Origin of the sequence: Rathayibacter sp. PhB1 (assembly GCF_004362935.1) — a bacterium.
GTDB lineage: Bacteria > Actinomycetota > Actinomycetes > Actinomycetales > Microbacteriaceae > Rathayibacter > Rathayibacter festucae.
Map to the genome: position 1 here is coordinate 138,004 of NZ_SNYD01000001.1, position 57,263 is coordinate 195,266.

Genomic DNA, 57,263 nt, shown 5'->3' on the forward strand with positions numbered 1-57,263 from the left:
GAGGGGCCGCGCTCGTCGAGAGACGATGCGGCGCGCGCTCATGCTGGTCGAGTAGCCCCGGAGGGGCGTATCGAGACCCGGCGTCGTCAGCAGGGCTGGTCTGCAGAGTCGCGTTCAGACGGTGGTGGATCTCGATACGCCCGCTGCGCGGGCTACTCGATCAGCATGAGGGGCCGCGCTCGTCGAGAGACGATGCGGCGCGCGCTCATGCTGGTCGAGTAGCCCCGGAGGGGCGTATCGAGACCCGGCGTCGTCAGCAGGGCGGGTCTGCAGACTCGCGTTCTGACGGTGGTGGATCTCGATACGCCCGCTGCGCGGGCTACTCGATCAGCATGAAGGCCAGCAGACCGCGCTGGTCGATCAGCATGAAGGCCAGCAGGCCGCGCTGGTCGGTCAGCTGGGAGGGCAGCACCGCGCTCGTCGGGCCACGGCCGGGCGTCAGTCGAGCTGCTCGGCCACCCAGTCCTGGAGCTCCTCGATGAAGCGGGAGCGGGAGAAGACGCCGGCGCGCTCGCGGAAGCAGGCCGGGTCGAGGTCGGTGGCGCGCTGCAGCAGGTCGTTCCAGTCGGCGCGGCCCTCGAGGTCGCCGGTCACGCCGCCGCCGGCGAGCGCGACGCTCTCCCGGACGCCGCCGATGTCGGTGCCGATGACCGGGGTGCCGCAGGCCATCGCCTCGACGGGCATGATCCCGAAGTCCTCGACGGCGGGGAAGACGTAGACGAGCGCCTGGGCGTAGAGCGCGCGGATCAGCTCGTCCGACGGCGAGATCACGAACGTCACGTCGGCGGCGATCTCCGCGGCGTAGGCGCGCAGCCGCGCCTCCCACGGCCCGTGCCCGGCGATGACGACGGGGAGCCCGGTCCGCACGCCCGCGTCCATCACCTTCTCCAGCCGCTTGTACGGCACGAAGCGGGACGCGCCGAGGAGGTACGGCCGGGAGAGGGAGTCGAGGATCCGCAGCTCGTCGTCGTTCAGCGGGGCCCGCCAGTCGGTGATCGCCTGGAGGACCTCGGTGTTCACCGGCGGGTAGATGACGCGCGACGGCTGGTGCCAGGCGTCGGCGACCCGCTCGCCGGTGAAGCGGCTGTTGACCGCGATCGAGGTCGCCTCGCCGGCCCGGTGGCGGTCGATCGGCTTCAGCAGCATGCTGGCGGCGCGGGCCGACCGGCTGCTGCCGCGGCCGTCGCGGTCGGGCTCCCAGATGTACCGGGCCGGGGTGTGCGCGTAGACGAGCTTCTTCGTCGGCGCGGTCGTCCGCACGTGGTGGGCGAAGAGGTGCGAGCTCACCAGCACCCACTCGTGCGCCGCGCCGAGCGGCAGGCGCCAGGTCGGCAGCATCGCCGGCAGGGCCAGGATCTTGTGGCGGCGCAGCGGAGTCCGCGCGAGCCACGACTCGGTGACGGGACGGCCGACCACCGCGTCCGCGTCGCTCCAGAGCACGCGGACGTCGGCGTCGGTGAAGGCCTCGGTCATCGCCTCGAGGACGCGCTCGGCTCCGCCGCGGCGCTCGACCCACTCGTGCACGATGAGGCCCGGACCGGTCGCCGCGCTCGCTCGCTGCCGATCGGTCACTTCGATGAAGGCAGTGATGATGGGCCCCGTTCCCCGTGATGAATGCTGATCTCACATCAGCCCGCTGCCCCCGTCAGAGGGGTCACGATGCCTTGGAGGCTAATCGCCGGATATCGCCGGAGAAGAAGAAGACAGAGGAGCCGTCGCAGAATGACGGAGGCCGTTCCTCTTCCTCATTCATCACGACTCGATGAGCATTCGAAAGCTGTCGAGAATCGCCGGACAATCGTCGGTGATCGCCTTCTCCGCCGATATCGGAGCGACTGTCGGGAGGGTCAGCGGGCGAGCGTCCGGCCGGCCGTCTGCCGGTTCCACTGGTCGCGCACGGCCTCGCCGATCGTCCTCGTCGCGGTCCAGTGCAGCTCGCGGGCGGCCTTGCCCGGGTCGGCCCAGCTCGCGGCCACGTCGCCGGGCCGGCGGGCGGCGGTGCGCCGGCGGACGACGGCGCCGCTCTCGGCCTCGAACGCGGCGATCAGCTCCAGGACGCTGGTCGGCGTCCCCGTGCCCAGGTTGTAGACCGCGTGGCCGGCGGCCGCGTGCTCGAGCGCGGCGACGTGCCCGGCCGCGAGATCGGCGACGTGGATGTAGTCGCGCAGGCCCGATCCGTCCGGCGTCTCGTAGTCGTCGCCGAAGACGTCGACCGCCCGCTCCGGGTCGGCCGCCGCGCGCGAGACCAGCGGCATCAGCCCGCTCGCCGCCCCGTCCGGGTCCTCGCCGAGCAGCCCGGACGGGTGCGCCCCGACCGGGTTGAAGTAGCGCAGGCTGACGGCGCGCAGGCCGGGATCGGCGCGGGCGAGGTCGGTGAGGATCTCCTCGATCACGCGCTTGGTCTTGCCGTATGGGTTGGCCAGGTCGAGCCCGGTCGGCGCCTCCTCCGCGAGCGGCATCGGCCCGTCGCCGCGGTAGACCGCGGCCGAGCTGGAGAAGACGATCGTGCGGATGCCGGCGGCCGCCGCGACCGAGAAGGCGGCCATCGCCAGCCCCAGGTTGACGGCGTAGTACTCCAGCGGCCGGGCGACCGAGTCGCCCACCGCCTTGAGCCCGGCGAGCAGCACCACGGCGTCGACGGGGCCGTGCTCGCGGACGAAGCGGGCGACCCGCTCCTCGTCCCTCGCGTCGGCGACCAGCAGCGGGACGCGCGCTCCGGTCAGCGTCTCGACGGCCTCGACGGTCCCGGCGCTCGAGTGGGACAGGTCGTCGACGACGAGGACCTCGTGCCCGCCGTCCAGGAGCGCGACGGCGGTGTGGCTGCCGATGTAGCCCGCCCCGCCGATCAACAGCACTCGCATGCGCGCCACCTAAGCACCTCGCGCGCGCTGCCGCTCGGGCCGCGGATCAGCGCCGGGCGGCCCGCCGGTAGCCGGCGCTCGCGGCCGATTCGACCGCGAGCGCGACCAGCTTCCGGCCGATCGCCCGCGGAACGGCGGGCAGGACGGCGTCGATCCCGCCGGCGAGGCGGGCGAGTCGCTCCTCGGTCTCGACGCGGGCGAGCGCGCCGACCGCGCGGTCCCAGACTCCGGCGGGCGGGGCCGGCGGGCCCACCTCTTCCGGGTGCAGCCGCTCGAAGGTGCGCCGCGCCGCGCCGGAGAGGAACGCGCGCCGGCTGCGGATCGCGGTGCTCGTCGAGGCGCCGTGGTGCAGGGCCTCGGCGCCCGGCACGAGCCGCACGGGCAGGCCGAGCCGGTGCAGGCGGTAGCCCCAGTCGACGTCCTCCCAGCCGTACTCGCGGTACTCGGTGCCGTAGCCGCCGACCCGGTCGAAGACGGCGCGGGTCACCGAGACGTTGCCGCCCCAGAGCCGCCAGGTGCTCTCCGGGTGAGCGGCCGCCGCGTGGGCGCGGAAGCGGGCGTCGGCGTCGCGGCCGTAGGCGCGGGCGTAGGCCGAGTCGGGGTAGGCGTTCGGGCAGAGGCCGACGACGCCGACCGGATCGCCCGCGTGCGCGGCGACGTGCGCGGCGGCCCAGCCCGGCGGCGGCTCGAGGTCGTCGTCGCAGCGGATCAGCACCGCGCCGGTCGCCGCCGCGAAGCCGGCGTTCAGGGCGGCCGAGCGCCCGCGGTTCTCCGGGAGCACGACCCGGCGGACGGGGAAGCCGTCGAGCACGCGCTCGCTGCCGTCGACGACGCCGTCCAGGACGACGACGACCTCGAGCTCGGCGTGCGACTGCGCGGCGAGGGCGGTGAGCAGGCGGGGCAGCCGGTCGGCGCCCGCGTAGCTGGGGACGATCACGCTCGCCCTCACCGGGCGGCCCAGGCGTCGCCGCTGTCGGAGCCCTCGACGAGCAGCAGCTGCTCCATCTCGGCGAGCATCGCGGCGAGGTCGTCCTCGATCTCCGCGGCCGCGGCGGTGTGCAGCTCGGCGAGACGGGAGGCGAGGACGGCGAAGTCCTGCGGGTCGTCGCCGAGCTCCCGCCAGGTCTCCGCGACGCTCGCCCGCAGGGCGGCGGGACCGCCCAGCGGCGAGGCGCGGAGGGGGAGCACCAGGACGCGATCGCCGTCGTCGACGAACGCGGTGTCGGGATGCCGGCGCCAGCGGCGCGCGCGGGGATCGGCTGGCAGCATCCGCTTCTCCTCTTTTCGCAGCCGATATCGGAATGCGACTCGGAGAGACGATTGTCTCCGATCCTCCGTCACCGCGCATCAGCGCCAGGAGGAGTAGAAATCCGCCAGAGGCTCTCTCCCCGGAATTCCTTCGCTACATTCGCCACCGACACCACCACGAGGGTGATCTGTCGAGCATCCCGGGAAAGGGCCGCACATGACGGAGTCTCATCCGCTCGAATCCTCCGGGATCAGCGAGAAGAAGACCAGGAAGCCCGGGAGCAACGGCCTCGGGGTCACTCGACGCGCGGTCGTCGCGGGTGCCGCCTGGTCGGTGCCGGCGATCATGGTCGCGCAGTCCGCCTCCGCGGCCTCGGTCAGCTGCTACCCCGTCGGGACGCTGTTCCGGGCGCAGGCGCGCGGCATCCTGCTGAGCGGATTCCTCGGCGGGGTGAACCTCGACAACGTCGCCACCCTGCAGGGCGAGCGCGCGCTCGTGCCCGACCAGAGCACGCCCACCTCGACGCGGTTCGGGACGACGAGCGTCGCGGCGCTGAACACGCTGCAGATCAACGCGACCGGCCTGACCGGCGCCCTCTCGACGCTGCTGTCGGTCGCCGCGCCCGCCGGGGTCGGCGTCCTCGACCAGTACGCCTTCGCGAACATCGACGGCACCAGCCGCGGAGCGGCGGGAGCGGTCGACAATCAGGGGCAGCTCGAGCTGAACGCGGCCTCGGCGACCTTCCCCGACTTCGCCACCCTCGACCTGCGGCGGATCCTCACCGGCATCGGCGGGACGCTCGCCTCGACCCTCGTCGGGCAGGTCACCGACCTCCGGCTGCAGATCGGCGCCGTCACCGGCCGCGCCGCGATCCAGTCGGCCTGCGTGCCGAGCACGCTCAACATCCAGCGCGACTACCAGGTCACCCGGCTGAACCTGGTGCTGGCGTCACCGGTGCTCGCGTCGATCGTGGCCGCGGTCACGGCGACGCTCGGCGCGGTGTCCGCGCTGTCGCTGCCGGTCCTCCCGATCACGGTGAACAGCACGGCGATCTTCGCCGGCAACATCCCCGGCGGCGCCCAGCCGATCCAGGCGCAGCTCGGCGTCACGCCGGCCACGATCACGGTCGACCTCCTGTCGCTGCTGGGCCCCGCGCCGGGCCAGCCCGGCAACACGCCGTTCGGCACCTACTCGGCCTACTTCAACAGCCTGCCGCCGAACTCCACGCTGTTCGTCGACAACAACCTCGCGCTTCCGGCCGCCGCGATCAACACCTTCACGACCGCGCTGGTCAGCACGCTGACGACCCGGCTCCAGGCGAACATCCTGGTCAACGGCGTTCCGCTCTCCGCGGCGACCGGGGTGGTCGTGGGCACGATCAACGGTCTGCTGAACACGCTGCTCAACACGACGCTCACGCCGCTGATCGCCTCCGTGCAGTCGGCCCTGCTGACCCCGCTGTTCTCCGCGCTCACGACGCTGATCAACATCGACGTCAACGCGCAGAACCGCTCGACGAACCCGCCCGGGCCGGCCGCCTGGGACAGCCTGCCGGCCCGCCGGTTCGACGTCGCCGCGCTGTACATCCGGGCGCTGGGCGTGGTGAACCTGCTCGACCTGTTCCTCGCTCGAGGCTCGGTCGGCGAGAACACCCCGCAGCCCTGAGCCCTCGGGCTCCGAGCCGGCGGCTCGGGAGCCCCTTCAGTCCTGATCGGGTGGTTCTGATCGGGTGGTGCCGGTCGGGCGGCATGCTGCGGGCGGTGCGTCCTCCGGGGGGAGGGCGCGCCGCCCGGTCTCATGCCCGGGGCGTGACCCGCTCGACGAGTCCGCGCTCGACCAGCTCGGCGAGCACCGTCCCGACCGCCGCGCGCGCGTCGCCGTCGGGCGGCGCGCCGTGCTCGGCGACGACGGCCGCCGTCAGCTCCTCGAGGCTCGTCGGCCGCTCCAGAGTGCGCCAGAGCGCCGGAGCGATGCCGGTCAGCGATTCGACCAGGCTCCCGCGCAGGCAGGAGACGACGCCGTCGCGCTCGATCCACTCCGTGCCGGCGTCGCGGCGGTGGCCGCCGGGAGCGCCCTCCGCGGACGCCGCGCGCTCCGGCTCCTCGACGACGACCGGCCCCTCGACGACGACCGCCGGCTCGCCGACGCCGTCCAGGAGCGGCAGCACCGACTCCGCCTCGCGGTAGCGGAGCCGCCGCACGCCGCCGATCGCGTCGACCAGCGCGGCGAGGCGGTGCAGCGCCGACGGCAGCTCGGCGAACCAGCTGAGCTCGGGCAGGAGCGCGCGCAGCGCCTCGTCGAAGCCGAGCTCCTCGAGCACCGGCGCGTCGGGTCCGTCGGCGTCGCGGGCGAGCAGCCAGAGCCCCGCGAGCCGCAGCGGCGCGTCCGGCAGCGGGAGCATCCCCGACGCGGCGGGGGAGCGGTGCCGCTTCCAGCCGGAGCCGCCTGCGTGCAGGGCGATCGGCTTCCGGAACGGCAGGACCGTCCCGTCGCGGCGGACGGCGACCGTCTCGTCGGTGAGGTAGCCGAAGCGGCGCCCGGCCAGGCTGATCAGCGTCGACTTGCCCGCGCCGGGGCGGCCGGTGAACGCGACGACCCGCCCGTCGGGGAGGGCCAGGGCGGACGCGTGGATGCTGAGCAGCCGCCCGCGGCAGGCGTCGACGGCGGCGACGGTCAGCGCCGCGCCGAGGTGCTCCGCGAGGGCCTCCTCCGTCGGCTGGGCGATGACGCCCGCGACGCCCTCGGGCTCGGTCAGGGAGACCCGGTGCGCGGAGCCCGGGCGTTCCGCGACGTCGGTCACGTCACTCCACGACTCCTGGAACCTCGCGATCAGGGCGTCGGGAACGGTGTCGTCGAAGCTCAGGCGCACGCCGAGACCGAACGGCGCGATGGTGAGGTCCCGGGTCATGCGGGGGTCCGATCCGCGCCGTGGTCGGCCTGCCGGAGGAGTCGCCAGGCCTCCGGGGCCGTGCGGACACCGCGGCGGAAGCGCCGCCACCAGCCCGCCACGGCGTCGCGGCGGCGCGGTCCGATGCTCGGGTCGGCGGCGCGCAGGGCGGAGCCGGAGGGGAAGAGGGCGCGGCGCAGGAGCGCCGGCCGGCGTGCTGCGGGGGCGGCGCGCAGGGCCTCCACCCAGCCGGCCGCGGCGTGCCGCGAGAGCGCGCCGAGCCGCCAGGCGCGCAGCTGATCGGCCGGGGCCTCGCCCGCGCGGGCCGGGACGCCGAGCGCGTGCAGGAACGGCGCGGCGGTCGGCACGGCGCCGAGCGACTCCGCCGCGTCGCGGAGCGGGGTGTGCAGGGCGGGGCGGGCGGCGACCGCGTCGACGAGGAGCTCGTAGTCGGAGGGCCCGGTCCGCCGCGGATCGGTGATCTGCCAGGCGTCGCGGAGCGAGTGCAGCGCCAGGATCAGGGCCATGTCGGCGACGCCGACCGTCGCCACCGGACGGCCCGCGATCTCGACCGTGCGCCGGCGGCTCCAGAGGCTCTCGAACGCCTCCGCCGCGGGTGCCAGGAACCCGGGCCAGCGCCAGTGCACGTCGATGTCGACCGGCCAGTCCGGGTGCCGGTAGCTGCGCGAGTGCTTCTGAGCGAGCGTCGGCGCGTCGGGCCAGGGGCGCTCGGTCCAGCCGTCGCCAGCGAGCAGCGCGACCAGCCGGGGCGCGTCCTCCGGCGGCACGAGCACGTCCACGTCGCCCGAGGCGCGGGGCGGTCGGAGCCCGTCCGCATCGGCGATCGGGCCCTTGAGCGCCAGCGCGCGCAGCCCGGCCGTCTCGGCCCGCCGATGCACGAACGCCGTCAGCAGCGGGACCGCCTCCTCGGCGAAGAGAACGGTCACGAGCTCCATCCGGCCAGTATCCCAGTCGCCCTCCTCGCGCGCCCGGTCGTCCTACCGTGGGGAGCAGTCGGGCCCGGAGTGGTCGCGGATCGAGCGGGGAGTGGCGGATGACGGAGGCTCGCGGGCGCGCCGGCGGGGGGCTGTGGAGCGAGGGGGTGGTCCTCGCCACCAACAACGGCGACATCGGCGGCGGTGAGGTGATGCTGCTGAGCATCGCCGCGGCCCTCGAGGAGCAGGGCGTCGCGGTGACCGTCGTCGGGCCGTCGCAGCCGGGCCGCCTCGTCGCCGCGGCCCGCGCGGCCGGCCACCCGGTCGTCGAGCTCGAGGCCTCGGGCCGGCGCGCGTGGATGCGTGCCCTTCGGCGCTGGGACGCGTCGTCCCGCCGGGGCGTGCTCTGGTGCAACGGGCTGGTGCCGGCGGCGGCGACGGCCGGGCGTCCGCGCCGGATCGTGCACCTGCACCAGCGCCCGTCCGGCCTGCAGCGCGCGCTCGTGCCGCTCGCGAGGGCGGGGGCGCTGGCGACGCTGGTGCCGTCGCGGTACCTGGCGGACCTCGTCCGCGGCGCCACCGTGCTGCCGAACTGGTGCGCGCCCGTCCTGCCGACGGCGCGGCACGAGCGCGGGGACGGCCCGGTCGTGCTCGGCTTCCTCGGTCGTCCGTCCGTCGCCAAGGGCGTCCGGGTGCTCGCGGCGGCGCTCGCGCGACTCGACGCGGCCGAGCCCGGGGCCTACCGGCTGCTCCTGGCCGGCGAGCCGCGCTTCGTCTCGGAGCGGGAGCGCCGCGAGGTCGAGTCGGCTCTCGTCCCGGTCGCCGCGCTGGTGGAGAGGCCGGGCTGGCTGGCCCCGGCGGACTTCTTCGCCCGGGTCGATCTCGTCGTGGTGCCCTCGATCGAGCCGGAGTCCTTCGGACTGGTCGCGGCGGAGGCGATGTCCGCGCGGACACCGGTGCTGGTGAGCGACGCCGGAGCGCTTCCCGAGGTCGTCGGTCCGTCGATCAGCGCCATCTCTCCGGCGGATGACGCCGATGCTCTGGCCGCTTCTATCGCCGTCTCAATCGCGGCCTCGACGAGAGGAGACGGAGAGGACGGTACGAAAGAGAAGTGGCGGAGATGGAGTGATCACTTTTCGCCCGCCGCGGGAGCGGATCGACTGGCACTGCTTCTGCGATCTCTCGAGGAAAGGGAATCGGAACGATGAATCACGGGACATCCGCTGGAATTCCCTTCGCGGAGGAGGCGGATATCCGGCCGCTCCGGATCCTCGGGCTCTTCCTCAAGCATTCGACGATCCTCGCCCGACCCGGCGAGCCCTTTCTCCGCGGACGTCTTCCCTATCGCGCGGATCTCCTCCGGGACGAGAGCACCCGGCTCCTCGCGAGAGGCCACGCGGTGCATCCCGCCCACGTGAAGCTCCGCGACGTGCTGGAGCACCGCACCGGCCTGGCGCTCGACACCCAGCTGCGCTCGCTGCAGGCCGTCGCCTCGGCCGACGTGGTGCTCGCCGTGCTGGAGCCGGAGGCCGAGTTCCCCGCGCTGCTGCGCCGCGCCGGGATCCCGCCGTACGCGCGGACGCCGCTCGTCGCGCTCTCCTGCTGGTGGGCGGAGGAGCTGCTGTCCGGGGGTCCCGAGCGCCGCCGCCGGGTGCTCCGGGCGCTCGAGGGCGTCGACCGGATCCTCGTGCTGAGCGCGAACCAGCGCGAGGTCTTCACCCGGCACGGGGTGGACGAGCGGAAGGTGGTCCCCGTCGGCTTCGGGGTCGACGCCGACTACTACACGCCCGGCCCGGGGCGGCCGAAGCGCTTCGAGGTGCTCGCCGCCGGCGTCGACCGCGGGCGCGACTTCGGCACGCTCGTCGCCGCGGCCGCGCTGCTGCCGCACCGGCGCTTCGACGTCTTCACCGCGCCGCAGCGGCTCGCGGGCGGGTCGCTGCCGCCGAACGTCGTGCTGCACGCCCCCGTGCCCGTCGCGGAGCACCGCGAGAACCTGCGCGACGCCGAGCTCGTGGTCGTCCCCACTCACGAGCTGGCGTACCCGACCGGGCAGAGCGTGCTGCTCGAGGCGGCCGGCTGCGGGACCGCCGCGGCGGTGACGAGGAGCGCCGCGATGGCGGGCTACCTCGAGGACGGCGTCTCGGCGTTCGGCCTGCCGATGCACGATCCGGCGGGGGTCGCGGCGGCCGTCGAGGCGGCGCTCGGCGATCCCGCCGGCCGGGCCGAGGTCGCGCGCGCGGGGCGCGCCCGGGTGCTCGCCGACGCGAACGCCGTGCGGATGTGGGCCGACGTCCGGGCCGTGCTCCGCGAGGTCGCGGGGCGCTAGCTGCGGGGGTGCTCGGTCAGCGGGATCTCGGTCCCGGGGAGCGCCGTCCCGGGGAACTCGGCACCGGGGAGCGCGTCCGCGTCCGCCTCCGGCCGCCGCTCGGCCAGCAGCGCCAGCCCGGCGCCGACGACGACGAAGGACATCGGCGCGAAGAACACCTCGCCGAGCTGCGTCGCGCAGAGCAGCACCACGACGGTCGCCGCGCCGACCGCGTGGCGCGCGAACGTCTCGGGCCGCCGCGGCAGCAGCCCGAACCCCGCCACCGCGTAGATCGCGAGGACCCCGACGAGCAGCACGACGCCGCCCTCGGCGAGCAGCGCGAGGTAGGAGTTGTGGAAGAACCAGGCGATGCCGTCGACGTCGGCCGTCGCCGTCCCGAGCCCGCCGCCGCTCCACGGCGCGAGCGCGACGCGGTCGAAGGAAGCCTGCAGGATCCTCTCGCGGAGCGCGTCGGAGCCGGCCCGCTCGACGCCGTAGACGCCCGCGGTGGACAGGTTCGCCTCGGCCCAGACGAAGAGCGCCGCGATGCCGACGCCGGTGAGCGCCCGGAACGCGAGGCCCAGCCGCGGGGTCACCACGAGCCAGAGGATCCCGCAGGCGTAGGCGGCCATCGAGGTGCGCGAGTCGGTGGCGACGACGGCGAGGCCCGCGGCGGCGAGCACCGCGATCCGGAGCCACCGGCGCTGGACGGTCGCCGCGAGGAGCAGGGCGGCGACACCGTAGTAGAGCCCGGCGACGTTCTTGTCCTGCAGGTAGCCGGTGAGCGCGCCCTGGTAGGCGTCCGGGGCGACGCCGGCGGCGAAGAGCGCGGCGTTCAGGGTCAGGGCCACGCCGATGCCCTTGATCGCGGAGGCGACGTCGATCCGGCCGCTGGCGAGGAAGGCGGCCATCAGCATCAGCAGGCCGATGTTGCCCGCTCTCCGCTCGAGATCGAGTCCGTTCACCGCCGAGATCACGACGGCGAAGCCGAGGAGACCGAGGCAGAGGAAGGGATACCAGCCGACGGCCCGGAGAGAGCGGGGAGGACGGCGGAAGAGGCTGATCAGAAGAAGTCCGATAACCGCGGTCTGGGCGGCCGGAAAGGATCCCGGAAGGAAAGGAACGGAGAGTCGATGGATGATCAGGCCCATCAGTGCCGCATCGATGATCCGCGCCGAGTGTGCTATCGGGAACACCGCTCCGAGATCCGGGCGCCGCGGCAGCCGGAGGCCGATTCCGCCCCCGGAGAGGTCCGCACTGTCCACGTCGTGGGTCATGCCGGAATCCTCGCAGAACATCTCCTCGGGCGGAGGAATTCCTTTGCGCGGGAGAGGGCGCATCAGGCTAGCCTGACGCGAAAAGCCCGGCATCGTCGAGTAGCTCTGCTCGGAGAGAACCGCTGCTCTGATCGGAAGAAAGGCGCACAGTGACTGTCGTCGATTTCATCGCCTTCATCCGGCGGAACTGGAAGATCCTCGTCGTCGCCGTTCTCGTCGGCGTGAGCGCGATGGCCGCCTTCTCCGCGGTGTCGCCGAAGGTCTACGACTCCAGCTCGGCCGGCTTCGTCATCGCGGCCACCGACGGCAGCTCGGCCGATGCGATCAGCGGAGCGCAGACCGCGGTCACCCGTGCGAACGCCTACCTGCCGCTCATCTCCAGCAGCGCGGTCTACGAGCGGATCGAGTCCGATCCCGAGGCGAACCCCGGCGGCGAGCCGCTGAACGGCCGGCTGACCGCGGCCGTCGCCCCGGGCAGCACCCTGATCGAGGTGACCGCCTCGGCGTCGACGCCCGAGAACGCCGCGGCGCTCGCCAACGGCGCCCTGGCCGCGCTCGCCGACGTGATCGCCGACATCGAGACGCAGTCGACCGCCGACCGCACCCCGCAGATCACGGTGGTGCCGCTCGAGAACGCCGAGCCCGCCGCCGCGCCGACGAGCCCGAACTGGCTGCGCAACCTGCTGCTGGGCGCCGCGGGCGGTCTCGTGCTGGGCTTCGTCCTCGCGATCCTGCGCCGGGCCCTCGACATCCGGGTGCGGACGGTCGACGACCTCACGCAGCTCTTCGGCGTCGGCGTGCTCGGGCGCATCCCGAAGATGGGCAAGGGCCGGGTCGGGCGCCGCGGCGACGCCCGGGCGGTCGACGGGATCACCGCCGAGGCCTTCCGCGCGCTCCGCACGGGTCTGCGCTTCTCCAGCGTCGACGACGAGACCCGCAGCGTCGTGATCACCAGCGCGAACCAGGCCGAGGGCAAGTCGACGATCGCGTCCGGCCTCGCCCGGGTGACGGCCGACTCCGGGCAGCGCACCCTGCTGATCGACGCCGACCTGCGCCGTCCGACCGTCGCGAAGCTGCTCGGGATCGACGGCGCCGTCGGCCTCAGCGAGGTGCTCAGCCACCAGATCCCGGTCGAGGACGCGATCCGCCCCACCGCCACAGAGGGCCTGTTCGCGCTGCCGGCCGGGCACATCCCGCCGAACCCGTCCGAGATGCTCGGCTCCTCGGCGATGCGCGCGCTGATCGAGCGGCTCGCGGAGGACTACTTCGTCATCATCGACGCGCCGCCGATCCTGCCGGTCACCGACGCGTCGATCGTCGCGACTGTCGTGGACGGCGTCGTCTTCGTCGTCGCCTCCAACCGCACCCGCCGCCCCGAGGTCACCGCCGCCCGGCGGATCGTCCAGCAGGTGCGCGGCCGCGTGCTCGGGACCGTGCTGAACATGGTCTCGGCGCAGGACGGCGACGCGGGCTACTCGTACTACTACGACCGCAAGAACCCGTACTACGCGGAGCCGGACGGCGGACGCTCGCGGGGCCGGTCCGCCGGCCGCCGGGCCGCCGCGGAGGAGCCCGCCCGCTCCCTCCCGGCGGTCCGGCCCGCGGAGCCGGCGCGCGCGGTGGAGCCCGAGCGCACGCGCGCCGCCGAGCCCGAGCGCACGCGCGTCGCCGAGCCCGAGCGCGCCGTGGAGCCCGCGCGCTCCCTGGAGCACGTCGTGCGCGCCGCGCCGAAGGCGGAGGTCCCGTCGTCGTTCCGGCGGCCGGCTCGATGAGCTCGCGGCTGCTCTTCCTCTGCCACGCGAACGTGGCCCGCTCGCCGTCGGCCGAGCGCCTCGCGGCCGAGCTGCTCGCCGGCTCCGACACCTGGCAGGTCTCGAGCGCCGGGACGCACGCCCCCGTCGGCCGCGGTCTCGACCCCGACCTGGGCGACGCGCTCCGCGCCCGCGGCCTCTCCGTCGCCTCGCATCGAGCGCGCCAGGCCGACGGCCGCCTGCTGCAGGACGCCGATCTGGTGCTGGCCTTCGAGTCGGAGCAGCGCGAGTGGGTCGCCCAGCACTTCGCCTCGGCGGCGCGGCGCACCGCGACGGTCCGTCGCGCGGCCCGGCTGGCGCGGGCGAATCCCGGAGCGGACCTCCGCGAGCTGATCGCGCGCGACACCGCTCCGTACGGCGCCGAGGACGACTTCGCCGATCCGCACGGTCGCGGCGCCGCCGTCGCGGCGAGCGCCGTGGACGACATCGACGGTCTCCTGCGCACGATCCTGCCGGCCCTGGGCGCGCTGCCCGCGGACTGGGACCCGCCGCGTCCGGCGGTGCTGCCGACCCGCCGCTCCCTGCGCCGCGCGCGCGAGAGCCGGGCGGTCGCGTCGTGAGCGAGCGGGAGCGGCCGGGGCCCGGCGTCAGCGTCGTCGTGCCGCACTACGGCGATCCGGCTCCCGCCCTCGTCCTGCTCGAGCAGCTGCGCCGCCAGGTCGGCGCCCCGGAGCACGAGATCGTCGTCGTCGACGACGCCTCGCCGGTGCCGTTCCCCGCGGGCGAGGGCTTCGCGCTCGTCCGCCGCGCGCGCAACGGCGGCTTCGGCGCCGCGGTGAACAGCGGTGCGGCCGAGGCGGCGCACCCGCTGCTGCTGGTGCTCAACAGCGATCTCGAGATCGGCGACACCTTCCTCCGCGACCTCCTCGCCGCGGGCACCCCCTGGCTGCCGGCGGTCGTCGCCCCCGCGCTGCGCGACGGCGCCGGGCGGCCGCAGTGGGTCGGCCGGCGCTTCCCGCGGCTCGGCCACTACGTGGTGGAGTGGCTCACCCCGCTCGCGCGCTGGCGGCCGCAGCTGCGCGCGGCGGTCGGTCTCGACACGCGCTGCGTCGAGGGCGCCGTGCTGCCGGTCGACTGGGTGGTCGGCGCGGCGATGCTGCTCCCGACGGCCGAGTTCCGGGCGATCGGCGGCTTCGACGAGTCGTTCCACATGAACTGCGAGGAGGTCGACCTGCAGCGGCGGCTGCGGGCGCGCGGGGTGCCGTCGGTGTACACCGGGGACGTCGTCGCGGTGCACACCGGCGGCGGCTCCTCCGATCCCGCCCGCCGGCTGGTCTGGCTGGTCGCCGCCCGGCTGCGCTACGCGCGGAAGTGGCGCTCGAACCCCGGTCTGCTGGCGGCGTCGCTGCGCGCGGCGTCGGTGGTCAACCTCGGTGCCAACGCCCTGCGCGCGCTCGCGGGGCGCGGCGTCCGGCCGCTCGCCGTCCTCCGCGGCGAGCTGCGCCTGATCGCCGCGGCCGAGAGGGCGGCGGCATGAGCCGGCCCGTGCTGGTCGTCAGCCCCGTGTTCCACGACTACTGGCGCGCCATCGAGGCCGCGCTCGTCGAGCTCGGCGAGGACGTCGTCGTGCACCGCTACGACGACACGGCGGGCGTGGTCCGGCTGCGCGACGCGGTGGCGCACCGCTTCCCGCGGTCCCGGCTGCGCCGATGGTCGCGGCGCTCCGAGACCGAGCGGGCGATCCGGGCGCTGCGGGAGACGTCGCCGCGCGCGGTGCTCGTGGTGAAGGGCGACTCGCTCGGCGACGAGTGGTGGGCCGCGCTGGCCGGCGGCGGCGCACCCGTCGTGCTCTGGCTCTACGACGAGCTCGTCAACATGACCTTCGACCTCGAGCGGCTCCGCGCGCTCGCCTCCGCCCGGGTCTCGATCGCCAGCTACTCGCCGCGCGACGTCGCGACGCTCCGCGCGGCCGGGATCGAGGCGACGCACGTCCCGGACGCCTTCGACTCGCTCCTGGCCTGGACGCCGCGCCCGTCCGCGGCGGTGACCTTCATCGGGGCGCGCTACCCCGAGCGCGAGCGGGTGCTGCGCGAGCTCGCCGCCGGCGGCGTCGACGTCGAGGTCTTCGGCCGGCAGTGGTCGCGTCACCCGGGCGACGTCGTGCGCACCGGACGGCTGCGCGGAGCGGGTCTGCGCGCGCACGGCGACGTCTCGCGCGCGGCCTACTACGGCGCGATGGCCGGCTCGATCGCCACGCTCGCGATCCACGGGACCGGGCACGGCGGGCTGTCGATGCGGGCGTTCGAGGCGCCGGGCGTCGGCGCGCTCGCCCTGCTCGACCGGCCCGACATCGCCGACCACTACGAGGTGGACCGCGAGGTGCTGGTCTTCGACGGCCGCGAGCAGCTCGTCGAGCACGTCCGGCACGCGCAGGCCGACCCGGTCTGGGCGCACCGCGTGCGCGACGCAGCGGCCGCTCGGACCCGGGCGGAGCACACCTTCGTGCACCGGATGCGGGCGGTGAGGGCGCTGTGGGGCTGAGGCACGCGACCGATCTCGAGGGCTGGCGCCGCTGGCAGCGCGGCCGCGACCCGCTGCGCGCGGTGCGGTCCCGCCTGCGCCCGTCGGCCCCGGCGCCGCTCGTGCTGCACCTGCGCGGCGCGGAGCCGTCGATCCTGCTCGCGGTCGAGGCGGCGACGGCCAGCGCGGTCGCCGCGACCGCCTCCTCGCTCGCGCACCTGGACGGGCTGCCCGTCGCCGTCCTGGCGCCGGGGGACGTGACCGCTCTGCTCCCCGGCGAGTGGACCGTCCGGCCCGTGCCCGACGGCTCGGCCGCCCCGGTCGAGCTGCGGGGGCTGCGCGCCGTCGTCGCGACCGGCCACTACCTCCGCTCCGGCGCGACCGCGCACCGCTGGGCCGGGCCGCTCGGCGCCCGCGTCCTCGTGGTGCAGCACGGCCTCCTGACGCCGTTCGCCCCGCCGCTGCCGCCGGAGTCGACGCTGCTCGCCTTCTCGGCCGCGGACGCCGACTTCTGGCGCTCGGGGCGGACCGACGTCGGGACCGTCGTCATCGGCAGCCAGCTGCTCTGGTCGGCGGCGCAGCGCCCGCGCGCGGCCCTGAGCGAGGAGCGCCCGCTCTTCCTCGGCCAGCTGCACGGCGCCGAGCTCCCGCGCCGGATCGCCGCGGCCACCGCCGGCCGCTTCTGCCTCGACACCGGCGCCGACTACCGCCCGCATCCGGCCGAGGTCGACCGCCGCTCGCGCTGGCAGCACGCGGCCTGGCGCCGCAGCGGCATCCGCGTGCTCGCCGGCGGCGACCTGGCCGCGCAGCACCGGCCGATCGCGTCGGTGTTCTCGACCGGCGTGCTCGAGGCCGCGGCGGCCGGGACTCCCGCCTGGGTGACCTGCGTCGATCCGCCGGCCTGGGTGCGCGAGTTCTGGGGCCGCTACGGACTGTCCGTCTGGGGCGAGGGGCCGCCGACCCCGGCGCCGCTCGCGCCGGCGCTCGAACCCGCGGCCGCGGTCGCCGCCGCGGCGCTCGCGATCACCGAGGGAGGAGTGCGATGAGCATCCTGTGCGTCATCCCCGTGCGCGGCGGCTCGAAGGGCCTGCCGCGCAAGAACGCGCGCATCGTCGCGGGGAAGCCGCTCGTGGTCTGGAGCATCGAGCAGGCGCTCGCCGCCGGTCTCGACGTGCTGGTCTCGACCGACGACGCCGAGCTGGCCGCGATCGCCGCGGACGCCGGAGCGGACGTGCCGTTCCTCCGCCCCGCCGAGCTGGCCCGTGACGACACCGCGACCGAGCCGGTGGTGCTGCACGCGATCGAGCACCGCGTCGCCCTCGGGCGCCGGCCGGACGCGGTGCTGCTGCTCCAGGCGACCTCGCCGATCCGCCTCCCCGGCACGATCGACCGCGCCGTCGAGCAGTTCGCGAGCACCGGAGTCGACTCGCTCGTCGGCGTCGTCGCGCAGACCCCGTTCCTCTGGCGCTCGCGGGGCGAGGAGAGCGCGCTAGCGCACTACGACGTCGCCGCGCGGCCGCGCCGGCAGGAGCTGACCGCGCCCGAGTTCTTCTACCGCGAGACCGGCTCGCTCTACCTCACCCGCACCGAGGTCTACGAGCGGGAGCGGAACCGCATCGGCGGCCGGGTCGGGCTGTTCGTGATGGACGAGGTCGAGGGCGGCGACATCGACGGCGAGCACGACCTCGTCGTCGCCGAGCACCTGCTCGCCGATCTGAGACGGCGGGGGCGCGCGTGATCGTCGACCGCCACCTGGCGCCCTACATCGTCTTCGCCGAGGACCCGGTGCTGACCGCGCTGGCCAAGATCAACGCGAACAAGCAGCGCATCGTCTTCTGCGTCGACGGCCACGGCGTGCTGCGCGGCTCGCTGTCGGACGGCGACTTCCGCCGCTGGATCATCGCGAACCCGACCGCGTCGCTCGACGTCGCGGTCCTCGCCGTGGCGAACACGACCGTTCTGACGGCGCCCGTGGACGACCCGGCCCAGGCCGCCGCCGCCCTGCTCGGGGCGGACGGGATCAGCCACGTGCCGCTCGTGGACGACCGCGGCCACCTCGTCGCGATCGCGATCGAGGGCGGCGCGGCGCTGCAGATCGGCCGGCACCCGGTCGGCGAGGGGCATCCGGCCTTCGTGATCGCCGAGGTCGGCAACAACCACAACGGCTCGGTCGACCTCGCCAAGCGCCTCGTCGACCTCGCGCTCGAGGCCGGCGCCGACGCCGTCAAGTTCCAGCTGCGCGACCTCGACTCGCTGTACCGCCAGGGCGGCGGCGCCACGGCGGGGGAGGACCTGGGCGCGCAGTACACGATCGACCTGCTGCGCCGGTTCGCGCTGCCGGCCGAGGCGCTCTTCGAGGTGTTCGACCACGCGGGCGCCGCCGGGATCGACGTGCTCTGCACCCCGTGGGACTCGCCGAGCGTGCAGGCCCTCGTCGACTACGGCGTCCCCGGGCTCAAGATCGCCTCGGCCGACCTCACCAACCACGACCTGCTCGCCGACGCCGGCGCCCGCGGCCTGCCGCTGCTGCTGAGCACGGGGATGTCGCGCGAGAGCGAGATCCTCGAGTCGGTGGCGCTGCTGCGCTCGCTGGGCACCTCCTACGCGCTGCTGCACACCCAGTCGACCTACCCCGCGCCCTACCGCGACCTCAACCTCGCCTATCTCGAGCGGCTCGCCGAGATCGGCGGCGGCGTCACCGGCTACTCCGGGCACGAGCGCGGCTGGCACGTGCCGGTCGCCGCCGTCGCCCGGGGCGCGCGGATCATCGAGAAGCACTTCACCGTGGACCGGGCGATGGAGGGCAACGACCACTCGGTGTCGCTGCTGCCGGACGAGTTCGGCCGGATGGTCGCCGAGATCCGCGACATCGAGTCGGCGCTGGGCTCGGCCGAGCCGCGCGGGGTCTCCACCGGGGAGTCGATGAACCGGGTCTCGCTCGCGAAGTCGCTCGTCGCCGCGCGGGAGCTGCGCAGCGGCGAGGTGGTGCGCGCGGCCGACGTGGCGGTGCGCAGCCCCGGGCGCGGCCTGCAGCCCAACGAGCTCCCGCGGCTGCTCGGCCGCACGCTGCACCGCGACGTCGCCGCCGGCGGCTTCTTCTTCGACGGCGATCTGCGCGCAAGCACCCCGGCCGGCCGGCCGTTCCGGTTCCGGCGGCCGTGGGGGCTGCCGGTCCGCTACCACGACCACGCCGAGCTGCTCGGAGCGTCGAACCCCGGCTTCCTCGAGTTCCACTTCTCCTACCGCGACCTCGAGATCGACGTCGACGACGTCTTCACCGCGCGTCAGGAGCGGGGCTTCACCACCCACCTGCCGGACCTCTTCTCCGGCGACTTCCTGGTCGATCTCGCCTCCTTCGACCGCGACGTCTGGGAGCGCTCGATCGCCGAGGTGCAGCGGACGATCGGGGTCACCCGGTCGCTCTCGCGCTGGTTCCGCCAGGACGAGGACCCGATGATGGTCGTCACGATGGGCGGCTTCACCCGCCACGCCCACGTGGACCCCTCCCGCCGCCCGGCGATGTACGCGCGCGTCGCCGAGGCGCTCGACCGGATCGACGCGGACGGCGTGCGCCTACTGGCGCAGACCCTGCCGCCCTACCCCTGGCTGATGGGCGGCCAGCAGTTCCACAACCTCTTCGTCGACCCGGAGGACACCGCCGCGTTCGCCCGCGAGACCGGCACCGCGCTCTGCCTGGACGCCTCGCACACCAAGCTCGCCACCACCTTCCTCGGCACGTCGTTCTCGGCGGCGGTCGAGCTGCTCGCGCCGCTCAGCGCGCACCTGCACCTCGTCGACGCGACCGGCATCGACGGCGAAGGCGTGCAGATCGGCGAGGGCGAGATCGACTGGCCGGTGTTCGCCGCGGCGCTGGACGCCCTGGCGCCCGGCGTGCCGTTCATCCCCGAGATCTGGCAGGGCCACGTCGACAGCGGCGAGGGCTTCTGGACGGCGCTCGAGCGGCTGGAGGAGTGGCTGTGAGCGCGGGCGGGGGCGCGGGCGACGTCGTGCGCGGGGCGGCCCCGATCGCCCTCTGGCTGGTGCCCGTCGCCGACGACGGCGGAGTCGCCCGCCACGTCGTCGACGTCGCGCGGCAGGGGATCCCCGGCCACCGCGTCGTCGTGCTCTGCCCCGAGGGCGCTCTCGCGCGCCGGCTGCGCGCCCAGGGCTCGGCGGTGACGACCGGCCGCTTCGGCACGGCCGCCGGCCTCTCCGCCTCCGTCCGCACGCTCGCCGCCACGGCCGGGGCCCTGCGGCCCGCGATCGTGCACTCGCACCTCGCCCACGCCGACCTCGTGAGCGCCGCGACCCCGCTGCCCCGTGGCGTCCGGCGGCTGACCACAGAGCACGGCATCGCCGGCCCCGACGCCGTCTACCACCGCTCGGGCGCGCAGGCGCGCGCGATGGCGCTCGCCCACCGCGCCCGGCTGCACCGGTTCGACGGGGCGATCGCCGTGTCGCAGGCCACCCGGCACGCGATGCGGGAGAAGTGGCACGCGGTGCTGCCCGTCGACGTCGTGCTCAACGGCGTGGACGGCCCCGCCGCGGACGCCCCCGCCGCCGCCCGCCGCCCGCGCCCCTCCGGCGCGCTGCGCGTCGTCTCGCTCTCCCGCCTCTCGCCCGAGAAGCGGATCGACGCCCTGCTCGAGGCCTTCGCCGTCCTGCACCGCCGGGTGCCCGGCGCCACGCTGACCGTCGCGGGGGAGGGACCGCTCGACGGCGCCCTCCGCGCCCGGGCGAGCGCCCTCGGCCTCGGCGACGCGGTCGCCTTCCCCGGCTTCGTCGACTCCGCCCGGATGCTCGCCGAGGCGGACGTCGTGGCGCAGCTCTCGGTCTGGGAGAACTGCTCGTACACCCTCCTCGACGCGGTCGCCCGCGGCCTGGGCGTCGTCGCCACCGCGGTCGGCGGCAACCCGGAGATCCTCGCGCCCCGCTCCCTCGTCGACGCGGACGACCCCGCGGCCGTGGCGCGCGCGCTCGAGCGGCAGGCGGAGGAGCCGGCCGCCGCCGCCGCGCCGCGCTCCGTCGCGCGGATGTGCGCCGGCATCGCCGACGTCTACGCCGGCGTCTGCGCGAGGAGCGCGGCGTGAGGGGCTCGATCCGGCAGGGACTCGGCACCCTGCTCACCCTCGCCGGCGCGGCGTCGCCCGGCTGGCTCGTCGTCGCGGTGGCCGGCTCGATCGTGCTGGCCGTCCTCGACACCCTCGGCGTCGCCGCGATGGTGCCGCTGATGGCGCTGCTCACCGGCGCGGACACCGGCGCCGGCTCGGTGACGAGCACGATCGCCGGCCTGGTCGGCACCTCGGACGTCGCGACCCTCGTCCCGCTCGTCGCCGGCTTCGTCGCCGCCGTCTTCGTGCTGAAGAGCATCGGCACGATCGTCTTCCGCTGGTGGCTGCTCGGCCGCACCACCCGGATCGCGGCCGACGCGTCGACCGAGCTGCTGCGGCGCTACGTGCTCGCCCCCTTCGCCGTGCACCGCACGCGGCGGCTGTCGGAGGTGTACCGCAACATCAACGACTCGACCGCGCAGGCGTCCGGGGTGCTGCTCGGCGTGCTCGGCGTCGCCTCCGACCTGCTGGTGCTCGTCGCGCTGGTCGCGGTCCTCGTCGTCGCCTCGCCCGGGGCGACGCTGTTCGCGGCCGTCTTCTTCGCGCTGCTGCTCGGCGGCACGCAGCGACTGCTCCGCCGGCGGCAGGGGCGGATCGGCGAGGAGACCGCCGAGGCCTCGCTGCAGACCTGGCAGTTCCTCCTCCCGTCGCTCGACGGCTTCCGCGAGGCGCGGCTCTCCTCCAGCGCCTCGAGCCTCGTCGCCGGGTTCCAGGCCGCGAAGCGCCGCGGCGCCCAGGCGTCCCGGATGCTCTCGCTGGTCTCGGAGCTGCCGAAGTACCTCCTCGAGATCGGCTTCGTCGTCGCGATCATCGGCGTCTCCGGCATCCTCGTGGCGACCGGCTCGTCCGCCGAGGCGCTCTCGGTGCTGGGCGTCTTCGCCGCCGCGTCGCTCCGCGCCCTGCCCACCCTCAACCGGATCTCCGCCACCTTCGCGATCGTCCGCAGCGGCCAGGCCAGCCTGCGCATCGTCGACGACGCGGCACGCGAGCTCGACGCCCACGGCTCGCACGACGAGACGCCCGGCCCCGGCGGTCGCTTCGCCGGCGACATCGAGCTCGAGCGGGTCGTCTACCGCTACCCCGACGCCACCCGCGACGTGCTCCGCGGCGTGACCCTGCGCCTGGCCGAGAACGCCACCACGGCCTTCGTCGGCTCGAGCGGCGCGGGCAAGAGCACCCTCCTCGACCTCGTGCTCGGCCTGCTCGAGCCGACCGAGGGCCGGGTGCTCTGCGGCGGCCGGCCGATCTCGGAGGATCTCGCGGGCTGGTACGCAGGGCTCGGCGTCGTGCCGCAGGACGTCTTCCTGCTCGACGACTCCTTCGCGGCGAACATCGCCTTCGGGGTGCCCCGGGACGGCGTCGATCCCGGGCGGATCCGCGAGGTGGTCCGCATCGCCCAGCTCGAGGACTTCGTCGAGCAGCTGCCGCTCGGCCTCGAGACCCGCGTCGGCGAGCGCGGGGTCCGGCTCTCGGGCGGGCAGCGGCAGCGGATCGGGCTGGCCCGCGCCCTCTACCGCCGGCCGTCGGTCCTCGTCCTCGACGAGGCGACCTCGGCGCTGGACAACCGGACCGAGCACGAGATCTCGACCGCCATCGCGGGCCTGCACGGCAGCATGACGGTGCTGATCGTCGCGCACCGCCTCTCGACCGTCCGCGGCGCCGACCGGCTGCTCTTCCTCGAGGACGGGCGGATCGAGGGCGAGGGCACCTTCGAGGAGGTGCGCGCCGCGCATCCCGGCTTCGCGCAGCTGGTGGCGCTGGGCGAGCTCTCGTGAGGCCGCGGCTGGGCGATCTGCGGGCGGCGGTCCTCGAGCCGCTCCGCCGGCGGGGCGCGACGGTGCTGATCCCGCAGGAGGCCTTCGGCGTCGGCAACCTCCTCTACTTCTGGCTGCAGGCCGCCGCGCGCCGCGAGCGCGGCGAGCCGACGGTGGTGCGCGGCACGGCGCGGGCGGCGGAGTGGGCGGAGCTGCTCCCGCGCCTGGGCGAGCTGGTCGTCGCTCCCGCGGACGTCTCCTTCCTCCAGCCGCGCGAGGCCGGCGGCACGCACCAGCGCTTCGGCGTCGACTTCGGGGCCGAGCAGCTGGACGCCTTCCTCGACTCGCACCTGCTCGCCGGCCCCTTCGGGGAGCTCGTCGCGGCGGCGCGGCCGTCCGCCGATCTGACGATCAACATCCGGCGGGGCGACTACTACAGCGTCCCGGAGTTCCGCGGCCGCTACTCCTTCGACGTCGTCGAGTACGTGCGCGCGGCGCTCGCGCGGGCGCGGGAGTCGGCCGAGGTGCGCAGCGTGCTCCTCGTCTCGGACGACCTCGACTGGTGCCGGCTCAAGCTCGGGCCGCTGCTGACCGGCCTCGACGTGCGCTGCCCCGAGCCGGGCACCTCCGTGCCGCGCCAGCTCGCCCTGCTGGCGGCCTCGCGCCGCCTCGTGCTGACGAACTCGACGTTCTCCTACTGGGGCGGGTACCTCGGCCGGCATCGCCACGGCGACGCCGAGGTGATCGCGCCCTGGTTCCACAGCCGGGCCTGGAACGGCGGAGCGGCGACCCAGCTCGACCCGCGCTGGAGCGTGATCCGCGACCTCCCCGGCGGCTGGGACGCCTGACCCCTCCCTCCCTCCTCCGCGAGATGCCACTTGTGCACGCTTCTCACGGCGTGTCGCGTGCACAAGTGGCATCTCGCGGGAGGGGGTCAGACGACGTGCCCCTCGTCGTCGACCGGGGCGCGCGCCGTCAGACGCTTCAGCCGCATCGCCGGGCGCTCGATCAGCAGCCAGCTGGCCCAGGCGAACGGCAGCGTCGCCGCGATCGAGAGCAGCACGTACGCCCCGAGCGGCACGTCCGCGTCGACCAGCGCGAGCGCGAGCAGCTGCTGCACCGGGAACGCGTAGATGTACATCCCGTAGGAGACGTCGTGGGTCGCCCCGAGGCGCCGCAGGGGGAGGCGCGCGCCGAGGGCCAGCATCAGGTAGGCGAGCGGCAGCCCCGCCAGCACCCGGTACAGCCCGCTGGCCACCACCAGCGCGAAGAGGACGACCGCGAGGAGCGCGAGCGGCAGGGTCAGCGGGATCCGGTCGCGGAAGAGGTGCAGGATCGCCCCCGCCAGGAAGTACGCGACGAGCGTGACCGTCTGGTTGAGGGCCGCGGGGAAGGGCACGAGATCGGTGGCGAGCACGCCGGCGACCAGGGTCAGCCCCGCGAAGCCGACGACCACCAGCGGTGCGACCCACCGTCGCGGCACCACCGAGATCAGCACCCCGATCACGAGGTAGCTGACGAACTCGAAGAAGAGGCTCCAGAGCGAGCCGTTCCAGGCCCCCGGGTACGGCACCGAGCCGAGCATCCCGTCGATCCCGTACTCGCGGATGTAGAGCGCGAGGTTCCCGAGCACGAACCGCGCACCGCCCGCCGCGCTCCACGGTCCGGCGTCGAGCAGCAGGGACGCGAGCGGCGCGATCGCCAACCCGACGACGAGCAGCGAGACGAGGAAGGCGGGGTAGATGCGCAGGAACCGCCGCCAGAGGTAGTCGCCGAGCGAGCGCGAGCGGAGCCGGCTCGCGGTGATCAGGTAGCCGGAGGTGACGAAGAAGCCGCCCACCGCCCAGTCGCCCAGATCGGAGTGCCCCAGCCCGGAGCCGCCGCTGCCTCCGGCGCCCGGCGCGTCGCCGTAGCCGCCCAGCGGGAACGAGTGCGACACGATCACCAGCACCGCGAGCCCCAGCCGCAGCGCGTTGATGCTGTTGCTGCGCGGATCGAGCGCGGCCCCGATGCTCACCCGCCGGGTGCTCACCACGGCCGGGGGCACCTGCTCCTGCCGCGTCATGCGCACAGCCTGGCGCCCCCCGCCCCCGCCGTCGACCGTCCCCCCGCACCCTGTCGCGAACGGGCGGACCCCCCCCTCCGCGAGATGCCACTTGTGCACGCGACACGCCGTGAAAAGGGTACACAAGTGGCATCTCGCGAACGGGCGGACCGGACGTCCGACGGCGCGAAGCGTCGCGCAGCGCCATCCTGTCCATCCCGGTAGCCGCTTGCTCGGCCACCTTCCTAGTCTGGCCAGATGTCGCAGACCGTCACGCGCTCGAACGAGAGCGCGCTCGAGCACCTCTTCGGAAAGGGCTGGTTGGACTGATGAACCGCTATCACGTCGTCGTCACGCGCGAGAAGCCGTTCTGGGTGGCGGTCGTGCAGGGGCTCCCCGGAGGAGCCACCGAGTCGCGCTCCCTCGCTCTGCTGGACGGTGAGGTCCGGGATCTCGTCTCGGGGCTGACCGACGTCGATGAGGACACCGTCGAGCTGACCTGGGACTACGGCGCCGCCTTCGCGGAGGATGTGGCGGCCGTCCTGGGGCAGGTGCGGGCGGCGAGGGAGGATCTGGAGCGCAGCCGTGACGAGTACGAGCGCCTGCAGCACGACGCGGTCGCCGGAGTCCGGGGTGAAGGGGTCTCGATGCGGGACGCCGCCGTCCTCCTGAACCTCTCCCACCAGCGCATCTCCCAGATCGCCTCCTGACCCGCCCCCTCCCTCTCCGCGAGATGCCACTTGTGCACGCTTTCCACGGCGTGTCGCGTGCACAAGTGGCATCTCGCGGAGGAGGGGGAGGGGAGGGGGTCAGAGCAGGGCGTCCGTCAGGTGGTCCGGGGTGCCGAAGCGGTGGGCGGTGATCGAGACGGCCTGCTCGCGGAGGAACGGGAGCAGCTCCAGGCGGCCGGACTCGGTGGCCTCGCCAGCGTAGACGGCGAGGTCGGGGCGGCCGCCGGTGACGGACGTCACCGAGGAGGCGTCGGTGCCGAGCAGGCGCACCCGGCCGGCGCCGTGCTCGCGGACCCGTGCCGCGAAGGCGGCCTCGTCCTCGACGGCGACAGCCGACGCTCCCGACGCGATGGCGGAGACGAGCTGCGGCGGCAGCTCAGTCGCGCTCGAGACCGCCACGCGGGTCCCCGCGGTCGCCGCGGCGACGACGACCTGCGCGAGCGAGCCGACCGGCTCGTCGTCCGCGAGGCGGATCAGCACCGGGGCGTCGTACGGCAGGTGCCGGAACACGTTCCGCTCGGCGGCCAGCCCGGTGACGTCCCGGGCGGCGCCCGCGGCGAGAGCCTGCGCCGCGCTGCGGGCCGTCCGCTCGACGGCGTCGGCCTCCGCGGGCGACAGCTCCGCGCGGGCGGCGGCGACGAGCCGGCCGACGCGCGGGTCCTCGACCGCGGTGGTGGCCGTCGACGGCGCGGAGGTCCACGACCCCAGCCCGAGCAGGTAGTCCGGTCCGCCCGCCTTGGTGCCCGGTCCGACGGCCGACTTCTTCCAGCCGCCGAACGGCTGGCGCTCGACGATCGCGCCGGTGATGCCGCGGTTGACGTAGAGGTTGCCGGCCTGGATCCCGCCGAGCCAGGTGCCGATCTCGGCCGGGTCGAGCGCGTGCAGCCCGGAGGTGAGGCCGTAGTCGACCTCGTTGACGAGCGCGATCGCGTCCTCGAGCGTCGCCGCGGTCATGATGCCGAGGATCGGGCCGAAGTACTCGGTGCGGTGGTACTCGGAGCCGCGGCGCACGCCGTCGCGGACGCCCGGGCTCCACAGCATCCCGCTGTCATCCAGCGCGCGCGGCTGCAGCAGCCAGCGCTCGCCCTCGCCGAGGGTCGTGAGCCCGCGCAGCAGCTTGCCCGCGGCGGGCTCGATCACCGGCCCCATCCGTGTCGCGGGATCGGTCGGCAGGCCGACGGTGAGCGAGTCGACCGCGTCGAGCAGCTGCGCGCGGAAGCGCTGGGAGCGCGCGACCGAGCCGACCAGGACGACGAGCGACGCGGCCGAGCACTTCTGGCCGGCGTGGCCGAAGGCGCTCGAGACGACGTCCTTCACCGCGAGGTCGAGGTCGGCGGAGGGCGTGACGATGATCGCGTTCTTGCCGCTGGTCTCGGCGAGCAGCGGCAGGTCGTGCCGGAACGAGCGGAACAGCTCGGCGGTCTCGTAGGCCCCGGTGAGGATCACCCGGTCCACCGAGGGGTGCGCGACGAGGTCGGCGCCGAGCTCCTCCTCGGGCAGGCGCAGCAGCAGCAGCGCCTCGCGCGGCACGCCCGCGGCCCAGAGCGCCTCGGCCAGCACGGCGCCGCAGCGCGCGGTCGGACCGGCGGGCTTCAGCACCGCGGCCGAGCCGGCGGCCAGCGCGGCGAGCGCGCCGCCCGCGGGGATCGCGACCGGGAAGTTCCACGGCGGAGCGACGAGCGTCAGCTGTGCGGGGTGGAAGACCGCCCCGTCGACGGAGTCCAGCTCGCGGGCCCGCTCGGCGTAGTAGTGCGCGAAGTCGATCGCCTCGGACACCTCCGGGTCGCCCTGGTCGATCGTCTTGCCGGCCTCGGCGGCCATCACCTCGAGCAGCTCGCCGCGGCGCGCCTCGAGCTCGTCGCCGGCGCGGTGCAGGATGCGCGCGCGCTCGTCGGCGGGCAGGGCGCCCCACGCGGAGCCGGCGGCGCGGGTCGCGGCGAGGGCCGCCTCCAGCTCCTCGCGGGTGCTGATCGTCGCGGCCTCGATCGCGTCGATCCCGGCGCGGGAGGCGGGCACACGGGCGAGGATCTCCTCGGCCCAGGCGCGGTTCGCCGCGACGGACGGGTCGGTGTCCGGGGTGCTGCGGAAGTCGCCGAAGCCGGGGCGGCCCGAGGCGGCGAAGCGGTCGGCGACCCGGTGCGCGGGCGGCACCGCGCCGTCGAGCGCGCTGACGGAGGCGCGGAAGCGGGCCTCCTCGCGGGCGAACAGCGCGGGCTGCGCCTCGAGCTCGAACACGGCCGACATGAAGTTGTCGCTCGACGCGCCCTCCTCGAGCCGGCGGATCAGGTAGGCGATCGCGACGTCGAACTCGGCGGGCGAGACGACCGGCGTGTAGAGCAGCAGCGAGCCGACCGTGCGGCGCACCGCCTCCGCCTGGCCCTGCGCCATGCCGAGCAGCATCTCGTACTCGATCCCCTCGCGGACGCCGCGCTCGCCGGCCAGCAGCCAGGAGTAGGCGACGTCGAAGAGGTTGTGGCCGGCGACGCCGACCCGCACGTTCCGGATCCGGTCCGGGTGCAGCGCGTAGTCGATCACGCGCTTGTAGTTGGTGTCCGAGTCCTGCTTCGTCGACCAGGTCGCCAGCGGCCAGCCGTGCACGGACGCCTCGACCTGCTCCATCGGCAGGTTCGCGCCCTTGACCAGGCGCACCTTGATGCCGGCGCCGCCGCGGGACCGGCGCGCGGCGCTCCACTCCTGCAGCCGGATCATCGCGGAGAGCGCGTCGGGCAGGTAGGCCTGCAGCACGATGCCCGCCTCGAGGCCGAGGAACTCGGGCCGGTCGAGCAGGCGGGTGAAGACCGCAATGGTGAGGTCGAGGTCCTTGTACTCCTCCATGTCGAGGTTGACGAACTTCTGCGGCGTCGCGGCGGCCGCGCGGGTGAAGAGCGGAGCGAGCTCCTCGACGATGTCGTCGACCGCGGCGTCGAACGCCCACGGGTTGTGCGGGGCGACGGTGGAGGAGACCTTGATCGAGACGTAGTCGACGTCGTCGCGCGCGAGCAGGCGGTGCGTGCCCTCGAGGCGGCGCTGCGCCTCCTTGCGGCCGAGGACCGCCTCGCCCAGCAGGTTCATGTTCAGCCGGACGCCGTCGCGGCGGATCTTCGCGATCGCCGGGCCGAGGCGCGAGTCGGTCGCGTCGATGATGAGGTGGCCGACCATCTGCCGCAGCACCCGGCGCGCGATCGGCACGACGACGTCGGGGAGCAGCGGGGCCACCGCGCCGCCGAGGGCGACCGCGCCGCGCATCGGCGCGGGCAGGAAGCGGGGGACGCCGCCGGCGATCGAGCGCAGCGCCGCGGCGGCGACCTTCGTGTCCTCGGGGCGGACCACGCCGTCGACGAAGCCCACCGTGAAGTCGAGGCCGGTCGGGTCCTTCAGCACGCCGGCGAGCTGCGCGCCGGAGGCGTCGACCGGGACGTCGGCGGCGTCGCGCAGCCACTGGCGCACCAGCGCGACGCTCGCGTCGACGAGGCCGGGGTCGACGCTGTCCGCGGCGGGGCCGGCATGACCGGCGGCGTCGTCGGAGGAGGGACCGGTGGAGCGGGCAGGCGCGGCGAGATCCGTCATGACGTCAGTATCCGACCGGGGTACCGTTGAGCAGAAGCGACCGTTCCTTACCGGTACCGGTCACCCCTGCTTACTGATCCTCTGCATCGAATCGAGGTCGCCCGTGCTCGACGTCCGCCGCCTGGTGCTGCTGCGCGAGGTCGCCATCCGCGGCACGCTCGCCGCCGCCGCGGAGGCCCTCGCCTACAGTCCCTCCGCGGTCTCGCAGCAGCTGACCGTGCTCGAGCGCGAGACCGGCGTCGAGCTGCTGCGCAAGGTCGGGCGGCGGGTGCAGCTCACCCCGCAGGCCGAGATCCTGGTCGCGGCGGCCGGCGAGGTGCTGGCGCTGCTCGAGCGGGCGGAGGCGGCGCTCGCCGCGTCGGGGGAGTCGGTCACCGGGCGGGTCCGGGTCGCGGTCTTCCAGTCCGCGGCGCTCGCGCTGATGCCGGGCGCGCTGCGCTCGATCGCCGAGCGCGCGCCCGAGGTGCGGGTCGAGATGGTGCAGCGCGAGCCGGAGGGGGCGCTGCACGAGACCTCCTGGGCGCGCGAGTTCGACCTGGTCGTCGCCGAGCAGTACCCGGGCCACTCGGTGTCCTGGCTGCCGGGCCTGGTGCGCAGCGACCTCACGACCGACGCGATCCGGCTCGCGGTCCGCCGCGACTCCGCCGTGCGCGACCTGCAGAGCGCGCGCGACGCCGCCTGGGTGATGGAGCCGCGCGGCACCGCGAGCCGGCACTTCGCCGAGCAGACCTGCCGGGTCGCCGGCTTCGAGCCCGACGTGCGCTTCGAGACCGCCGACCTACAGGCGCAGATCCGCCTCGCCGCGTCGGGCAACGCGGTCGCGCTGATGCCCGATCTGGTCTGGGCCGGCGGCGAGCCCGACTGCCGCCTGCTCGAGCTGCCCGGCCGCCCTCGCCGCACCATCTTCACGGCGCAGCGCGAGGCCCAGCTCGCCTCGCCCGCCGTCCGCGTCTTCCGCGAGTGCCTCGCCGAGGCCGCCGCCCACTACGCCTGACCCGCGCGCCCTCGTCCCCTCCCGCGAGATGCCACTTGTGCACGCTTTCCTCGGCGTGTCGCGTGCACAAGTGGCATCTCGCGGGGGGTGCTCACCGGGGGGTGTGGCGCGGACGGGGGACTGCTCGCGGCGGAGGAGGTGCGCTTGGCTGGGCCGCACAGCGCCATGACAGCGCTACCACTCCGCCGCACCGAGGCGCACTCCGCCTCATCATCGAAAGGACCGCCGTGTCCCCGTCCTCCACCCCCACGCCCGGACCGTCCCGCCGAACCGTGAGCGCCGCGGCGGTGTGGAGCGCTCCGGTCGCCGCCGCGGTGATCGCTGCGCCTCTCGCTGCCGCCTCCACCGCCGTCCTCTGCGAGAGCGCGGTCGCCTTCAGGCGGACCAGCAACACCGGCGGTGACACCGCGGTGCTCCTGGCGCCCGCCCCCTCCGGCGCGGTGTCCACCGTGCGGATCACGTCGGTGCTCGCTCCCGGCACCACGACCACGACGCAGGGCCAGAGCTACAACCTGAGCCAGAGCGGATTCGGCTGGCAGGGAAGGGTCGGGAGCACCGCCCTGGAGAGCCGGGAGGAGCGCTTCTCGGGTTCCGCGCCGCGAGGCGCGCTGGGCCTCAATCAGCGCCGCGAGGGTCCGATCACCACCCTTCCCAGCCCGGGATCCGACTCGCAGACCCTGACCTTCCAGTTCTTGGATCCGCAGGGGCAGGTGTTCGATCCGGTCGATCTCCAGCTCGAGTTCTTCGACTTCACCTCGCTGAGCCGTCAGGCCTGGGTGCCGACTCACTGGGACGCGATGGGCTTCAGCGTCGCGCCGACCGCGATCGTCCAGGACGGCCTCTACGCCGGGACCGGTGCCGGCACGCTCGCCGACCCGTACCGGCGCGAAGGAGACAACCTCCCGACCGTCGATGTCTTCAAGAAAGATGTCTTCTCCTTCGCCAGCTTCCCCTCCGGGAGCACGCTCACCTACACCCAGCACGACGGCAGGCAGGGCTGGCACTCCGTCTTCCTCACCGGCCTCAGCTTCCGCTCCGCCGTCTGCTGACCCTCCGCGAGATGCCACTTGTGCACGCTTCTCACGGCGTGTCGCGTGCACAAGTGGCATCTCGCGGGGAGCGATGGGAGCGTGAGGGGCGTGAGTGCAGACGAGGTGCGGCTGGTCGAGACGACCGCCGACGATGCGGTGGCGGGACGGCTGTTCGCGGTGCAGGAGGCCGAGATCATGCGGCGCTACGGCGGGGACGACCCGGGGCCGCGGCCGCCCGCGGACGCCCCGACGCTGCTGCTGCAGGTCGGGGCCGACGTCGTCGGCTGCGTCGCTCTCGCCGCCGAGGGCGGGGTCGGCGAGATCAAGCGGATGTTCGTGACCGAGTCGGCGCGCGGCCGCGGCTACAGCCGCCTCCTCCTCGCGGGAGTCGAGGAGCTGGCCGTCCGCCACGGCGTGACGCTGCTCCGCCTGGTCACCGGCATCGAGCAGCCCGAGGCGATGGCCCTCTACAGCAGCTCGGGCTACGACCCGATCCCCGGCTTCGGCTACTGGGGCGACGAGCCGGCGACCCGCTGCTACGCGAAGAAGCTCCACCCGGCCGAGCCCGCGGGCTGAGCCGGGGCCGTCAGAGCTTGGCGAGCTTCGCGCGGGCGATCAGGAAGCCGCCGTACATCACGAGGCCGGCGCCGATCGCGGTCAGCGCGATGGTCCCGTAGGGCGGGACGTCGAGGAAGCGCAGGGCGCCGTCGAGCCCGGTCGCCCGGCGGGCGTCGCCGGTGATCGCGGCGACGACGAAGAGACCGCCGGCGATGCCGAGGGCGATCCCCTTCGAGACGTAGCCGGCGGCGCCGAGGGTCAGCACGGCCAGGCCCCGCCGCCCCGCCGGGATGCGCACCAGCTTGCGGAAGCCCCGCCGCACGCCGATGGCGAGGAAGCCGATCCCGCTGCCCAGGACGATCCCGCCGACGATCGTCAGCACGACCGACCCGGCCGGGCGGGCCAGCAGGTCGGTGCTGATCGCGCGGATGGTCGCGGAGGAGCTCGTCGACCCGCCGAGCGCGAACACCAGCGTCGTGCCGGCCAGCGCGAGCGAGGCGAAGCCCTTGCCCGACTCGACGATCCGCCGCCCCCAGCGTTTCGCGCGGCTCGGATCGCTCGAGCGGCTCTGGAAGGTGAACTGCCAGAGTCCGAGGGCGACGAGCGCGACCAGCGCAGCCCAGACGACGACGAGGCCGGCCGGCGACTCGGCCAGGCGCGCGATCGCGCCGGACGGATCCGCCTCCTGCGTCGTCTCGTCGCCGAACGCCACCCGCAGCGAGAGGCCGCCGATCAGCAGGTGCACGACGCCGTTGACGGCGAAGCCGAGGCGCGCGAGGCGCCGGAATCGCCGCGTCCGCACCCCCGAGCGCGGCGTCGGCACGCTCACTGTGGACACCGGACCACCCTCTCACGCGTCCACCCCTGTCCCGGGAAGGCGAACGGCGGTGGAATGGTCCCCGCCCGCGCCGTCCGCGGGCACCTCGAGGAAGAAGGACCGCCATGACCACCTGGCTCATCACCGGCTGCTCCACCGGACTCGGCCGCGCGCTCGCGACCGCCGTCCTCGCCCACGGCGACCGCGTCGTCGTCACCGCGCGCGACGTCGACTCCGTCCGCGACCTCGCCGAGGCGCACCCCGACTCCGCGCTCGCCCTCGCGCTCGACGTCACCGACGACGCGCAGGTCGCCGCCGCGGTCGACGCCGCCGAGGAGCGCTTCGGCGAGATCGACGTGCTCGTCAACAACGCGGGCTACGGCTACCGCGCGGCCGTCGAGGAGGGCGAGGAGGCGGCGGTGCAGCAGCTCTTCGACACCCACCTCTTCGGCACGGTGCGCACGATCAAGGCGGTGCTGCCCGGGATGCGCGAGCGCCGCTCCGGGGTGATCGTCAACCTGTCCTCGATCGGCGCCCGGATCTCGCCCGAGGGCTCCGGCTACTACGCGGCGGTCAAGGCCGCGATCGAGGCGCTCACCGAGTCGCTGCGCAAGGAGGTCGCGCCGCTGGGCATCCGCGCGTTCTCGGTCGAGCCGGGCGGCTTCCGCACCGACTTCGCCGGCCGCTCGCTCACCCAGTCGTCGCAGCCGATCGCCGACTACGCCGAGACGGCGGGCAAGCGCCGCAAGGAGCACGACACCGTGCACGGCACCCAGAAGGGCGACCCGGCGAAGGCGGCGACCGCGCTGATCGAGGCCGTGGAGTCGGACGCCCCGCCGTCGATCCTGCTGCTCGGCAACGACGCCTCGGACGCCTTCCGCGCGGCGCTCAACGCCCTCCGCTCCGACGTGGACGCGTGGGAGCCGCTCAGCCGCAGCACGGACTTCGCCGACGGGGAGTGAGGGGCGGGGGCGGCGATGGGGCGGGGTCTCGTCGACACCTTCACGTTCCGCACCTTCCCGTCGGGGAGCACGCTCACCTCCAGCCGGTACGCAGGGCAGCCCCGGCGCGAGATCACCTCGTACGTCTGCGGAGAATCATGCTGATCGAGTAGCCCGCGGAGTGGGCGTATCGAGATCCGCCACCGTCAGAACGCGAGTCTGCAGTCCTGCCCTGCTGGTGACGGTGGGTCTCGATACGCCCCTGCGGGGCTACTCGACCAGCATGTGTGCGGGTGTCTCTTCCTCGTGGATCCTGCGCTCCGCCCCGGTCGGATTCATGCTGATCGAGTAGCCCGCGCGGCGGGCGCATCGAGATCCACCCCGGTCAGGACACCGGTCAGCCGATCATCCGCTCTCGCACGCCGGGTCTCGAGACTCCCGCGCCGGCCGCCACCACGGCGGTGTGCCGGCCCGGCCCGAGGGCGCGCGGCTCCGCGCCCTCGAGGTCGAGCACCGCGGTGGCGCCCACCGGCACCTCGACCTCGACGCGCAGCTCGCCGTCGGCGAGGATCCATGCGATCGAGGCGCGGCCGTACGGGGTCAGGTGGGCGGCGCTCGCCGAGGTGAGCCCGCCGCCCGGGCGCGGCCGGAACAGGATCGAGCGGTAGCCCGGCTCCGCCGGCGCGAGACCCGCGACCACCCGGTGCAGCCAGTCGGCGACCGCCCCGAGCGCGTAGTGGTTGAACGAGGTCATCGTCCCCGGATTCACCGTGCCGTCGGGGAGCTGGCTGTCCCAGCGCTCCCAGATCGTCGTCGCACCCTGGGTCACCGGGTACAGCCAGGACGGGCACTCGCGCTCGAGCAGCAGTGCGTAGGCGCGGTCGATCCCGCCGGTGCCCGAGAGCGCGTCCGAGACGATCGGCGTGCCGACGAAGCCGGTCGAGATCCGGTTCCCGGCGGACGCGACCAGCTCGGCCAGGCGGGCCCCTGCGGCGGCGCGCAGCGACTCCGGCAGCAGCTCGAACTCGAGGGCGAGCGCGTACGCGGTCTGCGCGTCGCTGGCCATCCGGCCGTCCGGCTCGACGTAGCGCTCGACGAAGGCGGCCCGGACCTCGGCGGCCAGTGCGAGGAAGCGGTCGGCGTCCTGCTCGCGGCCGAGCACGCGGGCGGTCTGCCCGAGCCGCCGGGCGGACTGCGCGAAGTAGGCCGTGGCGACCAGGTAGCGGTCGGTCTTCGCGTCCGCCGGGTCCTGGGGAGGAGCGTCCGGATCGAGCCAGTCGCCCAGCTGGAAGCCCTCGTTCCAGAGCCGCGACGGCCCGGCGAGCCGCTCGACGAGCTCCACCCAGGCCTTCGCACTGTCGTACTGCACCGCCAGCACCCCCGCGTCGCCGAAGCGCTCGTACAGCGTCCACGGCACGAGGACCGCGGCGTCGCCCCAGGCCGCGCCGGGGCGGATCGGCGTCCACATCGCGTGCGCGGGGATCACCGGGACGTACCAGGGCACCGTGCCGTCGGGCAGCTGCTCGGCGGCCACGTCGCGGAGCCAGGACGAGAGCATCCCGGAGACGTCGAAGAGGAACGACGCGGTCGGCGCGAAGACCTGGATGTCGCCGGTCCAGCCGACCCGCTCGTCGCGCTGCGGGCAGTCGGTGGGGATGTCCACCATGTTGCCGCGCATGCTCCACAGCACGTTCTCGTGCAGGCGCTCGACCAGCGGATCGGAGCAGGCGAACCAGCCGGTGCGCTCGAAGTCGGTGTGCAGGACGCGCGCGACGACGTCCCCCGCGGCCACCGCCGCCTCGAGGTCCCCCGGCCAGCCCTCGACCTCGACGAAGCGGAAGCCGTGGAAGGTGAAGCGCGGCTCCCACTCCTCCCAGGCGCGCCCCGCCAGCGTGTAGACGTCCGTGGAGCGGGCGTCGCGCAGCGGCCGGGTGTAGAGCTCGCCCTCCTGCATGATCTCGGCGGTGCGGAGGGTGACGGTCGCCCCGCGCGGCCCGCTCAGCCGGATCCGCATCCGGCCGACGAGGTTCTGCCCGAGGTCGAGCACGCTCCGGCCGCTCGGGGTGCGCAGCACGGCGACGGGGCGCACCTCCTCGGTGCAGCGCACCGGCGGGCCCTGCGGCGCGACGAGGGTCGCCGGATCGCGCTCCGCCACCGCGACGGGTGTCCAGTCGGCGTCGTCGAAGCCGGGGGAGGACCAGCCGTCCCGCTCCTCGCGCGCGTCGTGCACCTCGCCGTCGTAGTTGCCGGAGAAGAGGATCGGGCCGGGCGCGGCGCGCCAGGACGGGTCGGTCGCGACGGTCTCGCGCCGGCCGTCGGCGTAGACGATCTCGAGCTGCGCGATCAGGGAGAGGTCGGTGCCGTAGAGGTTGCGGAAGCCGCCGCGCCAGCCCAGCCGGCCGCGGTACCAGCCGTCGCCGAGCCAGGAGCCGAGCGCGTTCTCGCCGGGGACGAGTGCGTCGGTGACGTCGTGGGTGGCGTAGCGGAGGCGGTCGGCGTAGGCCGTCCAGCCGGGCGCGAGGGTGTCGTCGCCGACGCGGGCGCCGTTGAGCTCGACCTCGTACAGGCCGTGTGCGCTGAGGTACAGGCGCGCGGAGGCGACTGCGCCGTCGACCGTGAAGGAGCGGCGGACCAGCGGCGGACGCCGGTCGGACTCCGGGTCCTCCGGCCAGGCGGCGCCGACGGGCACCGCGCTCCAGTCCTGCGGCTCGAGCAGGCCGGCCTCGACGGCTGTCGGGCGGCTCCAGGGGGCGTCGTCCTCGCCGCGGCCGAAGACGCGCACCCGGACCTCGACCCGCTCCCGGCTCGTCAGCGGAGCGAACGGCCACGGCACGAGGACCGACTCGGCGGAGCCGACGCTCCGGCGCTGCACGTCGCCGGCCGCGTCGACGCGCTCGAGCTCGTACGACTCCTGGCGCCAGTCGTCGCCGGCGAGGCTCGTCCAGGAGAGGCGGGGTCGGCGCTCGCCGATGCCGAGCGCCGCACGGTGGTGCTCGATGCGGGGGGAGGAGGGGATGGCCACCGGGGTGCCTCGTTCCTGCTGGGCGAGCACTCCTCTGCGTGAGCGTCTCGACTCTGACACGTTTCAATCGAGCGCCAGCATAGCCGCGGAACTGCTGTTTGACACGTTTCAAAATGCGAGTCATCATGGGGACAGTTGCTGGCGGGCCCGGCGCACCACGACGACGTGGACCGGAGCGATCCGGCCAGGAGGAGGAGAGCCGCGATGACGCCAGCACCCCCAGGACCGGCACCCCGGACACCGGCACCCCGGGTGGCCCTCGTGGGCACCCTCGACACCAAGGGCGCCGAGTACGCCTGGACGGCCGGCCGTCTGCGCGACCTCGGCGTCGACGTGGTGCTCGTCGACGTGGGCGTCGGCGCCCATTCCGGAGCTGCCGCCGCTCCCGACGTCACCGCCGCCGAGACCGCCCGCGCCGCGGGCGCCGAGCTCGAGGAGCTGCGCTCCCGCGGCGACCGCGGAGCCGCGATGACCGCGATGGGCGAGGGCGCCGCCGTCGTCCTCGAGCGCCTCCGAGCCGAGCGCGGTCTCGACGGCGTCCTGGCCCTCGCCGGCAGCGGCGGCTCGTCCATCGCCGCCCGCGCCGTGCGCGACCTGCCCATCGGGCTGCCGAAGATGCTCGTCTCGACGATGGCGTCGGGCGACGTCGCCCCCTACGTCGGCGCGAGCGACGTGACGATGACCTACAGCGTCGTCGACATCGCCGGCATCAACAGCCTCTCCCGCGAGGTCCTCGACAACGCGGCCGGCGGCATCGCGGGGATGGCCGCCGCGCACGCCGCCCGGCGCGAGCAGCCCGCGGAGGAGTCCGGCCGTCCGCTCGTCGCGGCCACCATGTTCGGAGTGACGACCGCCGCCGTCGACGTCGCCCGCGCCCGCCTCGACGAGCTCGGCTACGAGGTCCTCGTCTTCCACGCCACCGGCTCCGGCGGCCGGGCCGTCGAGGCCCTGGCCCGCTCGGGGCACCTCGCGGGGGTGCTCGACCTCACCACCACCGAGCTCGCGGACGAGCTCGTCGGCGGCGTTCTGACGGCCGGCCCCGACCGGCTCGAGGCGGCCGGGCGCGCGGGCGTCCCGCAGGTCGTCAGCCTCGGAGCGCTGGACATGGTCAACTTCGGCCCGCGGGACGGCGTCCCGGAGCGCTTCGCGCGGCGCCGGTTCTTCGTGCACAACCCGACGGTGACGCTGATGCGCACCACCGCCGACGAGAGCGCCGAGCTGGGCGGTCTGATCGGCCGGAAGCTCGCCGCGGCCGAGGGGCCGACCGTGCTGGCCGTGCCGAGGGGCGGGCTCTCCGCGATCGGCGTGCCGGGCGCCGTCTTCGCCGACGCCGAGGCCGATGCCGCGCTGGTCGACGCGGTGCTCGCCGCGGTCGCCGGCTCCGCGGTCGAGGTCCTCGACTCCCCGCTCGACGTGAACGATCCGGAGTTCGCCCGCGCCGCCGCGGACGCGCTCGACCGGCTGATCCGCCCCGCCGCGGACCCCGCCGCCGACCACTCCGCGGCCCACGCCGCCGACCAGGACAGGAGCTGACATGGACCGCGCGACCGCACTCGCCCGCCTCCGCCGCACCATCGCCGCGGGGCGACCCGTCATCGGCGCGGGGGCCGGCACCGGGATCTCGGCGAAGGCCGCCGAGGCCGGCGGAGCCGACCTGCTGATCATCTACAACTCCGGCCGCTTCCGGATGGCGGGCCGCGGCTCGCTCTCGGGGCTGCTGCCCTACGGCGACGCCAACCAGATCGTCGTCGAGATGAGCCGCGAGGTGCTGCCGATCATCCGCGACACCCCGGTCCTCGCCGGGGTCTGCGGCACCGATCCGTTCCGGCGGATGGAGGTCTTCCTCGACGAGCTGGCGCGGCTCGGCTTCACGGGGGTGCAGAACTTCCCGACGGTCGGGCTCTTCGACGGAGTCTTCCGGCAGAACCTCGAGGAGACCGGCATGGGCTTCGACCTCGAGGTCGAGATGATCCGGCTCGCCGCCGAGCGCGACCTGCTCACCGCCCCCTACGTGTTCGACGTCGCGTCGACCGTGGCGATGACGGAGGCCGGCGCCGACGTCCTCGTCCCGCACATGGGCCTCACCACCAGCGGCAGCATCGGCGCGCAGACGGCGCTCTCGCTCGAGGAGTCGGCCGCGCGCGTGCAGGAGCTGCGCGACGCGGCGGTCGCCGTCAATCCGGACGTCATCGTGCTCTGCCACGGCGGCCCGATCGCCGAGCCCGCCGACGCCGAGTACGTCCTCCAGCACACGACGGGGATCGCCGGCTTCTTCGGAGCCTCCTCCGTCGAGCGCTTGCCGACCGAGCGGGCGATCCGCCAGCAGCTCGTCGACTTCACCAGCATCCCGCTCACCTCGAAGGAGACCCCGTGACCACGACACCGCCCGCCACCCCGTCCGCGCAGGCCGCTCCGTCCGTCCCGTCCGCGCAGTCCGGCCGCCGCCCCGACGACGTGCCCACCCGCGTCTTCGACTGGGGCACCATCAAGTGGCTCGTCACCCCGCACCTCGACGGACCCGTCGGTCTGACCACCGGCGAGGTGATCATCTACCCCGGTCAGGGCCACGACCCGCACAGCCACCCCGGTGAGGAGGAGGTCATCTACGTCGTCTCGGGCGAGGGCGAGCAGACCGTCGGCGACGGCCCGGCGTTCGCGATCCGGGAGGGCGACGCCCTGCACATCTCGCGCGACACGGTGCACTCGACCTACAACACCACCTGGCGGCCGCTGCGACTCCTCGTCGTCTACACGCCCGGCGGCGCCGAGACCGGCCTCGACGAGCTGCCCGGCGCGCGGATCCTCGAGCCCGGCACCGCGCCGCGCTGGGCGCAGGCCTGATGCCGGTCTACGAGCCCGGCACCTGGCTGCACCCCGGCGACCGGCCGGAGTGGTGCGCCGTCGGCACCCTCGGCCGCTTCGCCGTGCCGCTGGAGGGCGGCCGGTTCGACCGGCACCACCACGACGACCACGAGGTGTGGTTCTTCGCGGAGGGGAAGGGGCGGATCCTCGTCGACGGCGCCGAGCGCTACGTCCAGGCCGGCGACATCGTGCTCACCCGGGCGGGCGACGTGCACGACATCGTCGCGGTCTACGAGCCGCTCCGCGGGTTCTTCACCGAGACCGGCCTGCCGGCGGGCGGGCGCACCGGGCACCTGCACGCGGACGAGTCGGACGCCGCCGGGCACGAGGTCCCTGCCCTCCCGCTGCCCGCGGACTTCCCCGTACGCTGACGCCCGACCCGCTCGACCCCCGCCCCGCCCCGCCCGACCCCCGCCCGACTCCCGCGAGAGGACCCCCATGCGCATCGCCGTCACCGGCTGCTCCGGCACGCTCGGCACCGCGACCCTGGAGCGGCTGCTCGCCGACGGCCACGAGCCGATCGGCCTCGACCTGACGCCGCCGACGGTCGCAGTGCCCTTCACCCGGGTCGACTTCACCGACTACGGCCAGGCGCTCGACGCCGTGCTCGGCATCACCGCGCGGCACAGCGGAGTCGACGCGATCGTCCACCTCGCAGCGATCCCGGTGAACGGCCTGGTCCCGGACGCGGCGACCTTCCACGCCAACATGACCGTCTCGTTCAACCTGTTCCACTCCGCGCTGCGGGCCGGAGTGAAGCGGATCGTGCACGCCTCCAGCATCACCGCGATGGGCTTCCCCTTCGCCGAGCCGCCCGCCTCCCTCCCGCTCACGGAGGAGGACGGCGACCGCGCGAACAACACCTACGGCCTGGTCAAGGTCCTCGAGGAGGCGATGGCCCGGCAGCTCGTCCGCTGGGACCGGGACTGCTCGATCACCGCGCTGCGCTTCACCAACATCACCCGGGCCGGCGAGTACTCCCGCTTCGTCGAGCGCGCCGGCGACCCGGCCTACCGCCGCGAACTGCTGTGGAGCTACGTCGACGCCCGCGACGGCGCGAGCGCGATCGCGCGCGCCCTGGAGGTCGGGGAGCCGGGCTTCGCCGTCTACGACATCGCCGCCTCCGACACCGGTCTGACGATCCCCTCGGCCGAGCTGGTCGCCGGAGCCTTCCCGGACGTGCCGCTGACCCGCCCCCTCGAGGGCTTCGAGACGGTCGTCTCGATCGACCGCGCCCGCGAGGCCCTCGGCTGGGAGCCCGCGCGCCTCTGGCGCGCCGAGGCGGAGCTCGAGCGCCGCCGCTGAGCGGCACCCGCCTCAGCGGAAGTTCTTGCCGGAGTCCGTCTCGTTGGGGTGCCCGGGAGCCGCGTGGGTGATGATGACGCGCCCCACTCTCTTCGCCTTCGGGTCGGGTTCGACGACCGCGTACCAGAGCCGGCCGCCATTGGTCACCTTGTACTGCCACTGCGGCAGCACGATGCCGTCGACGGTCACCTCGCTCAGATCGCCTCGGAGCCGATAGCAGCGGTTCGAGTCGAACTGCGTCGGACGGGCGGTGAGGTGGTCCCAGGCGTCGGCCAGCGCGTTCCTCGCGGTCGCCCGGAGATCGTTCCACCCCGCTCGGCGGCCTTGTCGCCGAAGACGATCTCGTACTCGGTGCCTTTGACCGGCCTGGGGACCGGATCGCCTCGCTTGCCGGACATCAGGGTCGGGTCGCGCGGACGGGCACCTCGGGGAGTTCGATCGGGGTGACGGTCGTCATCCCGCTGGCGTACGCGCGGGCCGTCTCCTCCCACTCGCGCTGCGCCCGGAGCAGGAGATCGAACGTGCCGAGCTCGCCGGCGCTGTAGACGAGCTTCTCGATCTCCGCGGCGTAGGCGGCGAGCTCGCCGGCGGTGAACTCGCTCGTCCAGGCGAAGAGGTCGGTCAGGGCGGCGGGGACGTCGCCGCGATGGCGGCCGATGGCGCGGAGGAGGCGGCTCGAGAGCGCGATCCCGTTCTCCAGGACGGCGAGATCGTGACCGCGGAGGATGACCAGGTCGTCGCCGTCGCGACGGGTGATCCGGACCTGGCCCTCGTCGATGTGCGCGAGGACGTCCTTCGGCTTTCTGAGGAGTTCGGTGAAGGTCGCGGTGCTCATCTGCTCAGGATACATCTGATCATGATCAGATGTCGGGCCGGGGGCGTGCATCGTCGTGGGACGTCCGAAGGCGCACGACACCCGAGAGCGCCGACCGTCAGCCGAGGCGGAAGGTCAGCTCCAGGGACGCGTCCTCGAGAGGGATGCGGTAGCGCTCCGGGAGCGCCGGGCCGCAGGAGGCACTGCCGACGCCCTGCTGGCGGACGTCGAGGTCGAGCACGACGTGGCCGGAGTCGCGCAGCTCGTGGGGATGCGCGGCGGCGGCGAGGGCCTCGCTCGTCCAGCGGCGGGCGGTGAAGTCGAAGCCGTCGCCGGTGACGACGAGCGGCGGCAGTCCCGGCCCGGTCAGGGTCAGCCGCCGGGTGCCGACGTGGTTGCCGTTCTCCTGCGGCACGACGTACGGCGTCTGCAGGGCGTCGATGCTCGCGGCGAAGCGGCCGAAGCGGACGGCGTCGAGGGTGTCGGCGTAGGACTCGCCGGGGCCGCGGCCGAGCCAGTCGGCATCCGCGTAGCCGCCCGGGAGCGTCAGGCGGAGGCCCAGGCGCGGCGGGGTCACCGAGTGGTGGCCGTGCGGGGTGTCCTGCCAGGCGCCTGTGAACGCGAAGCGCGCGGCGAGGTGCAGCGCCCCCTCCTCCGCCGTCCAGACCAGGCGGCTGAGCACGGCGAGCGTCTGGGTCGCCGGTCCGCTCCGGGTGGTCACGGTGACGGAGTGCTCGTCGCGCTCCACGGAGACGGTGCGGTGCAGGACGCGGTCGAGGCCGACGGCCGACCAGCTCGCGGCGAGAGCGTTCAGCGTCCCCTGCCCGCGGTCGTTCTCGGTCGGCGCGCGCCAGAGGTCGACGAGGGGGCCGTCGACGGGAACGCCGCCGAGGGAGACGAGCCGGCCGGTCCGCGGGTCGAGCAGGGCGTCGCCGAGGCGCAGCATCCCCTCCTCGTCGTCGACCCGCGCGGAGCTGCGGCGCTCGGCGGAGGGCGGCACGTCGAGCCGCTGCCCCCACGCCACCTCGTGGCCGGCGGGCGCCCAGGGCGCCGCCTCGGCCAGCTCGGCCGATACGGTGAGGACGCCCGCGACCGGCGCCGTGAACGGCACGACGACGCGCCCGCGGGCAGGCACGGCGGGGACGTCGAGCAGGCCCTCCGCGAGCAGCGCCCCGTCGTCCTCGATCCGCCAGCGCCAGCGCAGCGCCGCGGTGTCGACGACGTCCTGCCGGCTGCGGATCGCGATCGCCCCCTCCGCCACGTCGATCGCCACCGGCGCGATCGCCCGCTTGAGTGACGCGAGGCCGGGCGAGGGGGTGCGGTCGGGGAAGAGCAGGCCGTCGATGCAGTAGCTGCCGCCGTTGGGCTGGAAGTCGATGTCGCCGCCGTGCCGGAAGTGCTCCGACCCGTCGGCGGCGGTCGCGCGGAAGCCGTGGTCGATCCACTCCCAGACGAAGCCGCCGGCCATCCGCTCGGACGACTCGAGGATCCGCTGGTACTCGTCGAGCGAGCCCGGGCCGTTGCCCATCGCGTGCCCGTACTCGCAGAGCACGAAGGGCAGGCGCCGGCGGCGCGCGTCGTCCGGCGAGCCGGCCACCACGCCCGCGGGGGTCGGCTCCCGCCGCTCGGCGATCGCCTCGAGCTCCTCCAGCGCGGGGTACATCGCCGAGGAGAAGTCGGAGTTGCGGAAGCTCGGATCGCGCTCGTAGTGGATCGGCCGGCTCGGATCGAGCCGGCGCACGACCCGCTCGAGCACGTCGAACGACTCGCCCACCATGCTCTCGTTCGCGAGCGACCAGATGACGATGCTCGGGTGGCTGCGGTCGCGCGCGACCATCCGGGTGATGCGGTCGACCAGGGCCTCGCGCCACTGCGGCTCGGTCGGCGGGTTGCCCTGCCAGCCCGCGTAGATGAAGCCGTGCGTCTCGATGTCGCACTCCTCCAGCACCCAGAGCCCGAGCTCGTCGCAGAGGCGGAGGAAGGCGGGGTGCGGCGGATAGTGCGAGGTGCGCACCGCGGTGACATTGGCCCGCTTCATCAGCTCGATGTCCCGGCGCATGGTCGCCTCGTCGAGAGCGCGGCCTCGATCCGGGTCGTGCTCGTGCCGGTTCACGCCGCGCAGGCGGACGGGGGCGCCGTTCACGGTGAACACGCCGTCGCGGATCCGCACCGTGCGGAAGCCGACGGCGAGCTCGATCCGCTCGCCGGCGACCTCGAGCGTGCCGCGGTACAGGCGCGGCGACTCGGCGCTCCACGGCTCGACCGGCAGTCGGACGCTCTCGCCGGCCGGGGCCTCGAGGCCGAGCTCGGGCAGCCTGACCACGCCGGGCAGCTCGCCGCCGGCCTCGTCCAGCGCGCGCACCAGCAGGGTGCCCGTGCCGTCCTCGTAGTCGGCGGTGACGAGCACGTCGTCGGCCGCGCCGTCCGGGCGCCAGAGCAGCTCGACCTCGCGGAAGATCCCGGGCAGCCACCACATGTCCTGGTCCTCGAGGTAGCTCCCCGCCGACCAGCGCTGCACCCGGACGGCGAGCAGGTTCTCGCCGCGCCGCAGCGGCACCGTGACGTCGAACTCGAAGGGCAGCCGGCTGCCCGTCGACCAGCCGAGCGGCTCGCCGTTCAGCCAGGCGGCACCGCAGGAGTCGACACCCTGGAAGCGCAGCACGGTCCGGCCGCCCTCCGGCCAGCCGGCGGGGAGCTCGAAGCGCAGGCGGTGGTCGCCGGTCGGGTTCTCCTCCGGCAGGTGCGGGGGATCGAGCGGGAAGGGGAACGCGGTGTTCGTGTAGAGCGGGTCGCCGTGGCCCTCGAGCACCCAGTGCGACGGGATGCGCAGCAGGTCCCAGTCCGCGTCGTCGAGCAGCGGATCCGCGAACCCCGGCCCGGTCCCGTGCGCGGTCGGCGCGAGCCGGAAGCGCCAGTCCCCGTCGAGCCGCAGCCGCGGCGCGTCGCTGAGCACGTCCGCCCGGGGCCGCCGCCGCCCCTCACCCGGCCGGGGGTCCTCCCAGTACGGCTCCTCCGCGAGATGCCACTTGTGCACGGCTCTCACGGCGTGTCGCCCGCACAAGTGGCATCTCGTGGGAAGGGGGAGGGCGCGCGCATCCGTCAGCCCTTCACGGAGCCGGCGGCGAGGCCCGCCATGATCTGCTTGTTGAGGAAGAGGTAGAGCACGAGCATCCCGAGGATGTTGATGCTGATCGAGGCGAACAGCGGTCCGTACTGCGTCGAGCCGTACTCGTCGCTGAAGTTCAGCAGCCCGACCTGCACCGTGGCCAGCTCGTCGTTCGTCGTGAAGGTCAGCGCGATCAGCAGGTCGTTCCAGACCGCGAAGAACTCGACCAGCGCGATCGTGATGATGGCGTTGCGCATCATCGGCACGCCGACCCGCCAGAAGGCGGTGATCATGCTCGCGCCGTCGATGGCGGCGGCCTCGAAGATCTCGCGGGGGATCGCGCGGAAGTAGGCCGTCATCAGGAACACCGTCAGCGGCAGCCCCATCACCGTGTAGGTGATGATCAGCGGCCAGAGCGAGTTCGTCAGCCCGGTCCGGAAGTACACCGTGAAGAGCGGGACCAGGATCATCTGGCCGGGGATCATGATGCCCGCGATGAACAGCAGCAGCACCGTGTTGCGGCCGCGCCAGACCAGGACCTCGAGCGCGAACGCGGCGGCGACGCCGAGCACGATCATCAGGGCGAGCGAGGGGACGGTGACCAGGACGCTGTTGCGCAGGTTCGTCGCCAGGTCGCCCTCCGTCAGCGCCGAGACGTAGTTCGAGAAGTCGAGGCTCTGCGGCAGCGCCCAGGTCGGATTGGCGAAGAACTCGTTCTGCGTCTTGAACGAGCCCATCACGATCCAGAAGATCGGATACGCCTCGACGACGACGAGGAGGCCGATCAGCACGCGGCCGATCCAGCGCCGCGTGCCGCGACCGAGGCTGCGGACCCGGCGGTGCGGGCCGGCCGGCACCGAGGGGCGGGTGCGGGGTGCCGGGCGGGAGAGGGTTCCGGTGGACACCTCAGGCCTCCTTCGTGTTGTCGCGGCGCGACGAGCGGAAGATGAAGAGGGTGACGAGGAAGCACATGATCGTCAGCACCAGCGCGATCGTCGAGCCGTAGCCGTAGTCCGAGTAGCTGAAGACGGTGCGGTACATGTAGAGCGTCAGCGGTGTCGTCGAGCTGCCCGGTCCGCCGTTGTTCAGCGCGAGCAGGGTGTCGAAGACCTTGAGCGTGCTGTTGAAGCTGAAGATCACCGACGACAGCAGCACCGGCAGCGACAGCGGCAGCACGATCGACGAGACCAGGCGCCAGCCGGTCGCCCCGTCGAGGCGGGCCGACTCGAGCGTCTCCTCCGGGATGTCGACGAGCCCGGCGTAGAGGAGGATCGCGAAGAAGCCCATCGAGCGCCAGAGCTCCATGATCACGGCGACGGCGAAGGTGCCCTCGGCGGTCGCGAACCAGTCGATGCTGCCGAGACCGAGGAACCCGAGTCCCGCGTTGACCGGGCCCTCCTGGCCGCCGACGGCGAACATGCTCTTGAAGAGCAGCGCGACGGCGACCGTGGGCAGCACCGTCGGGAAGAACACGACGGTCCGGACGAAGGAGGACGCGTTCTTCAGCACGAAGACGTAGAGCAGGGCGAGCGCGTAGCCGAGCACGACCTGCCCCGCGGTGATCACGAGCGAGTAGCGGACGGTGAACCAGAGCGCCTCGAGCGCCTGCGGGTCCTGCAGGAAGCGCAGGAAGTTCTCGCCGCCGGAGAACTCGAAGCCGCTGAGCGGATTGCCGGTGAAGAAGGTGAGTCCGAGCGACCAGAGCACCGGGACGAGCTTGATGAGCGTGTAGACGGCGAGGGCCGGTCCGAGAAGGATCAGGATCGCCTTCTTGTCTCCGAGGACGCTGTTCACGGAAGCGCTGTCCTTTCGACGTGCGCGCAGGGCGTGCACGCGGGGGAGGGTGAGGAGGAGGGACGTGAGCCGGCGGCGGGAGGAGCCGCCGGCCCGCTCGGGATCACTGCGCATGGTCGAGATCGGCCTGGAGGGCCGACATGTAGTCCTCGGCGCTCATGCCGCCCGAGACCAGCAGCGAGACGTTGGTCTGCGCGTCCGAGGTGGTCTTCGCGTCGAAGAGGGCCTCGAACCAGAGCACGGTCTCGTCCGCCTCGTTCACGTACTCCTGGACCGTGGTGGTCAGCGGCGGGACGTCGGTGACCTCCTCGTTCAGCGCGAAGCCCGAGATGACGCCCTGGTTCTGCAGCACGCTCGAGCCGTAGTTCTCGGCGATGCAGGTCAGCCAGTCGCCGACCCCGTCGTCGTAGGCCTTCGTCGAGGTGGCGGTCGCCGCTCCGGCGTTGGCGGGCCACTGGCTGCTGTCGCCCGCTCCACCCGTGACGTTCGGGAACGGGAGGAAGCCGACGTTCTCCTCGCCGATCTGGTTCTGCGCGGGGTCGTTGAGGTTCGCGAGGAACCAGGAGCCGTTGTAGGTCATCGCGGCCTCGCCGGTGAGGAACTGGGCGTTGGCGGTGTCGGTGTCGCGTGAGGTGACGCCCTCGCCGAACAGGCCCGCGCTGCCGAGGTCGGCGACGGCCTGCGCGCCCTCGACGTACTCGGCGTCGGTGAGCTTCGCGTCGCCCGACTGGACGTCCTTCATGGCGTCCGGGCCGATCGAGCGGAAGAGGTAGTTGCCGATCAGGCGGGTGAGCGGCCAGCCCTGGCTGCCGGCCTCGGTGAGCGGGACCACACCGGCGGCCTTCAGCGTCTCGAGGGCGGCGACGAGCTCGTCCCAGGTCTGCGGCTCGGCGATGCCGTTCGACGCCAGGATCTGCTTGTTGTACCAGATGCCCTCGACGTTGTACTGGAACGGCAGCGAGACCATGCCGCCGTAGACCGAGGTGATCGTCGAGCGGGCGGCGGGGAGGACGTCGTCCCAGACGCCGAGCTCGGTGAGCTTCTCCTCGTAGTCGACGATGAGGTCGTTCTTGCCGAGGTCGCCGTCGGGGCGGACCTGCGCGGTGCCGGCGACGAAGCTGGTCGGCAGCGCGTCCTGGCTCGCGAGCAGCGTGATCTTCTGCACCACGTCGGCCTGGGCGACCGTCTGGCTGTCGAGCGGCATCGCCTCGTTCTCGGCGGAGCAGGCGCCCTCGCCGAGCGTGGCGAGCTCGTCGCGGATGATCGAGTTCTCGGCCGGGGTGAGGACCGAGAAGGAGCCGGCGGCGCCGGAGTCGGACGAGCCGCCGCCGTCGCCCGAGGCGCAGCCGGTGAGCAGCAGCACGGCGGCTCCGGTGCCGGCGACGAGCCCGGTGAGGGCCGAGCGGGAGCGACGTCCGCGGGATTCTGCAGAGCGGGACACATTTCCTCCTTGAAAGGTGCAACGGCGTTTCGAACGGGCGATGCCGGGCGGGCATTGTTTGAAACGTTACAATTCAGGAGGCTACCGACGGGTGCACAGGCTGTCAAGACCGTCTTGACACGTTTCAAAAGCTGCGGAACGATGAAGCCGTCGTCCGGGCGCTGGAGCCCGATGGCCGCTCGGCGGCGCACGACGAGGATCGGAGAGACATCGCATGGAACTCGACGGGCAGCGCGCCCTGGTCACCGGTGGCGCGGGAGCGCTCGGACGGGTCGTCTGCCGCGAGCTCGCCCGCGCGGGAGCCGACGTGGTCGTCGTCGATCTCGACGCGGCGGGAGCGGAGGAGGTCGCCCGGAGCGTGCGCGAGGAGGGCAGGGCCGCCCGCGCCGTCGCGGTCGACCTGACCGACTTCGACTCCGTGCAGCGCGCCCTCGGCGCCGTGATCGAGGAGGACGGCGCGATCGACGTCCTGGTCAACGGCGCCGGCGGCGGTGCGGTCTCGTTCTTCCACGAGATGACGGAGCAGACCTGGCGCACCCAGATGTCGCGGAATCTCGACACCGTCTTCGCGGTCACCCGCGCGGTGCTGCCCGCGATGCTCGAGCGGCGGTCCGGGCGGATCGTGAACATCGCCTCGGTCGCGGCCGTCGCCGGGGGGCGGCTCGTCCGCGGGGCGACCGCCTACGCCGCCGCGAAGGCCGGGGTCGTCGGCCTCACCAAGGCGCTCGCGATCGAGGTCGCCGACCAGGGCGTCACCGTCAACGCGCTCGCGCCCGGCGCGCAGCGCACGCCCGGCCGGGACAGCGACACCCCCGAGCGGCGCGCGGCGCTGCTCGACCAGATCCCGTCGCGGCTGCTCGGCGAGCCCGAGCACCTCGCCCGGACCATCGTGTTCCTGGCGTCGCCGGCGGCCGTCAACATCACCGGAGTGATCCTGCCGCTCGACGGCGGACATTCGATCTAGTGATCCCAGGAGACTCCGACATGACTCAGCCCACTCCCGACCCCGAGCGCCTCGCCCGCGGCCGAGCCGCCTTCGACGCCGTCTACGGCGAGGGCAAGGCCGACGGCCTGATCGCGCTGCAGCGCGGCCGCGCCCAGGACCTCGCCCGCTACGGCCTCGAGTTCAACTTCGGCGACGTCAACTCGCGCCCCGGCCTCACGCTGCGCGAGCGCGAGCTGATCACCCTCGGAGTCCTCACCGCGCTCGGCGGGGTGGATGCGCAGCTCCGGGGGCACACCCGGGCGGCCGTCAACACGGGGGCGACGGCGGAGGAGATCGTCGAGGCGGTCATCCACACGGTGCAGTACGTCGGCTTCCCGCGCGCGCTCAACGCGGTGAAGGTGGTGTCGGAGGCGCTGGAGGCGCACGGTGTCGCGCTGCCCGAGCCGCTGCTGCCGGAGCCGCCGGCGGAGTCGCCCGCGGAGTCGCCGCTCCGCGAGTAGGGAGCCTCGCGTGAGAGCATCGAAGCCCGTCCGACGCCCCGTCGCGGCGCCCGCCAGCACGAGGAGACAGCGATGACCAGGGTCGGCATCCGCGACGTCGCCGCCGCCGCCGGGGTGTCGATGGGGACGGTCTCGCACTTCCTCAACCACCCCGCGCGCGTCTCCGACACGAAGGCCAAGCGGATCCAGGAGGCGATCGAGGCGCTGGGCTTCGTGCGCAACAACGCCGGCCGCCAGCTCCGGCTCGGGCAGAGCTCGACCATCGCCTACATCGCGCCCGACGTCTCCAACCCCTTCTTCGCGATGATCGCGGAGGGGGCGGAGCGGCGCGCGGCCGAGCTCGGGCTGTCGTTGTTCCTCGCCAACTCGGGCGGCGAGACCTCGCGGGAGGACGCCTACCTCGAGCTGTTCGAGGAGCACGGGGTGCGCGGGATGCTGGTCGCGTCGCACGGCTCCATCGAGGACCGCCTCGCCTCGGTGCGCTCGCGCGGGACGCCGACCGTGCTCGTCGGCCGGCACGCGGCCGCCGAGACCCAGCCCTCGGTCTCGATCGACGAGGTGCTCGGCGGGCGCCTCGCGGTCGAGCACCTGCTCGCGCTCGGCCGCCGCCGCCTGGCCTTCGTGGGCGGCCCGCTCTCGATCCAGCAGGTCGGCGAGCGCCTCTCGGGTGCCAGCCGCGCGGTCGCCGCGGTGCCCGGCGCGACCCTCGAGATGATCGACGTGCAGCACCGCGTGATCGCGGAGGGGCACGAGGTGGGCGAGGCGATCGCCGACCGTGAGCCCGCCGCCCGCCCCGATGCGATCTTCGCCGTCAACGACCTCCTGGCCATCGGCCTCGAGCAGGTCCTGATCGGCCGGGGGATCCGCGTGCCCGAGGACATCGCGCTCATCGGCTACGACGACATCGAGTACGCGGAGGCGTCGATCGTGCCGCTGAGCTCGATCCGCGCTCCGCAGGAGTCGTTCGGCGCGTCGGCGGTCGACCTGCTGCAGGAGGTGGTGTCCGCCGAGGGCGACGGCGTCGTCGACCGGCGCCGGGTCTTCGCGCCGGAGCTCGTCGAGCGCGCGTCCACGCGCGGTCGCTGAGCTGCGGGGCCGGGCGTGCCCGTGCCCGCCGCCCGGGAGAGGGCCCGACGTCCCCGGGGCGGGTGGGTCTCCTGGGAGGAGACCCACCCGCCCCGGCATGCTGATCGAGTAGCCCGCGGAGCGGGCGTATCGAGCGGAGGGGGCGCCTCCGGCGCCAGCGCAGGGCGGGGAAGAGACCGACGTGCATGCGGTGGTGGGTCTCGATACGCCCCTGCGGGGCTACTCGACCAGCATGTGTGCGGGTGTCTCTTCCAAGTAGACCCGCCCACCGCCGAGCATGCTGATCGAGCAGCCCGCGGAGCGGGCGTATCGAGATCCTCGTGCGGGCAGCCCCGAGCGCACTCGTCGCTGCCCGGGCTCCTCGACCGACCTGCTGCTCGTCCTCCTCGAACCGACGTTCCGCGCCAGAAGTGAGCAGAATTCGTCTTCTGCATTCGACCGGCCTAAGCTTTCGTGTCGGTCAGCCGCTCCTCGCCTGTCCGCTCCCTCGCTGAACGGACCGGCCCGATCCTCTCCCGGGGACATCCCCGGAGAGGTGGCAGGGTTCCCGCCTCCCGCAAGTGGCGCGGACGGGGGACGTGCGCGGCATGAGCGACTGCGCTTCACTGAAGGCTCGCCCTGCTATGACAGCGTTACCACCCTGCTCTCACAACTGTCCGAGACGGTCGGCTCCCGCCCGCCCCTCTCCCTCTCCACGAACGGATCCGCCATGTCCACTCACCCGTCCGATTCCTCCGGCCCCTCGCGCCGCTCCGTGACCGCGGGCGCGATGTGGAGCATCCCCGTCGTCAGCGCGGCCGTCGCTGCTCCGCTGGCCGCGGCCTCGACGGTGCCCTGCACCAGCACGACGATGTTCACGCAGTCGGTCGTGTCGGCGACGAACCCGCTGACCCTCTCCGCGACCTCGCCCACCGGCACGACGTCCACGATCCGCATCACCTCGATCCTGGCGGCCGACACCACGACCACGCCCACGACCGACAGCAGGAGCTTCAACCTGACCCAGAACGGGACGGTGTGGTACGCCGGTGGAACGCCCCAGTTAGCGATCGAGGCACCGCTGGACTTCTTCGGGCCCGGGCTGCTCATCCTGAACCAGCGTCGCGCCGGGCGGGTCTCGACGCCCACCGAGACCGTCCCGGAGGTGCCGACGCCGGGATCCGACTCGCAGACGCTGATCTTCGAGTTCTTCGACGCGGACGGGAAGCCGTTCGACCCGACGGACGTGCAGCTCACCTTCCTGAACATCCTGTCGGACGCGGCCAGCACAGGGCTCTACTGGGCGCTGAAGTCCTGGACGACCGTCGGCTTCAGCGTCGCGCCCACCTCGATCTCCTCGCGCGGCGGGAATGCGGGAGTCGGCGCCGGCACGATCGCCGATCCGTTCCGGCGCGCCACCGCCGATGAGCGGTCCCTCCCGCGCACGCCGCGGTACGACACCTTCTCGTTCCGCTCCCTCCCCTCGGGCAGCTCGCTCGTCTACAGCCAGTTCGGCGGCCTCCAGGGCTGGCACAACAGCGCCATCACGGGACTCGGCTTCCGCACCAGCGACTGCTGAGCGCTCGTTCCGCGCCAGCGGCGGGGGAGCGTCGCACTCGGGCGACCGCCGCTCCTCCGCTGCCGGGGTGACCGGTCGGACTCCGGCCGCACTCCTGGTCTCACGGAACGGATCCCGCATGTCGCAGCACCGCCCCGACCTGCACGGCCCCACCCGGCGCACCATCGCCACGAGCGCCGCGTGGGGCGTCCCCGTCGTCAGCGCGGCGGTGTCACCACATTCCTCTCGCACCTGTTCGAGACGGTCGACTCCCGCCCGTCCCACTCCCTCTTCCACGAACGGATCCGTCATGTCCACTCACCCGTCCGATTCCTCCGGCCCCTCGCGCCGCACCGTGACCGCGGGCGCGATGTGGAGCATCCCCGTCGTCAGCGCGGCCGTCGCTGCTCCGCTCGCCGCGGCCTCGACGCTGCCCTGCACCAGCACGGCGATGTTCACGCAGTCGAGCATGTCGCTGAATCCGCTGACCCTCACTGCGACCTCGCCCACCGGCACGTCGACCTCGGTCCGCATCACCTCGGTCCTGGCGGCGGACACCACGACCACGCCCACGACCGACAGCAGGAGCTTCAACCTGACCCAGGACGGCACGGTGTGGTTCGCCGGCGGCTCGACGGACTTCGCCAACGAGGGACCGCTGGACTACTACGAGCCCGGTGTGCTCCTCCTCAACCAGCGTCGCGCCGGGCAGGTCTCGACATCGGACGTGAGGATCCCGGAGGTGCCGACGCCGGGGTCCGACTCGCAGACGCTGATCTTCGAGTTCTTCGACGTGGACGGCAAGCCGTTCGACCCGACGGACGTCCAGCTCACCTTCCTGAACATCACGTCGAGGGCGGATGACGACCTCTACTGGGCACTGCGGTTCTGGACGAGCGTCGGCTTCAGTGTCGCGCCCACCTCGATCACCACGCGGGGCGGTGCTGCGGGAGTCGGCGCCGGGACGGTCGCCGATCCGTTCCGGCGCGCCACCAAGAACGAGCCGGCCCGTCCGCTCGCCCCCCGTTTCGACGTCTTCACATTCGCCTCCCTCCCGTCCGGCAGCGCACTCACCTACAGCCAGTTCGGTGGGTATCAGGGCTGGCACAACAGCGCGATCACCGGCCTCGGCTTCCGCACCAGCGACTGCTGAGCGCTCGTTCCGCGCCAGCGGCGGGGGAGCGTCGCACTCGGGCGACCGCCCCTCCTACGCTGCCGGGGTGACCGGTCGGACTCCGGCCGCACTCCTGGTCTCACGGAACGGATCCCACATGTCGCAGCACCGCCCCGACCCGCACGGCCCCACCCGGCGCACCGTCGCCGCGAGTGCCGCGTGGAGCGTCCCCGTCGTCAGCGCGGCGGTCGCCGCCCCGCTCGCCGCCGCCTCGCCCGCCCCGTGCTTCAGCTCGACGGTGTTCCCGCCGACGAGCGTCGCGAGCGACCCGACCGTGCTCACGGCGGTCTCGCCGGGGGGAGCGGTGTCGACGGTGCGGATCACGTCCGTCCTCGCGCCGGGCACAACGACCGGCTCGCAGGGCCGGAGCTTCAATCTGACCGGGGAGGGCTCCGTGTGGATCGGGGAGGAGACCGGCGCGCCGCCGAGCGAGACGGTCGCGCGCGCCGGGGGGCCGGGCGCGTTCGGTCCCGGGACGCTCCTGCTGAACCAGCGTCGTGCCGGGGCGCTCACGGAGACCCCGTCGCCCGGGTCGGACTCGCAGACGCTGACGTTCGGCTTCTTCGGAGCGGATGGGCGGCCGTTCGACCCACTCGACGTCCGGCTCACCTTCCAGAACATCACGTCGCTCTCGGACCCCTCCCTCCCGTGGGTGGCACGCTGGTGGACCACCGTCGGCTTCAGCCTCGCGCCCACCTCGATCTCCGCCCAGGGCCCCGACGCGGGAGTCGGCACGGGCACGGTCGCCGACCCGTTCCGGCGCAGCACCTCCTTCGAGCCCGTCCTCGTCAACGACCCCCGCTTCGACACCTTCGCGTTCGACGTCCTCCCCTCGGGGAGCACGCTCACCGTGAGCCAGCGCGACGGTCAGCAGGGCTGGCACGCGACAGCGCTGACCGCGCTGCGCTTCCGCGCCCGCGACTGCTGAGCGCCGCGGCGTCGGCGGAGGCGGAGCACTTCCCGCGGGCGCTCACTCCTGCACGGCCGTCAGCCGACCGCGGCCGCCTCGGGGTCCGGGATCGCCGCGAGCAGCGCCCGCGTGTACGGGTGCTGCGGCGCCTCGAAGATCTGCGCGGGCGTGCCCGACTCGACGATCCGGCCCTTCTGCATCACGTGCACGGTGTGCGCGAGCATCCGCACCACGGCGAGGTCGTGGCTGATGAAGAGGTAGCTCAGCCCGAGCTCGCGCTGCAGCTCGGCCAGGAGCGCGAGGATCTGCTCCTGCACGAGGACGTCGAGCGCCGATACCGCCTCGTCCAGTACGACCAGCTCGGGCGAGAGGGCGAGCGCGCGGGCGATCGCCACGCGCTGCAGCTGACCGCCCGAGAGCTCGCGCGGCAGCTTCTCCGCCACCTCGGGCGGCAGGGCGACCTGCGCGAGCAGCTCGGCGACCCGCCGCCGCCGGCTCTCGCCGTCGCCGACCCGGTGCAACAGCAGCGGCTCCTCGATGCTGCGGGCCACGGTGTACCGCGCGTCGAACGAGCTGTACGGGTTCTGGAACACCGGCTGCACGTGCCGGCGGAAGTCCATCAGCTCCTTCCCGCGCAGGTGCGCGACGCTCCGGCCGCGGAACTCGATCGCGCCGGTCGTCGGCTCCTCGAGTCGCAGCACGAGCTTCGCCGTCGTCGACTTGCCCGAGCCGGACTCGCCGACGACCGCGACCGTCCGGCCGCGCGGGATGTCGAACGACGAGGACTCGACGGCGGTGAACGGCGTCTTGCGGCCGAGGCCCGAGCGCACCGGGTACTGCTTCCCGACCTCGCGGAGCCTCACCAGCGGCTCGACGCCCTCGGACGCGGGCGCGTCCTCGACCAGCCGTGTCGACGACAGGGTCGGCGCCGCGGCCAGCAGCCGCCGGGTGTACTCGTGCTGCGGAGCGCGCAGGACGGCCGCCGCCTCGCCCTGCTCGACCACTTCGCCGCGGAACAGCACCAGCACCCGGTCGGCGCGCTCGGCGGCGAGGGCGAGGTCGTGCGTGATCAGGATCACCGCGGTCCCCATCTCGGCGGTGAGGCGGGCGAGCTGATCGAGGATCCCGCGCTGCACGGTGACGTCCAGCGCGCTGGTCGGCTCGTCGGCGATGAGCAGCCGCGGGCGGCAGGCGAGGCCGATCGCGATCAGCACCCGCTGGCGCATGCCGCCGGAAAGCTCGTGCGGGTACTGCCGCGCGCGCCGGGCCGGCTCGGGGATGCCCACCATCTCGAGCAGCTCGACGACCCGGTCACGCGCGGCGGCACCGCGGAGGCGGCCATGCACGAGCAGCGCCTCCGCGATCTGCGCGCCCACCCGCTGCAGCGGATTCAGATTCGACATCGGATCCTGCGGCACCAGCCCGATGCCGGCGCCGCGGATCGCGGTCATCCGCTTCTCCGTCGCCTGCGCGAGGTCCTCGCCCTCGAACAGGATCGAGCCGGAGGAGATCCTGCCGTTCTCCGGGAGCAGCCGGTTGATGCTCGCGGCGGTCGTCGACTTCCCCGAGCCCGACTCGCCGACGACGGCGATCGTCTCACCCGCGCGCAGATCCAGGTCGAGGTGGCGCACCGCCTCGATCTCGCCGGCCGGAGTGGCGAACGAGATCGAGACGTCGCGGAGGGAGAGCAGCGGATCGGTCACGGGAGCGGCCTCAGACCGCGGCGGTCTCGAGCGCGGGAGCCTCGGTCGCGGAAGCCTCGGCCACGGGCGCCTCGAGCGACCAGGACGCCTCGATCTCGGCCAGGTCGACGACCTCGCCGAACGACCAGGCGATCCCGAACAGCGCGAAGTGGTTCCGCTCGGCCGTGAACTCGGCGACGGCGTCGCGCACCACGTAGGTGCCGTAGTCGCGCTGGCCCGCGTCCCTCGCGGTCGACTCGACGCAGATGTTGGTCGTCACTCCGCAGATCACGACGTTGCGGACGCCCATGCCGTTCAGCACCGGCTCGAGGCGGGTGCCGTAGAACGCACTCGGCCGGGACTTGTCGATCACGATCTCGTCGGGCCGCGCCTCCAGCTCCGGGATCAGCTCGATCTCGTCGGTGCCGGCGCCGAGCGAGTTGGAGGCGATGCGCTCGGCGGCCTTCGCACCGCGGACCGGTCCGAAGTCGACCATGCCGGGCATGTAGACGTAGCGGGTGAAGATCACCGGCACGCCGGCGGCGCGGGCGTCGCGCACCAGGCGGACGGTGCCCGGGATGGCGTCGCGCAGCGGCGTGACGTCGATGCCCGAGCGGCCGAGCGAGTCGTCGTTGTCGAAGAAGGCGCGCTGCATGTCGACGACGATGAGCGCGGTGTTCTCGCGGGGGATGGTGGTCATGGCGGTGCTCCTGATCGGTAGAGGTGGGGAGAGCGGGTCAGTTGAAGACGAGCATCCCGTCGGGTCGCGGGCTCCAGTCGAGGCCCTGCGCGACGCCGTAGGTGTAGGTGTCGGTGAAGAGCGGTGCGTAGTAGGTGTTCTCGTCGACGAGCGCGGAGATCTGCGCGAAGTCGTCGGCGCGCGCGGTCTCGTCGGCCTCGCCGGTCTCGGCGGCGAGCAGCTCGTCGATCGCGGGGTCGGAGACGTAGCCCTGACCGCCGGTCTTGAGCAGCATCGTCAGCGGCAGGTCCGCGTCCATCACGGAGGGGGCGAAGGCGTAGAGGTAGAGGCCGGGCAGCGAGGCCGAGAACCAGGTCCCGCTGAAGGTGTTCGCCTCCTGGCCGTCGAGCTCGATCGTGAGGCCGACGGCCTCGAGCTGGCTCGCGACCGCCTGCGCGATCTGGTCGATCTGCGGGAGGCCGTTGGTCGGGTAGGACAGCGTGATCGGGCTGCCGTCGTAGCCGGAGGCCGTGATCAGCTCGCGGGCCGCGTCGGCGTCGGTCTCGGTCGCGGGGAGCGCCTCGTCGTAGCCGAAGGAGACCGGGGCGATCAGCTGGCCGGTCGGGGTGACCGCTCCGCCCAGGAGGTCCTCGCTGATCGCGGTGCGGTCGATCGCGAGGTCGACGGCCTCGCGCACCGAGGGGTCGGACAGCCAGGGGGCCGTCGAGTTGAAGCCGGTGTAGAGCACGCGGTTCGACTCCTGCTCGACGACGTCGACCGTGCCGGAGCCCTCGACGGCGGCGACGTTCGAGGGGCCGAGGAGTGCGAGGTCGAGGTCGCCGGACTGGACCGAGTTGGCCCGGGTCGTCTCGTCGGGCACCGGCTGGAAGACGACCTCCTCGTAGGCGCCCTTCTCTCCCCAGTAGTCGTCGTTGCGCTCGAGCGTGATCGAGTCGCCGTTCACCCAGGAGGCGACGGAGTACGGGCCCGAGCCGACCGGTGCCTTCGCGAACGCGGCCGCCCCTTCGGCCTCGTAGACCGCCTTCGGGATGATCGGGACGAGCGTGACCTG

At 73.7% G+C, this 57,263-nt stretch carries 49 protein-coding genes (1 of these 49 running past the window's edge); 29 read left to right on the forward strand and 20 right to left on the reverse strand.

The window, feature by feature from the left end:
* Positions 1–438: 438 nt before the first annotated feature.
* From EDF17_RS00645 to EDF17_RS19675, 4 genes are all read right to left on the reverse strand, one after another.
* Entirely contained in the window at positions 439–1,572 is a 1,134-nt protein-coding gene (locus EDF17_RS00645) for a glycosyltransferase (protein ID WP_123444698.1), read from the reverse strand.
* A 275-nt stretch (positions 1,573–1,847) separates the two neighbouring features.
* Positions 1,848–2,861 (reverse strand): UDP-glucose 4-epimerase GalE, encoded by a 1,014-nt coding sequence (gene galE / locus EDF17_RS00650; RefSeq protein ID WP_123444699.1) that lies wholly within the window; start codon positions 2,859–2,861, stop codon positions 1,848–1,850.
* A gap of 46 nt (positions 2,862–2,907) precedes the next feature.
* The gene (locus EDF17_RS00655; RefSeq protein ID WP_166649567.1) at positions 2,908–3,798 is read right to left on the reverse strand and encodes a glycosyltransferase; all 891 of its coding nucleotides are present in this window, start codon (positions 3,796–3,798) and stop codon (positions 2,908–2,910) included.
* A gap of 8 nt (positions 3,799–3,806) precedes the next feature.
* Positions 3,807–4,130 (reverse strand): hypothetical protein, encoded by a 324-nt coding sequence (locus tag EDF17_RS19675; protein WP_166649568.1) that lies wholly within the window; start codon positions 4,128–4,130, stop codon positions 3,807–3,809.
* A gap of 196 nt (positions 4,131–4,326) precedes the next feature.
* Here EDF17_RS19675 and EDF17_RS00660 point away from each other — a divergent pair, with 196 nt between their 5' ends.
* Positions 4,327–5,775: a choice-of-anchor G family protein gene (locus EDF17_RS00660; RefSeq protein ID WP_123444701.1), complete on the forward strand. Its 1,449-nt coding sequence runs from the start codon at positions 4,327–4,329 to the stop codon at positions 5,773–5,775.
* A gap of 130 nt (positions 5,776–5,905) precedes the next feature.
* Here the strand turns inward: EDF17_RS00660 and EDF17_RS00665 are convergent, their stop codons facing one another.
* Both EDF17_RS00665 and EDF17_RS00670 read right to left on the reverse strand, forming a co-directional pair.
* Complete coding sequence (locus tag EDF17_RS00665; protein WP_123444702.1) at positions 5,906–7,018, reverse strand: PqqD family protein; 1,113 nt, start codon at positions 7,016–7,018, stop codon at positions 5,906–5,908.
* On the reverse strand, positions 7,015–7,953 hold the full coding sequence (locus EDF17_RS00670; RefSeq protein ID WP_123444703.1) for a nucleotidyltransferase family protein: 939 nt from the start codon (positions 7,951–7,953) through the stop codon (positions 7,015–7,017). Before EDF17_RS00670 ends, EDF17_RS00665 begins: the two co-directional genes overlap by 4 nt.
* 98 nt (positions 7,954–8,051) lie before the next feature.
* Here EDF17_RS00670 and EDF17_RS00675 point away from each other — a divergent pair, with 98 nt between their 5' ends.
* A complete protein-coding gene (locus tag EDF17_RS00675) occupies positions 8,052–9,140 on the forward strand; it encodes a glycosyltransferase family 4 protein (protein WP_123444704.1) in 1,089 nt (362 codons plus the stop codon).
* Between the two features lie 191 nt (positions 9,141–9,331).
* The gene (locus tag EDF17_RS00680; protein WP_123444705.1) at positions 9,332–10,258 is read left to right on the forward strand and encodes a glycosyltransferase; all 927 of its coding nucleotides are present in this window, start codon (positions 9,332–9,334) and stop codon (positions 10,256–10,258) included.
* Here EDF17_RS00680 and EDF17_RS00685 read toward each other — a convergent pair.
* Positions 10,255–11,514, reverse strand: coding sequence for an O-antigen ligase family protein (locus EDF17_RS00685; RefSeq protein ID WP_123444706.1), 1,260 nt, complete (start codon positions 11,512–11,514; stop codon positions 10,255–10,257). The two genes, EDF17_RS00680 and EDF17_RS00685, sit on opposite strands and share 4 nt — an antisense overlap.
* Before the next feature lie 149 nt (positions 11,515–11,663).
* On the opposite strand from EDF17_RS00685, the gene EDF17_RS00690 reads away from it, so the two are divergent.
* From EDF17_RS00690 to EDF17_RS00735, 10 genes are read left to right on the forward strand one after another with little or no spacing between them, the layout of a single operon-like run.
* Positions 11,664–13,286, forward strand: a complete 1,623-nt coding sequence (locus EDF17_RS00690) for a polysaccharide biosynthesis tyrosine autokinase (RefSeq protein ID WP_123444707.1) — start codon at positions 11,664–11,666, stop codon at positions 13,284–13,286.
* Positions 13,283–13,885, forward strand: coding sequence for a hypothetical protein (locus EDF17_RS00695; protein WP_123444708.1), 603 nt, complete (start codon positions 13,283–13,285; stop codon positions 13,883–13,885). The genes EDF17_RS00690 and EDF17_RS00695 overlap by 4 nt, the downstream gene beginning before the upstream one ends.
* Positions 13,882–14,802: a glycosyltransferase family 2 protein gene (locus EDF17_RS00700; RefSeq protein WP_123444709.1), complete on the forward strand. Its 921-nt coding sequence runs from the start codon at positions 13,882–13,884 to the stop codon at positions 14,800–14,802. Before EDF17_RS00695 ends, EDF17_RS00700 begins: the two co-directional genes overlap by 4 nt.
* Complete coding sequence (locus tag EDF17_RS00705) at positions 14,799–15,806, forward strand: glycosyltransferase (protein ID WP_123444710.1); 1,008 nt, start codon at positions 14,799–14,801, stop codon at positions 15,804–15,806. Before EDF17_RS00700 ends, EDF17_RS00705 begins: the two co-directional genes overlap by 4 nt.
* On the forward strand, positions 15,797–16,831 hold the full coding sequence (locus EDF17_RS00710; protein ID WP_123444711.1) for a hypothetical protein: 1,035 nt from the start codon (positions 15,797–15,799) through the stop codon (positions 16,829–16,831). The genes EDF17_RS00705 and EDF17_RS00710 overlap by 10 nt, the downstream gene beginning before the upstream one ends.
* On the forward strand, positions 16,828–17,523 hold the full coding sequence (locus EDF17_RS00715; protein ID WP_123444712.1) for an acylneuraminate cytidylyltransferase family protein: 696 nt from the start codon (positions 16,828–16,830) through the stop codon (positions 17,521–17,523). The genes EDF17_RS00710 and EDF17_RS00715 overlap by 4 nt, the downstream gene beginning before the upstream one ends.
* Positions 17,520–19,766 carry an N-acetylneuraminate synthase family protein gene (locus tag EDF17_RS00720; RefSeq protein WP_123444713.1) on the forward strand — a complete coding sequence of 749 codons (2,247 nt, stop codon included), beginning with the start codon at positions 17,520–17,522 and terminating at the stop codon, positions 19,764–19,766. Before EDF17_RS00715 ends, EDF17_RS00720 begins: the two co-directional genes overlap by 4 nt.
* Positions 19,763–20,875, forward strand: a complete 1,113-nt coding sequence (locus EDF17_RS00725; RefSeq protein ID WP_243732749.1) for a glycosyltransferase family 4 protein — start codon at positions 19,763–19,765, stop codon at positions 20,873–20,875. The genes EDF17_RS00720 and EDF17_RS00725 overlap by 4 nt, the downstream gene beginning before the upstream one ends.
* Positions 20,872–22,671: an ABC transporter ATP-binding protein gene (locus EDF17_RS00730; protein ID WP_123444714.1), complete on the forward strand. Its 1,800-nt coding sequence runs from the start codon at positions 20,872–20,874 to the stop codon at positions 22,669–22,671. The genes EDF17_RS00725 and EDF17_RS00730 overlap by 4 nt, the downstream gene beginning before the upstream one ends.
* Positions 22,668–23,498 carry an alpha-1,2-fucosyltransferase gene (locus tag EDF17_RS00735; protein WP_123444715.1) on the forward strand — a complete coding sequence of 277 codons (831 nt, stop codon included), beginning with the start codon at positions 22,668–22,670 and terminating at the stop codon, positions 23,496–23,498. Before EDF17_RS00730 ends, EDF17_RS00735 begins: the two co-directional genes overlap by 4 nt.
* Before the next feature lie 86 nt (positions 23,499–23,584).
* Here EDF17_RS00735 and EDF17_RS00740 read toward each other — a convergent pair whose 3' ends face one another.
* Entirely contained in the window at positions 23,585–24,715 is a 1,131-nt protein-coding gene (locus EDF17_RS00740) for an acyltransferase (protein ID WP_123444716.1), read from the reverse strand.
* A 308-nt stretch (positions 24,716–25,023) separates the two neighbouring features.
* Between EDF17_RS00740 and EDF17_RS00745 the strand changes: the two genes are divergently transcribed.
* Positions 25,024–25,404, forward strand: coding sequence for a MerR (locus tag EDF17_RS00745; RefSeq protein ID WP_123444717.1), 381 nt, complete (start codon positions 25,024–25,026; stop codon positions 25,402–25,404).
* A gap of 99 nt (positions 25,405–25,503) precedes the next feature.
* Here the strand turns inward: EDF17_RS00745 and EDF17_RS00750 are convergent, their stop codons facing one another.
* Positions 25,504–28,992 carry a bifunctional proline dehydrogenase/L-glutamate gamma-semialdehyde dehydrogenase gene (locus EDF17_RS00750; protein ID WP_123444718.1) on the reverse strand — a complete coding sequence of 1,163 codons (3,489 nt, stop codon included), beginning with the start codon at positions 28,990–28,992 and terminating at the stop codon, positions 25,504–25,506.
* Positions 28,993–29,095: 103 nt separating this feature from the next.
* Between EDF17_RS00750 and EDF17_RS00755 the strand changes: the two genes are divergently transcribed.
* The 3 genes from EDF17_RS00755 (at position 29,096) to EDF17_RS00765 (ending at position 31,593) form a co-directional block, all read left to right on the forward strand.
* Positions 29,096–29,986: a LysR substrate-binding domain-containing protein gene (locus EDF17_RS00755; protein ID WP_123444719.1), complete on the forward strand. Its 891-nt coding sequence runs from the start codon at positions 29,096–29,098 to the stop codon at positions 29,984–29,986.
* A 227-nt stretch (positions 29,987–30,213) separates the two neighbouring features.
* Positions 30,214–31,035: a hypothetical protein gene (locus tag EDF17_RS00760; RefSeq protein ID WP_133671816.1), complete on the forward strand. Its 822-nt coding sequence runs from the start codon at positions 30,214–30,216 to the stop codon at positions 31,033–31,035.
* Between the two features lie 90 nt (positions 31,036–31,125).
* Positions 31,126–31,593: a GNAT family N-acetyltransferase gene (locus EDF17_RS00765; protein WP_133671818.1), complete on the forward strand. Its 468-nt coding sequence runs from the start codon at positions 31,126–31,128 to the stop codon at positions 31,591–31,593.
* A gap of 10 nt (positions 31,594–31,603) precedes the next feature.
* Here EDF17_RS00765 and EDF17_RS00770 read toward each other — a convergent pair whose 3' ends face one another.
* Positions 31,604–32,413 carry a DUF1206 domain-containing protein gene (locus EDF17_RS00770; protein WP_123444722.1) on the reverse strand — a complete coding sequence of 270 codons (810 nt, stop codon included), beginning with the start codon at positions 32,411–32,413 and terminating at the stop codon, positions 31,604–31,606.
* A 104-nt stretch (positions 32,414–32,517) separates the two neighbouring features.
* On the opposite strand from EDF17_RS00770, the gene EDF17_RS00775 reads away from it, so the two are divergent.
* Positions 32,518–33,354, forward strand: a complete 837-nt coding sequence (locus EDF17_RS00775) for an oxidoreductase (protein WP_123444723.1) — start codon at positions 32,518–32,520, stop codon at positions 33,352–33,354.
* 376 nt (positions 33,355–33,730) lie between these two features.
* On the opposite strand, the gene EDF17_RS00780 is transcribed toward EDF17_RS00775, so the two are convergent.
* Positions 33,731–36,355 carry an alpha-L-rhamnosidase gene (locus EDF17_RS00780; RefSeq protein ID WP_123444724.1) on the reverse strand — a complete coding sequence of 875 codons (2,625 nt, stop codon included), beginning with the start codon at positions 36,353–36,355 and terminating at the stop codon, positions 33,731–33,733.
* A 204-nt stretch (positions 36,356–36,559) separates the two neighbouring features.
* Here EDF17_RS00780 and EDF17_RS00785 point away from each other — a divergent pair, with 204 nt between their 5' ends.
* The 5 genes from EDF17_RS00785 to EDF17_RS00805 all read left to right on the forward strand — a co-directional run bounded on the left by EDF17_RS00785 (position 36,560) and on the right by EDF17_RS00805 (position 40,522).
* Positions 36,560–37,888, forward strand: a complete 1,329-nt coding sequence (locus EDF17_RS00785) for a Tm-1-like ATP-binding domain-containing protein (protein WP_123444725.1) — start codon at positions 36,560–36,562, stop codon at positions 37,886–37,888.
* A gap of 1 nt (position 37,889) precedes the next feature.
* Complete coding sequence (locus EDF17_RS00790) at positions 37,890–38,729, forward strand: phosphoenolpyruvate hydrolase family protein (protein WP_123444726.1); 840 nt, start codon at positions 37,890–37,892, stop codon at positions 38,727–38,729.
* Complete coding sequence (locus tag EDF17_RS00795; RefSeq protein ID WP_123444727.1) at positions 38,726–39,196, forward strand: cupin domain-containing protein; 471 nt, start codon at positions 38,726–38,728, stop codon at positions 39,194–39,196. Before EDF17_RS00790 ends, EDF17_RS00795 begins: the two co-directional genes overlap by 4 nt.
* A complete protein-coding gene (locus EDF17_RS00800; RefSeq protein WP_123444728.1) occupies positions 39,196–39,588 on the forward strand; it encodes an AraC family ligand binding domain-containing protein in 393 nt (130 codons plus the stop codon). Before EDF17_RS00795 ends, EDF17_RS00800 begins: the two co-directional genes overlap by 1 nt.
* Before the next feature lie 67 nt (positions 39,589–39,655).
* The gene (locus EDF17_RS00805) at positions 39,656–40,522 is read left to right on the forward strand and encodes an NAD(P)-dependent oxidoreductase (RefSeq protein ID WP_123444729.1); all 867 of its coding nucleotides are present in this window, start codon (positions 39,656–39,658) and stop codon (positions 40,520–40,522) included.
* Positions 40,523–40,534: 12 nt separating this feature from the next.
* On the opposite strand, the gene EDF17_RS20090 is transcribed toward EDF17_RS00805, so the two are convergent.
* The 6 genes from EDF17_RS20090 to EDF17_RS00835 form a co-directional block, all read right to left on the reverse strand.
* On the reverse strand, positions 40,535–40,711 hold the full coding sequence (locus tag EDF17_RS20090) for a hypothetical protein (protein ID WP_208110555.1): 177 nt from the start codon (positions 40,709–40,711) through the stop codon (positions 40,535–40,537).
* Positions 40,712–40,919: 208 nt separating this feature from the next.
* Positions 40,920–41,357, reverse strand: a complete 438-nt coding sequence (locus EDF17_RS00815; protein ID WP_133671820.1) for a hypothetical protein — start codon at positions 41,355–41,357, stop codon at positions 40,920–40,922.
* A 97-nt stretch (positions 41,358–41,454) separates the two neighbouring features.
* Positions 41,455–44,379 (reverse strand): glycoside hydrolase family 2 TIM barrel-domain containing protein, encoded by a 2,925-nt coding sequence (locus tag EDF17_RS00820; protein WP_243732750.1) that lies wholly within the window; start codon positions 44,377–44,379, stop codon positions 41,455–41,457.
* A 56-nt stretch (positions 44,380–44,435) separates the two neighbouring features.
* Entirely contained in the window at positions 44,436–45,347 is a 912-nt protein-coding gene (locus tag EDF17_RS00825; RefSeq protein ID WP_243581075.1) for a carbohydrate ABC transporter permease, read from the reverse strand.
* A gap of 1 nt (position 45,348) precedes the next feature.
* On the reverse strand, positions 45,349–46,350 hold the full coding sequence (locus tag EDF17_RS00830; RefSeq protein WP_243732751.1) for a sugar ABC transporter permease: 1,002 nt from the start codon (positions 46,348–46,350) through the stop codon (positions 45,349–45,351).
* Positions 46,340–47,677: an extracellular solute-binding protein gene (locus EDF17_RS00835; protein WP_123444733.1), complete on the reverse strand. Its 1,338-nt coding sequence runs from the start codon at positions 47,675–47,677 to the stop codon at positions 46,340–46,342. The genes EDF17_RS00830 and EDF17_RS00835 overlap by 11 nt, the downstream gene beginning before the upstream one ends.
* A gap of 214 nt (positions 47,678–47,891) precedes the next feature.
* Between EDF17_RS00835 and EDF17_RS00840 the strand changes: the two genes are divergently transcribed.
* The 6 genes from EDF17_RS00840 to EDF17_RS00865 all read left to right on the forward strand — a co-directional run bounded on the left by EDF17_RS00840 (position 47,892) and on the right by EDF17_RS00865 (position 53,848).
* Complete coding sequence (locus tag EDF17_RS00840) at positions 47,892–48,641, forward strand: SDR family NAD(P)-dependent oxidoreductase (protein WP_123444734.1); 750 nt, start codon at positions 47,892–47,894, stop codon at positions 48,639–48,641.
* 20 nt (positions 48,642–48,661) lie between these two features.
* Positions 48,662–49,123 carry a carboxymuconolactone decarboxylase family protein gene (locus EDF17_RS00845; RefSeq protein ID WP_123444735.1) on the forward strand — a complete coding sequence of 154 codons (462 nt, stop codon included), beginning with the start codon at positions 48,662–48,664 and terminating at the stop codon, positions 49,121–49,123.
* Between the two features lie 72 nt (positions 49,124–49,195).
* Complete coding sequence (locus EDF17_RS00850) at positions 49,196–50,209, forward strand: substrate-binding domain-containing protein (protein ID WP_123444736.1); 1,014 nt, start codon at positions 49,196–49,198, stop codon at positions 50,207–50,209.
* 709 nt (positions 50,210–50,918) lie between these two features.
* Complete coding sequence (locus tag EDF17_RS00855; RefSeq protein WP_133671822.1) at positions 50,919–51,767, forward strand: hypothetical protein; 849 nt, start codon at positions 50,919–50,921, stop codon at positions 51,765–51,767.
* A 289-nt stretch (positions 51,768–52,056) separates the two neighbouring features.
* Complete coding sequence (locus tag EDF17_RS19680; protein WP_166649561.1) at positions 52,057–52,899, forward strand: hypothetical protein; 843 nt, start codon at positions 52,057–52,059, stop codon at positions 52,897–52,899.
* A gap of 118 nt (positions 52,900–53,017) precedes the next feature.
* On the forward strand, positions 53,018–53,848 hold the full coding sequence (locus EDF17_RS00865; RefSeq protein WP_123444739.1) for a hypothetical protein: 831 nt from the start codon (positions 53,018–53,020) through the stop codon (positions 53,846–53,848).
* Between the two features lie 59 nt (positions 53,849–53,907).
* Here the strand turns inward: EDF17_RS00865 and EDF17_RS00870 are convergent, their stop codons facing one another.
* The 3 genes in view from EDF17_RS00870 to EDF17_RS00880 are tightly spaced (at most 37 nt apart) and all read right to left on the reverse strand, a layout consistent with a single transcriptional unit that may run on beyond the window.
* On the reverse strand, positions 53,908–55,533 hold the full coding sequence (locus tag EDF17_RS00870; RefSeq protein ID WP_123444740.1) for an ABC transporter ATP-binding protein: 1,626 nt from the start codon (positions 55,531–55,533) through the stop codon (positions 53,908–53,910).
* Between the two features lie 10 nt (positions 55,534–55,543).
* A complete protein-coding gene (locus EDF17_RS00875; RefSeq protein ID WP_123444741.1) occupies positions 55,544–56,212 on the reverse strand; it encodes an isochorismatase family cysteine hydrolase in 669 nt (222 codons plus the stop codon).
* Positions 56,213–56,249: 37 nt separating this feature from the next.
* On the reverse strand, positions 56,250–57,263 hold the 3' portion of the coding sequence (locus EDF17_RS00880; RefSeq protein WP_123444742.1) for an ABC transporter substrate-binding protein. The gene runs 528 nt beyond the window's last position; 1,014 of the gene's 1,542 nt are visible here — the last part of the coding sequence; the start codon falls outside the window, past its right edge; its stop codon occupies positions 56,250–56,252.

Bases quoted from the DNA above. Each gene is read 5' to 3' on its own strand.
- EDF17_RS00805 (WP_123444729.1), top strand. From the start codon at position 39,656: ATGCGCATCGCCGTCACCGGCTGCTCCGGCACGCTCGGCACCGCGACC.
- EDF17_RS19675 (WP_166649568.1), bottom strand. From the start codon at position 4,130: ATGCTGCCAGCCGATCCCCGCGCGCGCCGCTGGCGCCGGCATCCCGAC.
- EDF17_RS00790 (WP_123444726.1), top strand. From the start codon at position 37,890: ATGGACCGCGCGACCGCACTCGCCCGCCTCCGCCGCACCATCGCCGCG.
- EDF17_RS00670 (WP_123444703.1), bottom strand. From the start codon at position 7,953: ATGGAGCTCGTGACCGTTCTCTTCGCCGAGGAGGCGGTCCCGCTGCTG.
- EDF17_RS00845 (WP_123444735.1), top strand. From the start codon at position 48,662: ATGACTCAGCCCACTCCCGACCCCGAGCGCCTCGCCCGCGGCCGAGCC.
- EDF17_RS00850 (WP_123444736.1), top strand. From the start codon at position 49,196: ATGACCAGGGTCGGCATCCGCGACGTCGCCGCCGCCGCCGGGGTGTCG.
- galE (WP_123444699.1), bottom strand. From the start codon at position 2,861: ATGCGAGTGCTGTTGATCGGCGGGGCGGGCTACATCGGCAGCCACACC.
- EDF17_RS00775 (WP_123444723.1), top strand. From the start codon at position 32,518: ATGACCACCTGGCTCATCACCGGCTGCTCCACCGGACTCGGCCGCGCG.
- EDF17_RS00740 (WP_123444716.1), bottom strand. From the start codon at position 24,715: ATGACGCGGCAGGAGCAGGTGCCCCCGGCCGTGGTGAGCACCCGGCGG.
- EDF17_RS00840 (WP_123444734.1), top strand. From the start codon at position 47,892: ATGGAACTCGACGGGCAGCGCGCCCTGGTCACCGGTGGCGCGGGAGCG.
- EDF17_RS00705 (WP_123444710.1), top strand. From the start codon at position 14,799: ATGAGCCGGCCCGTGCTGGTCGTCAGCCCCGTGTTCCACGACTACTGG.
- EDF17_RS00855 (WP_133671822.1), top strand. From the start codon at position 50,919: ATGTCCACTCACCCGTCCGATTCCTCCGGCCCCTCGCGCCGCTCCGTG.
- EDF17_RS19680 (WP_166649561.1), top strand. From the start codon at position 52,057: ATGTCCACTCACCCGTCCGATTCCTCCGGCCCCTCGCGCCGCACCGTG.
- EDF17_RS00695 (WP_123444708.1), top strand. From the start codon at position 13,283: ATGAGCTCGCGGCTGCTCTTCCTCTGCCACGCGAACGTGGCCCGCTCG.
- EDF17_RS00785 (WP_123444725.1), top strand. From the start codon at position 36,560: ATGACGCCAGCACCCCCAGGACCGGCACCCCGGACACCGGCACCCCGG.
- EDF17_RS00675 (WP_123444704.1), top strand. From the start codon at position 8,052: ATGACGGAGGCTCGCGGGCGCGCCGGCGGGGGGCTGTGGAGCGAGGGG.
- EDF17_RS00800 (WP_123444728.1), top strand. From the start codon at position 39,196: ATGCCGGTCTACGAGCCCGGCACCTGGCTGCACCCCGGCGACCGGCCG.
- EDF17_RS00750 (WP_123444718.1), bottom strand. From the start codon at position 28,992: ATGACGGATCTCGCCGCGCCTGCCCGCTCCACCGGTCCCTCCTCCGAC.
- EDF17_RS00815 (WP_133671820.1), bottom strand. From the start codon at position 41,357: ATGAGCACCGCGACCTTCACCGAACTCCTCAGAAAGCCGAAGGACGTC.
- EDF17_RS00875 (WP_123444741.1), bottom strand. From the start codon at position 56,212: ATGACCACCATCCCCCGCGAGAACACCGCGCTCATCGTCGTCGACATG.
- EDF17_RS00865 (WP_123444739.1), top strand. From the start codon at position 53,018: ATGTCGCAGCACCGCCCCGACCCGCACGGCCCCACCCGGCGCACCGTC.
- EDF17_RS00715 (WP_123444712.1), top strand. From the start codon at position 16,828: ATGAGCATCCTGTGCGTCATCCCCGTGCGCGGCGGCTCGAAGGGCCTG.
- EDF17_RS00665 (WP_123444702.1), bottom strand. From the start codon at position 7,018: ATGACCCGGGACCTCACCATCGCGCCGTTCGGTCTCGGCGTGCGCCTG.
- EDF17_RS00660 (WP_123444701.1), top strand. From the start codon at position 4,327: ATGACGGAGTCTCATCCGCTCGAATCCTCCGGGATCAGCGAGAAGAAG.
- EDF17_RS00830 (WP_243732751.1), bottom strand. From the start codon at position 46,350: ATGCGCAGTGATCCCGAGCGGGCCGGCGGCTCCTCCCGCCGCCGGCTC.
- EDF17_RS00745 (WP_123444717.1), top strand. From the start codon at position 25,024: ATGAACCGCTATCACGTCGTCGTCACGCGCGAGAAGCCGTTCTGGGTG.
- EDF17_RS00685 (WP_123444706.1), bottom strand. From the start codon at position 11,514: ATGACCCACGACGTGGACAGTGCGGACCTCTCCGGGGGCGGAATCGGC.